48 protein-coding genes and 1 pseudogene are annotated in these 55,289 nt (G+C 69.1%); 27 read left to right on the top strand and 22 right to left on the bottom strand.

Going from position 1 to position 55,289, the window contains the following annotated elements:
• The first annotated feature begins 38 nt into the window (after positions 1-38).
• Together VFZ09_RS39725 and plsY are read left to right on the top strand one after the other, a co-directional pair.
• Complete coding sequence (locus VFZ09_RS39725; RefSeq protein WP_329732991.1) at positions 39-470, top strand: DUF2752 domain-containing protein; 432 nt, start codon at positions 39-41, stop codon at positions 468-470.
• 9 nt (positions 471-479) lie between these two features.
• Positions 480-1,061: a glycerol-3-phosphate 1-O-acyltransferase PlsY gene (gene plsY, locus VFZ09_RS39720; RefSeq protein WP_329732990.1), complete on the top strand. Its 582-nt coding sequence runs from the start codon at positions 480-482 to the stop codon at positions 1,059-1,061.
• Here plsY and VFZ09_RS39715 read toward each other — a convergent pair.
• The 3 genes from VFZ09_RS39715 to VFZ09_RS39705 all read right to left on the bottom strand — a co-directional run bounded on the left by VFZ09_RS39715 (position 978) and on the right by VFZ09_RS39705 (position 5,854).
• Positions 978-2,222, bottom strand: a complete 1,245-nt coding sequence (locus tag VFZ09_RS39715; RefSeq protein ID WP_329732989.1) for a THUMP domain-containing class I SAM-dependent RNA methyltransferase — start codon at positions 2,220-2,222, stop codon at positions 978-980. The two genes, plsY and VFZ09_RS39715, sit on opposite strands and share 84 nt — an antisense overlap.
• Before the next feature lie 24 nt (positions 2,223-2,246).
• Entirely contained in the window at positions 2,247-2,546 is a 300-nt protein-coding gene (locus VFZ09_RS39710) for an antibiotic biosynthesis monooxygenase family protein (protein ID WP_329732988.1), read from the bottom strand.
• A 197-nt stretch (positions 2,547-2,743) separates the two neighbouring features.
• On the bottom strand, positions 2,744-5,854 hold the full coding sequence (locus VFZ09_RS39705) for a DNA translocase FtsK (RefSeq protein WP_329732987.1): 3,111 nt from the start codon (positions 5,852-5,854) through the stop codon (positions 2,744-2,746).
• Between the two features lie 184 nt (positions 5,855-6,038).
• Here VFZ09_RS39705 and VFZ09_RS39700 point away from each other — a divergent pair, with 184 nt between their 5' ends.
• The 4 genes from VFZ09_RS39700 to gatB are packed head-to-tail and all read left to right on the top strand — an operon-like array spanning position 6,039 to position 9,596.
• Positions 6,039-6,368: a zf-TFIIB domain-containing protein gene (locus tag VFZ09_RS39700; RefSeq protein WP_329732986.1), complete on the top strand. Its 330-nt coding sequence runs from the start codon at positions 6,039-6,041 to the stop codon at positions 6,366-6,368.
• Positions 6,369-6,386: 18 nt separating this feature from the next.
• Positions 6,387-6,674 (top strand): Asp-tRNA(Asn)/Glu-tRNA(Gln) amidotransferase subunit GatC, encoded by a 288-nt coding sequence (gene gatC / locus VFZ09_RS39695; RefSeq protein WP_329732985.1) that lies wholly within the window; start codon positions 6,387-6,389, stop codon positions 6,672-6,674.
• 4 nt (positions 6,675-6,678) lie between these two features.
• The gene (gatA, locus tag VFZ09_RS39690) at positions 6,679-8,139 is read left to right on the top strand and encodes an Asp-tRNA(Asn)/Glu-tRNA(Gln) amidotransferase subunit GatA (protein WP_329732984.1); all 1,461 of its coding nucleotides are present in this window, start codon (positions 6,679-6,681) and stop codon (positions 8,137-8,139) included.
• Between the two features lie 17 nt (positions 8,140-8,156).
• On the top strand, positions 8,157-9,596 hold the full coding sequence (gene gatB, locus VFZ09_RS39685; RefSeq protein ID WP_329732983.1) for an Asp-tRNA(Asn)/Glu-tRNA(Gln) amidotransferase subunit GatB: 1,440 nt from the start codon (positions 8,157-8,159) through the stop codon (positions 9,594-9,596).
• A 3-nt stretch (positions 9,597-9,599) separates the two neighbouring features.
• Here the strand turns inward: gatB and VFZ09_RS39680 are convergent, their stop codons facing one another.
• Positions 9,600-12,389 carry a patatin-like phospholipase family protein gene (locus VFZ09_RS39680; protein WP_329732982.1) on the bottom strand — a complete coding sequence of 930 codons (2,790 nt, stop codon included), beginning with the start codon at positions 12,387-12,389 and terminating at the stop codon, positions 9,600-9,602.
• Between the two features lie 75 nt (positions 12,390-12,464).
• On the opposite strand from VFZ09_RS39680, the gene VFZ09_RS39675 reads away from it, so the two are divergent.
• Both VFZ09_RS39675 and VFZ09_RS39670 read left to right on the top strand, forming a co-directional pair.
• On the top strand, positions 12,465-13,199 hold the full coding sequence (locus VFZ09_RS39675; protein ID WP_329732981.1) for a hypothetical protein: 735 nt from the start codon (positions 12,465-12,467) through the stop codon (positions 13,197-13,199).
• Between the two features lie 276 nt (positions 13,200-13,475).
• Positions 13,476-16,949 carry a DEAD/DEAH box helicase gene (locus VFZ09_RS39670; RefSeq protein WP_329732980.1) on the top strand — a complete coding sequence of 1,158 codons (3,474 nt, stop codon included), beginning with the start codon at positions 13,476-13,478 and terminating at the stop codon, positions 16,947-16,949.
• 61 nt (positions 16,950-17,010) lie between these two features.
• Here VFZ09_RS39670 and VFZ09_RS39665 read toward each other — a convergent pair whose 3' ends face one another.
• From VFZ09_RS39665 to VFZ09_RS39655, 3 genes are all read right to left on the bottom strand, one after another.
• Positions 17,011-18,540 carry a hypothetical protein gene (locus VFZ09_RS39665; RefSeq protein ID WP_329732979.1) on the bottom strand — a complete coding sequence of 510 codons (1,530 nt, stop codon included), beginning with the start codon at positions 18,538-18,540 and terminating at the stop codon, positions 17,011-17,013.
• Between the two features lie 145 nt (positions 18,541-18,685).
• Positions 18,686-19,351 carry a hypothetical protein gene (locus VFZ09_RS39660; RefSeq protein WP_329732978.1) on the bottom strand — a complete coding sequence of 222 codons (666 nt, stop codon included), beginning with the start codon at positions 19,349-19,351 and terminating at the stop codon, positions 18,686-18,688.
• Positions 19,352-19,366: 15 nt separating this feature from the next.
• A complete protein-coding gene (locus VFZ09_RS39655; protein WP_329732977.1) occupies positions 19,367-20,329 on the bottom strand; it encodes an isopenicillin N synthase family dioxygenase in 963 nt (320 codons plus the stop codon).
• Between the two features lie 175 nt (positions 20,330-20,504).
• On the opposite strand from VFZ09_RS39655, the gene VFZ09_RS39650 reads away from it, so the two are divergent.
• Positions 20,505-20,780, top strand: a complete 276-nt coding sequence (locus tag VFZ09_RS39650) for a hypothetical protein (RefSeq protein ID WP_329732976.1) — start codon at positions 20,505-20,507, stop codon at positions 20,778-20,780.
• A gap of 50 nt (positions 20,781-20,830) precedes the next feature.
• Here the strand turns inward: VFZ09_RS39650 and VFZ09_RS39645 are convergent, their stop codons facing one another.
• Positions 20,831-21,172, bottom strand: a complete 342-nt coding sequence (locus tag VFZ09_RS39645) for a hypothetical protein (protein WP_329732975.1) — start codon at positions 21,170-21,172, stop codon at positions 20,831-20,833.
• A gap of 277 nt (positions 21,173-21,449) precedes the next feature.
• On the opposite strand from VFZ09_RS39645, the gene rplU reads away from it, so the two are divergent.
• From rplU to VFZ09_RS39610, 7 genes are all read left to right on the top strand, one after another.
• The gene (gene rplU / locus VFZ09_RS39640) at positions 21,450-21,758 is read left to right on the top strand and encodes a 50S ribosomal protein L21 (RefSeq protein WP_329732974.1); all 309 of its coding nucleotides are present in this window, start codon (positions 21,450-21,452) and stop codon (positions 21,756-21,758) included.
• 60 nt (positions 21,759-21,818) lie between these two features.
• Positions 21,819-22,085: a 50S ribosomal protein L27 gene (gene rpmA, locus VFZ09_RS39635; RefSeq protein ID WP_047855918.1), complete on the top strand. Its 267-nt coding sequence runs from the start codon at positions 21,819-21,821 to the stop codon at positions 22,083-22,085.
• 131 nt (positions 22,086-22,216) lie between these two features.
• Positions 22,217-23,620: a GTPase ObgE gene (gene obgE, locus VFZ09_RS39630; RefSeq protein ID WP_329732973.1), complete on the top strand. Its 1,404-nt coding sequence runs from the start codon at positions 22,217-22,219 to the stop codon at positions 23,618-23,620.
• Between the two features lie 4 nt (positions 23,621-23,624).
• Positions 23,625-24,314 (top strand): RNA methyltransferase, encoded by a 690-nt coding sequence (locus VFZ09_RS39625; protein ID WP_329732972.1) that lies wholly within the window; start codon positions 23,625-23,627, stop codon positions 24,312-24,314.
• Between the two features lie 76 nt (positions 24,315-24,390).
• Positions 24,391-25,164 (top strand): outer membrane lipoprotein carrier protein LolA, encoded by a 774-nt coding sequence (locus VFZ09_RS39620; RefSeq protein WP_329732971.1) that lies wholly within the window; start codon positions 24,391-24,393, stop codon positions 25,162-25,164.
• 3 nt (positions 25,165-25,167) lie between these two features.
• Entirely contained in the window at positions 25,168-26,616 is a 1,449-nt protein-coding gene (locus VFZ09_RS39615) for a hypothetical protein (protein ID WP_329732970.1), read from the top strand.
• A 158-nt stretch (positions 26,617-26,774) separates the two neighbouring features.
• A complete protein-coding gene (locus VFZ09_RS39610) occupies positions 26,775-28,226 on the top strand; it encodes a hypothetical protein (RefSeq protein ID WP_329732969.1) in 1,452 nt (483 codons plus the stop codon).
• An 18-nt stretch (positions 28,227-28,244) separates the two neighbouring features.
• Here VFZ09_RS39610 and rimO read toward each other — a convergent pair whose 3' ends face one another.
• From rimO to VFZ09_RS39580, 6 genes are all read right to left on the bottom strand, one after another.
• Positions 28,245-29,618: a 30S ribosomal protein S12 methylthiotransferase RimO gene (gene rimO / locus VFZ09_RS39605; RefSeq protein ID WP_329733019.1), complete on the bottom strand. Its 1,374-nt coding sequence runs from the start codon at positions 29,616-29,618 to the stop codon at positions 28,245-28,247.
• 45 nt (positions 29,619-29,663) lie between these two features.
• Positions 29,664-30,791, bottom strand: a complete 1,128-nt coding sequence (locus VFZ09_RS39600; RefSeq protein ID WP_329732968.1) for a hypothetical protein — start codon at positions 30,789-30,791, stop codon at positions 29,664-29,666.
• A 2-nt stretch (positions 30,792-30,793) separates the two neighbouring features.
• Positions 30,794-31,291 (bottom strand): YajQ family cyclic di-GMP-binding protein, encoded by a 498-nt coding sequence (locus VFZ09_RS39595; protein ID WP_329732967.1) that lies wholly within the window; start codon positions 31,289-31,291, stop codon positions 30,794-30,796.
• 17 nt (positions 31,292-31,308) lie between these two features.
• The gene (locus VFZ09_RS39590; RefSeq protein ID WP_329732966.1) at positions 31,309-32,952 is read right to left on the bottom strand and encodes a ribonuclease J; all 1,644 of its coding nucleotides are present in this window, start codon (positions 32,950-32,952) and stop codon (positions 31,309-31,311) included.
• 103 nt (positions 32,953-33,055) lie between these two features.
• Entirely contained in the window at positions 33,056-33,259 is a 204-nt protein-coding gene (locus VFZ09_RS39585) for a hypothetical protein (protein WP_329732965.1), read from the bottom strand.
• 53 nt (positions 33,260-33,312) lie between these two features.
• Positions 33,313-33,618 carry a hypothetical protein gene (locus tag VFZ09_RS39580; RefSeq protein WP_329732964.1) on the bottom strand — a complete coding sequence of 102 codons (306 nt, stop codon included), beginning with the start codon at positions 33,616-33,618 and terminating at the stop codon, positions 33,313-33,315.
• Positions 33,619-33,760: 142 nt separating this feature from the next.
• Between VFZ09_RS39580 and VFZ09_RS39575 the strand changes: the two genes are divergently transcribed.
• The 4 genes from VFZ09_RS39575 (at position 33,761) to VFZ09_RS39560 (ending at position 38,548) form a co-directional block, all read left to right on the top strand.
• On the top strand, positions 33,761-34,582 hold the full coding sequence (locus tag VFZ09_RS39575) for an NAD(P)-dependent oxidoreductase (RefSeq protein WP_329732963.1): 822 nt from the start codon (positions 33,761-33,763) through the stop codon (positions 34,580-34,582).
• Between the two features lie 333 nt (positions 34,583-34,915).
• Positions 34,916-35,671 carry a sterol desaturase family protein gene (locus tag VFZ09_RS39570; protein ID WP_329732962.1) on the top strand — a complete coding sequence of 252 codons (756 nt, stop codon included), beginning with the start codon at positions 34,916-34,918 and terminating at the stop codon, positions 35,669-35,671.
• Positions 35,668-37,977 carry an efflux RND transporter permease subunit gene (locus VFZ09_RS39565; RefSeq protein ID WP_329732961.1) on the top strand — a complete coding sequence of 770 codons (2,310 nt, stop codon included), beginning with the start codon at positions 35,668-35,670 and terminating at the stop codon, positions 37,975-37,977. The genes VFZ09_RS39570 and VFZ09_RS39565 overlap by 4 nt, the downstream gene beginning before the upstream one ends.
• 130 nt (positions 37,978-38,107) lie before the next feature.
• Entirely contained in the window at positions 38,108-38,548 is a 441-nt protein-coding gene (locus tag VFZ09_RS39560; RefSeq protein ID WP_329732960.1) for a hypothetical protein, read from the top strand.
• A gap of 49 nt (positions 38,549-38,597) precedes the next feature.
• Here the strand turns inward: VFZ09_RS39560 and VFZ09_RS39555 are convergent, their stop codons facing one another.
• Positions 38,598-39,413 carry a hypothetical protein gene (locus tag VFZ09_RS39555; RefSeq protein ID WP_329732959.1) on the bottom strand — a complete coding sequence of 272 codons (816 nt, stop codon included), beginning with the start codon at positions 39,411-39,413 and terminating at the stop codon, positions 38,598-38,600.
• A 178-nt stretch (positions 39,414-39,591) separates the two neighbouring features.
• On the opposite strand from VFZ09_RS39555, the gene VFZ09_RS39550 reads away from it, so the two are divergent.
• Positions 39,592-39,945 carry a hypothetical protein gene (locus VFZ09_RS39550; protein ID WP_329732958.1) on the top strand — a complete coding sequence of 118 codons (354 nt, stop codon included), beginning with the start codon at positions 39,592-39,594 and terminating at the stop codon, positions 39,943-39,945.
• A 51-nt stretch (positions 39,946-39,996) separates the two neighbouring features.
• On the opposite strand, the gene VFZ09_RS39545 is transcribed toward VFZ09_RS39550, so the two are convergent.
• The 4 genes from VFZ09_RS39545 to VFZ09_RS39530 all read right to left on the bottom strand — a co-directional run bounded on the left by VFZ09_RS39545 (position 39,997) and on the right by VFZ09_RS39530 (position 45,424).
• Entirely contained in the window at positions 39,997-40,545 is a 549-nt protein-coding gene (locus tag VFZ09_RS39545) for an imm11 family protein (protein ID WP_329732957.1), read from the bottom strand.
• Between the two features lie 133 nt (positions 40,546-40,678).
• Positions 40,679-41,284, bottom strand: a complete 606-nt coding sequence (locus VFZ09_RS39540) for a Wall-associated protein precursor (protein ID WP_329732956.1) — start codon at positions 41,282-41,284, stop codon at positions 40,679-40,681.
• 93 nt (positions 41,285-41,377) lie between these two features.
• Complete coding sequence (locus VFZ09_RS39535) at positions 41,378-42,931, bottom strand: ELWxxDGT repeat protein (RefSeq protein WP_329732955.1); 1,554 nt, start codon at positions 42,929-42,931, stop codon at positions 41,378-41,380.
• A gap of 162 nt (positions 42,932-43,093) precedes the next feature.
• Entirely contained in the window at positions 43,094-45,424 is a 2,331-nt protein-coding gene (locus VFZ09_RS39530) for a DUF3857 domain-containing protein (protein ID WP_329732954.1), read from the bottom strand.
• 47 nt (positions 45,425-45,471) lie between these two features.
• Between VFZ09_RS39530 and VFZ09_RS39525 the strand changes: the two genes are divergently transcribed.
• Positions 45,472-45,657: a hypothetical protein gene (locus tag VFZ09_RS39525; protein ID WP_329732953.1), complete on the top strand. Its 186-nt coding sequence runs from the start codon at positions 45,472-45,474 to the stop codon at positions 45,655-45,657.
• Between the two features lie 11 nt (positions 45,658-45,668).
• On the opposite strand, the gene VFZ09_RS39520 is transcribed toward VFZ09_RS39525, so the two are convergent.
• The gene (locus VFZ09_RS39520; protein WP_329732952.1) at positions 45,669-46,130 is read right to left on the bottom strand and encodes a hypothetical protein; all 462 of its coding nucleotides are present in this window, start codon (positions 46,128-46,130) and stop codon (positions 45,669-45,671) included.
• Between the two features lie 48 nt (positions 46,131-46,178).
• Here VFZ09_RS39520 and coaA point away from each other — a divergent pair, with 48 nt between their 5' ends.
• Both coaA and VFZ09_RS39510 read left to right on the top strand, forming a co-directional pair.
• Positions 46,179-47,132: a type I pantothenate kinase gene (gene coaA, locus VFZ09_RS39515; RefSeq protein WP_329732951.1), complete on the top strand. Its 954-nt coding sequence runs from the start codon at positions 46,179-46,181 to the stop codon at positions 47,130-47,132.
• Between the two features lie 15 nt (positions 47,133-47,147).
• On the top strand, positions 47,148-48,098 hold the full coding sequence (locus VFZ09_RS39510) for a tetratricopeptide repeat protein (protein ID WP_329732950.1): 951 nt from the start codon (positions 47,148-47,150) through the stop codon (positions 48,096-48,098).
• On the opposite strand, the gene VFZ09_RS39505 is transcribed toward VFZ09_RS39510, so the two are convergent.
• A complete protein-coding gene (locus tag VFZ09_RS39505) occupies positions 48,092-49,834 on the bottom strand; it encodes an N-acyl-D-amino-acid deacylase family protein (RefSeq protein ID WP_329732949.1) in 1,743 nt (580 codons plus the stop codon). The two genes, VFZ09_RS39510 and VFZ09_RS39505, sit on opposite strands and share 7 nt — an antisense overlap.
• Before the next feature lie 109 nt (positions 49,835-49,943).
• On the opposite strand from VFZ09_RS39505, the gene VFZ09_RS39500 reads away from it, so the two are divergent.
• Together VFZ09_RS39500 and VFZ09_RS39495 are read left to right on the top strand one after the other, a co-directional pair.
• Positions 49,944-52,415, top strand: coding sequence for a PAS domain S-box protein (locus VFZ09_RS39500; RefSeq protein ID WP_329732948.1), 2,472 nt, complete (start codon positions 49,944-49,946; stop codon positions 52,413-52,415).
• 24 nt (positions 52,416-52,439) lie between these two features.
• The gene (locus tag VFZ09_RS39495) at positions 52,440-53,309 is read left to right on the top strand and encodes an alpha/beta hydrolase (protein ID WP_329732947.1); all 870 of its coding nucleotides are present in this window, start codon (positions 52,440-52,442) and stop codon (positions 53,307-53,309) included.
• A gap of 125 nt (positions 53,310-53,434) precedes the next feature.
• On the opposite strand, the pseudogene VFZ09_RS51805 reads toward VFZ09_RS39495, so the two are convergent.
• Positions 53,435-53,737, bottom strand: a pseudogene (locus tag VFZ09_RS51805) (DUF2381 family protein); the annotation flags it as partial.
• Between the two features lie 583 nt (positions 53,738-54,320).
• On the opposite strand from VFZ09_RS51805, the gene VFZ09_RS39490 reads away from it, so the two are divergent.
• Complete coding sequence (locus VFZ09_RS39490; protein WP_329732946.1) at positions 54,321-55,109, top strand: DUF2379 family protein; 789 nt, start codon at positions 54,321-54,323, stop codon at positions 55,107-55,109.
• Positions 55,110-55,289: the final 180 nt, after the last annotated feature.

Raw genomic sequence — 55,289 nt, 5'->3', positions numbered from 1 at the left:
CGGGCAAGGCGCCCGCCATCCCGGTTACACTACCGGACGTGAAGGTCACCCTCCCCAAGCCCAACCGCACCTTCGGCCCCGCCGATGTGCTCGGTCTCGTGGGCCTCTTCGGTCTGCTCATCGCCCGCTACATCCCCGTGGCGCGGCTCGTCCCCTTCTGGGGTTGTGCCCTGCGAGAAACGACTGGCTGGCCCTGTCTCGGCTGCGGACTGACGCGGGTGGCCGACCGGGTCGCCCACTTCAACTTCGCTGGCGCCTGGGACGCCAACCCGCTCGGCACGGTGGCCGCCCTCTTCTTCGCCCTCATGGTCGTGGTCATGGTGTTGCACCTCGTCTTCGCCATGCCCATCCCCCAACTCCACCTGTCTCCCACCGAGTGGCACTGGGCCCGCATCACCGTCGCCACCGTCGTCCTGCTCAACTACGCCTGGGTGGTGGTGAAGACGAAGTTCCCCCACCTGCTCACCTAGGACGCTCCCGTGCACCCCGCCGCCCTCCTGCTGCTCGGCTACCTGGCGGGCTCCGTGCCCTTCGGGGTGCTGCTCACCCGCTGGGTCCGCGGCGTGGATGTCCGTCAGAGCGGCAGCGGCAACATCGGCGCCACCAACGTCACCCGCGTGGCCGGCAAGAAGCTCGGCGCCGTGGTGCTCCTGCTGGATGCGCTCAAGGGCGCCCTCGCCGTCGCCCTCGCCCTCTGGCTCGAGCCCGAGGCGCCCCGCCTGCACGCGGCCGTGGCGCTCTCCGCCTTCCTCGGCCACGTCTACCCCGTCTGGCTCAAGCTGCACGGTGGCAAGGGCGTGGCCACCGCGCTCGGGGTGCTCGTCGTGCTCGTGCCGCTGGGGGCGCTCGCCGGGGCGCTCGTCTACGCCGGGTTCGTGGCTGCCTGGCGCGTCAGCTCCGTGGGCTCCCTGGCCGGGGGTGTCACCGCCGTCGCCGTCGCCTCCCTCACCGCCCGCGCTCCCGAGTACGCGTGGCTCTCAGCGCTGCTCTTCGCCCTCATCGTCTGGACGCACCGGAGCAACATCCAGCGGCTCGTGCGGCACACCGAGCGGCGCTTCTGACTTCGGCTCGCCGCGCACCGGCACCGACGAGTAGCCCAGCAGCGTGCAGGCGATGGGGCCGTTCCACAGGTCGCGCCGGCTCCGGGGCCGCGCGTGGAAGGCGCTCTCGAAGGCCGGGTTGCCCGAGAGCACCCAGACGCGCCAGCCCGCCTGCGCCCGCAGGCTGTCGCCCAGCTTGAAGTAGAAGCTCTTCATGCCCTTCTGTCCGCCCGAGCCCAGCCGGTCTCCGTAAGGCGGATTGGTGAGCAGCAGGCCTCCCGAGGCGGGCAGGGGCGGCAGCTTCGTTGCGTCTCCCTCCTCCAGGAGGATCTCCTCCGCCAGCTTCGCCGCCTTCACGTTGCGCCGCGCCGCCTCCAGCGCCTCGGGATCCTTGTCGAAGCCGAGAATCGGGACGGTCACCTTGCGCTCGTTGCGGCGGGCATCCGCGCGCAGGTCCTCGAGCAGCTCCCGCGCCCGCGCGCCCAGGTGCGGCCACTTCTCCACCGCGAAGTCCCGCGCGATGCCGGGCGCTCGCCGCCGGGCGATGAGGCCTCCCTCGATGAGAAGGGTGCCCGAGCCGCACATCGGGTCCACCAGCGCCTCCTCGCCCGTGTAGCCCGCCGCGCGCAGCAGGGCCGCCGCCAGCGTCTCCTTCAGCGGGGCTGGCGTCGGCCGCACCCGGTAGCCCCGGCGGTGGAGGGGCTCGCCACACAGGTCCAACGAGAGCGACAGCCGCTCGCGCACCAGGTGGGCGACCACGCGCACGTCTGGATTCCGGGGGTCCACGTCCGGCCGCGCGCCCTGCTTGTCGCGCATCCGGTCCACCACCGCGTCCTTCACCTTCAGCGCCACGAAGCCCGTGTGGCTGTGCTCGCTGTCCTTGAGCGTGGCCTCCACCGCGAAGGTGGTGTCCGGCGTGAGGTGCTCCTCCCACGGGACGCTCGCCACCGCCTCGTACAGGCCCTCGGCGCCATGGGCCTCGAACTCGCCCAGCGGGTAGAGCACGCGCATGGCGATGCGCGACCAGAGGCACACCTTGAGCGCCTCGTCGAGCGAGGCCATGAAGCGCACCCCGCCCCGGTCCTGCCGGATGCGGCGCGCGCCGAGCTCCTTGAGCTCCTCGGCCAGGAGGTCCTCGGTTCCGCGGGCGGTGGTGGCGAAAAGGGCGAGACGTTCAGCCATAGGGGGCTCGCCTTATCAAGCTGCTCACTCCGCCACCACCTCGTACATGCTGAAGGTGGCGTCCTGCCGGGCACTGGCCGCCTTGGTCTCCTTGAAGTCCTCGGATTGGAAGTAGGCCTTCAGGCTCTCCCGGTCCCTCCAGCGCGTCACCAGCAGGAACTCGGGCTCCGGCTCGAAGGAGCGCAGCACCTCCAGCCCGAGGAACCCCTCGTACTGGTCCACCCGGCGCGAGCGCTCCCGGAAGGAGACCTCCAGGCGCTCGGCTTCCTCCGCGGAGGTCCGGAAGCGATTGATGGTGACGATCATCGTGCGGGCAACGGTCATGGGTGCGGCTTGCTTCCCGCTTCCGTGACGGGGTGGGGCCCACGGGTTCTCGCTGGGAACTGCATACCCTCACCCCAGCCCTCTCCCAGGGGAAGAGGGGGCATACACAGGGGCAACCTGGGACCCGGATACCCTCACCCCGTCCCTCTCCCGGGGGGAGAGGGGATATTGGCGGCAGGGGAGAAGGGCGGCTGGGGTCAGGCGGCTCCGGCTCCGGGCATCTCGCCCACGCCCCGGATGAGCACCTCGCGCGGCTTCGCTCCGTCCGCGGGACCCACCACTCCGTCCCGCTCCATCCGCTCGATCATTCGCGCCGCACGGTTGTAGCCGATGCGCATCTTGCGCTGCAGCATCGAGATGGACACCGCCCTCATCTCGCTCACCGTCGCCAGCGCCTGATCGTACAGCTCGTCGGACAGCTCGTCCTCCTCGCCTCCACCACCCTCGCCCTCCTCGTCGCGCGGCTTGAGGATGGACTCGTCGTAGACCGGCTTGCCCTGCGCCTTCAGGTGGTCCACCGCGTGCTTGATCTCGTTCTCCGAGACGTACGCGCCGTGCACACGCTGCAGGTGCGCGCTCGTGGGCGGCATGATGAGCATGTCGCCCATGCCCAGCAGCGCCTCGGCGCCCACCGTGCCGAGAATCGTCATCGAGTCCGGCTTCGAGCGCAGCATGAAGCTGATGCGCGTGGGGAAGTTGGCCTTGATGATGCCCGTGACGACGTCCGTGGACGGACGCTGCGTGGCCACCATCAGGTGGATGCCGGCCGCTCGAGCCATCTGCGCCAGGCGCGCCACGTACGTCTCCACCTCGCGGCTCGCCACCATCATCAGGTCCGCCAGCTCATCGATGATGACCACGATGTACGGCAGCTTCTTCCACTCCCGCTTCTCCTCCCGCGACGACTCGGACTCCCCGGCCGCCTCAAGCGCGGCCTCCACCGCGTCCGACATCCCGTCGTCATCGTCCTCGTCCGCCGCCCGCAGGCTCTCCGGCGCCTCCTCGGGCTCGGGCAGGGCCTCGCGCAGCTCCTCCACGTCGTCCTTCGGGGCGGCGACCCCGGGACCCGTGTTGGTGCTGGCGGAGTGGGACTCCTCGATGATGGCGTCCTCGGGCGTGGCCACGTCCACCACGACCACCTTCTTGGGCTTCTTCGGCGCGGCCTTCTTCGCGGACTCCTCGGCGGGCTTCGCGTTGGACTTCTCCGCGTCCTGCGTCTCCACGAACTTGTTGAAGCCGGCGATGTTGCGCACGCCCGCCTCGGACAGCATCTGGTAGCGCCGCTCCATCTCCTCCACGGCCCAGCGCAGCGCGAGCGCCGCCTTCTTCGGATCCGTCACCACCGGCAACAGCAGGTGCGGAATGCCCTCGTACACCGAGAGCTCGAGCATCTTCGGGTCCACCATGATGAAGCGGACCTCCTCCGGCGTGGACTTCAGGAGGATGCTCATGATCATCGAGTTCACCGCTACGGACTTACCCGAGCCGGTGGTGCCCGCGATGAGCAGGTGGGGCGCCTTGGCCAGGTCGAAGACGTACGGCATGCCCTCGATGTCCTTGCCCACGCACATGGTCAGCCGGCTGCCGGCCTTCTGGAACACGTCCTGCTCGGCGATCTCCTTGAGGTACACCGTCTCGCGGTCGCGGTTGGGCACCTCGATGCCCACCACGCCCTTGCCGGGGATGGGCGCCACGATGCGCACCCGCATGGCCTCCATGGCCATGGCCAGGTCGTCCTGGAGCGCGGCGATCTTGCTCACCTTGATGCCGGGCCCCGGGAGGAACTCGTACATGGTGACCACGGGGCCGGGACGGATCTCCACCACCTCGCCGGAGATGCCGAAGTCCGCCAGCTTGGCGCGCAGCTTCTCCGCCGTGCTGAGGAAGGCGTCCTTGTCGAGCGCCGAGCGCTCCTTCTTCTCGATCTCCAGCACGTCCAGCGGGGGCAGCGAGAAGCTGGTGCGGCCACCGACGAACTGGAACTGCTCCTGGTCCTTCTTCTTGACGGCGACGGCGGTGGGCTTGGGCGGGGCCTTGGGCTCCACGATGAGCGGCGTGCGCGCCAGCGCCGAGGGCGGAGCCGGCACGAGGGCCGCGGGCGAGGCCGGAGCCTGGGCCGCCGGAGCCGCCAGCGCGGCCCCGGGCGCAGCGGCCAGCACGGGCTCGGAGGCCTGCGCGTCGGCGGGCGTCTCGGGACCCGTGACGATGTTCGGCGCCTTGCCCCGCTTGCCCTTCGCGGCCTCGGCCGGAGGCGCGGCGGGCGAGGGCGACAGGAAGGCCGCCCACGCCGGATCCGCTCCCGGTGCCGGGCGCGCGGGCGCCCCCGGAGGCGTCACGATGACGGGCTGCTGGCCAGCGGGAAGCTCGGGCCGCTTCTCCCGGGCCTCGCGGGCGGTCTGCTTCGAGAGCTCTCGCGCCTCCTTGGCGGCCAGCTTCGCCGCGGCGGCGCGCTCCTTCTCCTCCTGGCGGGCCAGACGCACGGCCTCCTCGGCCATGGCCTCCTGCTCGGCCTCCTCCGCCTCGAGGGCCAGACGCTCGGCCTCCTCCAGCTCGGCCTCCTCCTCCTCGAGCTCCGCGAGGAAGGCGTCCTCCTCCTCCTTCTCCTTGGCGGCGCGCTCCTGACGCTCCTTGTAGGCCTCCTTCTGCTGCTCCCAGAAGACCAGGGCGTTCTCCTGCAGCCGCCGGCCCACGACACAGGCCCCGGCCCACGCCAGCGAGCACAGCTTGAGGAACGTGTACTGCGTGCCGACGATCAGCGCGGCGGCGCACACCGTGGTCACCAGGATGATGGTGCCCACCGTGGAGAACAGCCCCACCAGCATGCCGCCGAGCGTGGCGCCCACGAAGCCTCCAGGCGGGTGGGCCTGGCCGGGCTGGGTGCCGATGAAGAGCTGGGCCAGCACCGCGCCACTCAGGGTGAGCAGCACGAAGGCCACCAGCTGCGGCCAGCGCCGCCGCTCCCGGTTGCCCACGAAGACGACCATGGCCGCGTAGACGCCGCACAGGGGGAGCAGATAGGCCCACACCCCGAGCATGCCCCGCAGGCCCTCGGCGATGAGGTGGCCCATGGGCCCCACCGCGTTCTCGAAGCCAGGCCCCCTGCGGTCCTTCGCGCTGAAGGTCGCCACCGACACCAACGACAGGATGGAGATGGCCATCAGGAAGAGGCCGATCAGCGCCCGTTGCCCGGGCCCTGACTCTTCCCCAACCCCCTTCTGCGCCTTCTTCTCCGCCAGGGCCTTGCGGCGCGTGGCGATCTCCTGCCGCGAAAGGACCGTCTTCTCCGCTCTGGCCTTCCGTTCCGCCATGACTTCCTCACACTCCCCGTAGCGGGCTGTAGCAGCCGTCCGCGGAGTGTAGGGAGGGAGGGGGTCCGGTCAATTTTCCGGCGGGCCGTCCAGAGGTACACGGCGCTACCACTTTGAGGCACCACCCGGGAATGGAGCATGTATGTTGCTCCGGCCGCGTAGCGGAACCAAGGAGACCTACATCATGGCCACCCAGGACAAGCCGTCGTCGACCGAAGAGGAATACTTCGCGCGCGAGGAAATCGAAAAGAAGCGCAAGCTGGCCCTCCAGCAGTCCCAGTCGATGGCCGCCCAGCAGCGTGAGGATCTCAAGAAGCTGCACTTCATGAAGTGCCCCAGGTGCGGCATGGACCTGCAGCCCGTGCAGCGGGGCGACGTCGAGATCGACACCTGCTTCAACTGCCACGGCGTCTTCCTGGACTCGGGCGAGCTGGAGCGGCTGCAGCACCAGATGGCGCACGAGAAGGACGGGCGGTGGATGGGCGCCGTCCTCAACCTCTTCAAGAACAAGTAGTCGCGGGAGGTCGGGTCCATGAAGCTCACCGTCGAGCAGGTCCGGCATGTGGCCACCCTGGCCCGGTTGTCTCTCTCGTCCGAGGAGGAGGAGCGCTACGCCACGCAGCTCTCCGCCATCCTGGACGCGGTGGCGCAGCTGCAGGAGCTCGACGTGAGCGGAGTGGAGCCCACCTCGCATGCCTCGCTCGCGTCCTCGCTGCTGCGCGAGGACGTGACGCGGCCCTCGCTGCCGCCCGAGAAGGCGCTGGCCAACGCGCCGGCCAGGGTGGGCACGAGCTTCGCCGTCCCGAAGATCCTGGAGTGACGCCATGCAGCTGACCGACCTCACCCTGCTGGAGCTGGCGGCGAAGCTGGCCTCGGGAGAAACCACCTCCGTGGAGGCCACGCGGGCCTGTCTGGCGCGCATTGCCCAGGTGGATGGGAAGGTGAAGGCCTTCCTGCGGCTGGACGAGCACGGCGCCCTGGCGGCCGCCGAGGCCAGCGACGCCCGCCGCAAGCAGGGCAACCCGCTCGGGCCGCTGGACGGCGTGCCCGTGGCCGTGAAGGACATCTTCCTCACCGAGGGCGTGGAGACGACGTGTGCCTCGCGCGTCCTCGAGGGCTTCGTCCCCCCGTACGACGCCACCGCGGTGCGGCTGTTGAAGGAGGCGGGGACGCCCATCCTGGGCAAGCTCAACCAGGACGAGTTCGCGATGGGCTCGTCCAACGAGTCGAGCGCCTACGGCCCCTGCCACAACCCGTGGGACGTGACGCGCACGCCGGGAGGCTCCTCGGGAGGCTCGGCGGCGGCGCTGGCGGCGCGCGAGGTGTTCGGCACGCTGGGCACGGACACGGGCGGCTCCATCCGCCAGCCCGCGGCGCTCACCAACACCGTGGGCCTCAAGCCCACCTATGGGCGCGTGTCGCGCTACGGCGTCATCGCCTACGCCTCCTCGCTGGATGCGCCGGGCCCCATGGCTCGCACCGTGGGGGACGTGGCGGCGCTGCTGCAGGTGCTGGCGCGGCATGATCCGCGGGACTCGACCTCGGCAACGGCGGACGTGCCGGACTACCTGGCGGACCTGGAGCACGGCGTGGCGGGCCTGAAGCTGGGCGTGCCCCGCGAGTACTTCGTCGAGGGCATGGACCCCGAGGTGGAGGCCTCGGTCCGCGAGGCCCTGAAGGCCTACGAGCGGCTGGGCGCCACGCTGGTGGACGTGTCCCTGCCGCATACGAAGTACGCGCTGGCCACCTACTACCTGCTGGCCCCGGCGGAGGCGTCGAGCAACCTGGCCCGCTACGACGGCGTGCGCTACGGCCGGCGGGCGCGGGATGTGAAGGGCCTCCGGGACATGTACGGCCTGACGCGCGACCAGGGCTTCGGCCCCGAGGTGAAGCGCCGCATCATGCTGGGCACCTACGCGCTGAGCGCGGGCTACTACGACGCCTACTACCTGCGGGCCCAGAAGGTGCGGACGCTCATCCGCGAGGACTTCACGAAGGCCTTCACGCAGGTGGACGCGCTGGTGACGCCCACCTCGCCGGTGCCGGCCTTCAAGCTGGGCGAGAAGGTGAACGACCCACTGTCCATGTACCTCATGGACGTGTGCACGCTGCCGTGCAACCTGGCGGGACTGCCCGGCCTGTCGCTGCCGTGCGGCTTCACGAAGGCGGGCCTGCCGATTGGATTGCAGCTCATGGGCCGCCCGTTCGACGAGGCGAAGTTGCTGAGAATCGCCCGGGCCTTCGAGCGCGAGCACGACTACGTGCGCCGCCAGGCCCCCATCTAGAGAGTTCCGGAGACGCCATGCCCCTGAGCGATTTCCAGCCGGTCATCGGGCTCGAGGTCCACGCCCAACAGCTGACGCACACGAAGATCTTCTGCAACTGCTCCACCAGCTTCGGCGCGGCGCCCAACCACAACACCTGCCCGGTGTGCCTGGGCCTGCCCGGCGTGCTGCCGGTGCTCAACGCGAAGGTGGTGGAGTTCGCCATCCGCACGGGCCTGGCGCTCGGCTGCACCCTCAACAAGACGAGCGTGTGGAGCCGGAAGAACTACTTCTATCCGGACCTGCCCAAGGGCTACCAGATCACGCAGTTCGACCAGCCCATCTGCGAGTGGGGCAAGCTGACCATCGACACGCCCGAGGGCGAGAAGGTCGTCCGCGTCCGCCGCATCCACATGGAGGAGGACGCGGGCAAGAGCGTGCACGACGCCTCGGCGGCCGAGAGCCTGGTGGACCTGAACCGCGCGGGCGTGCCGCTGCTGGAGATCGTCAGCGAGCCGGACCTGCGCGGCGCGGACGAGGCGGTGGAGTACCTCAAGGCCCTGCGGGACGTGCTGGTGTACCTCGGGGTGAACGACGGGAACATGGAGGAGGGCTCGCTGCGCTGCGACGTCAACGTGTCCGTGATGCGCAAGGGCAGCACGGCGTACGGCCAGCGGGTGGAGCTGAAGAACATCAACTCGTTCCGGTTCATCAAGCAGGCCACCGAGTATGAGATCTCCCGGCAGGTGGACCTGCTGGAGTCGGGCGGGAAGGTGGAGCAGGAGACGCGGCTGTACGACCCGAACAAGGGCGTGACGCGCTCGATGCGCTCGAAGGAGGAGGCGCACGACTACCGCTACTTCCCGGAGCCGGACCTGCCGCCGCTGCACCTGACGGACGCGCAGATCGACGACGTGGCGAAGTCCCTGCCGGAGCTGCCCCGGGCGAAGGTGTCGCGGTTCACGAGCCAGTACGGGCTGCCGGCGTATGACGCGAAGATCCTGTGCGCCGAGCGCCCGCTGGCGGACTACTTCGAGGCGGTGGCGCAGCACTTCAAGGACTACAAGCGACTGTCGAACTGGTTCCTCGGAGAGCTGCTGCGGCTGTTGAAGGAGGAGGGCGGGAGCGTCACCACGCTGCGCTTCACGACGGTGCAGTTCGCGAGCCTGCTGACGGCGGTGGAGAAGGGGAGCATCTCGGCGAACGCGGGCAAGGACGTGTTCGGGGAGATGTTCCGCACGGGGAAGGACCCGGAGGCCATCATCGCGGAGAAGGGCCTGGCGCAGGTGAGCGACACGGGCGCCATCGAGGCGGTGGTGGACGAGGTGCTGGCGAAGAACGCGGGCGAGGTGGAGAAGTACAAGGCCGGGAAGAAGCACATCTTCGGCTTCTTCGTGGGCCAGGTGATGCGGGCCATGAAGGGCAAGGGCAACCCGGCCCTCGTCAACGAGCTGCTCAAGAAGAAGATCGGGGAGTAGCCCTCAGTACTGCCAGCCAGCGGCGAAGATCAGGTCGGGTGACCCGACTGGCTTCGCCGTGCCGGTGCCCACGCCCACGGGCAGACCCGTCACGACGCGGAAATCGAGAGAGATCCAGCGGGCCAGCCCCAGGCGCAGGAACCCGCCGGCTTCCACGCCCAGGGTGCGCCCTCCGCCTCCGAAGGGCTTGCTACGTGCCGTCACGAGAGGGCCCATGTGGAAGGACAGGACCGGGTGGGGCCTCAGCACGAGCACCTCAGCGCTCAAGCTTCCGTGTACCAGGAAGGAGTGGAACGAGTCTGTGGCTCTGAAGCTGCCATCCGCCAGGCGCTCCGGCTGCGGCGTACATGTGAACCAGGTGAACGCCCCGTGGTTCGAGCACCCGATCCCCGCTCCGAGCGACAGCGCGGGCACGAATCCCCAGCCCATCTCCACGCCGCCCGGGGCGAATGCTGCGGCAACCCACGGGTTGAAACGCCGCGACGCCTCAAGCGCCCAGAAGGATCGATCGACCACGAGGCGCAGGTCAGTGAGCAGGCCCCATGCCACCGTATTCTTCCGCCCGCGCATCACCCGCCGGTCCTTCTCATCGCTGAAGGTGTTGGGCTGGAACTGCAGGCCGTCGATGAACAGTGACTCCAGTGCCATGTCGAGCGCGCGGCTCGGCAATGCGAGGCGGGAGGGCTGATTGCGGACCATCTCGTCGATTCGATCGCCCAGCAGCGACAACTGATGATCGATGTCCTTGCCAATGCCTTCCTCGAATTGCCAGGTCTTCTGGGTGGCCTGGAGCTCCTTGGCCGCCTTGCCCAGCGCGGAGAACTCCGAGGCCTTTTCACATTTATCGCTCGTGGAACTGTCGCCACAGATGCTCTTGAGCTCCTGGACGGACAAGCGAGCGGCCCCGGCCAGAAGGCAGCGCCGCCCCCAAGCCGCCTGTCCAAGCGCCAGGACCGATGGCTGCGTGCGGCACGTATCGACGAGCGCAGCCAGTGCCGTGGCATCCAAGGTGGGGCCCAGGGGCGAGTCGTAGAATCTGCGCAGAAGCTGGACGTCCGCGTGCCGCGATACCCAGGTCTCATGGGGGGACGACGAGTGCCCGTCGAGGATGCCCGCGAGATAGTCGATCTCGCGCAACTCCCGCAGCAGGAAGGCGGAGGTGGCGAAGCCTGCCTCGCTGAGTGCTGGGCTCTTGCGGCCGATGGAGACGACCTGCGGCCTCGCCGGAGCGGCCCCTCCCGTTTGCGGCTTGAACCGGCGCAGCGCGGATGACACCTGCTGGTTGCGAGCGACGTCCACGAGCGCCGCGCTGATGAGCTGTTGAAAATGCACGTACAGCGTGTTGCCCGTGTATTTCGCACGGGCCGTTGGACGCGGGATCTCCGTGAAGTCCTGATCGAAGAACAGGAACGTCTGGATGCTGCCGGGTGACTTCTGATCCAGCGGCGTCCGATCCAGCACCAGATCGAGCGGGTTGTTGTTGAACAGGCCGCCGTCGATGAGGCTCAACTCTCCGCGGACACCGCCTCGCTTTGGCTTTTTCCATGGCCGTAACCAGTTGCCCTCCTTGGCTTGCACGGCTTTTTCCCAATCTTCAAGGTCGCACGCTCCGACCGTGTACCTCGTCCCTCCAAACTGGATGGGGCCCGCGAGCGAATCCTCACAAAGCGTGAGCATCGGGAGCGCCGGCGGAAGAGCGCCGGTCGCCCGCACGAGCTTGAGAAACGCCTCGGCGTTGCCGTCCACCGTCATGATGGACTCGTTGCCGTCGTCGTACGCCTTCACCTCGAAATGCGGCGGCGTGGTGGAGGTCGTCCTCAACTCCACCATCACAGGAAGAGTGACGGATAGGAACGAACCGTCCTCCTCTCCCTTCAGGTTCACCTCAACCGGTTTCAAGCTGGTGAGGGTGATGGAGGCACCCATGTGGCAGCCGGCCCGGAGTGGCACCGGGGCAGCGCGCTTGGGATCGGACTCGAAGAATTGCGTGACCTTTGAAATGACCTGGTCGAGCGGCTCCGCGGAGAAGACGGCGTTCTTGTCCGCACGGGCGGCATCCTCGGGGAGTTTGCCCGGGCGCAGCAGCGCGGCGCCGCCAACCCACGAGTCCGGGTCGCTCTCCTCGAACCCTACGTCCATCCACATGCGGCGCAGCACCGAGTCGGTCTTGTCCAGGAACGAAGGCGTCGTGCTCTTGGGGGCGAAGGTGGGCAGGAGCGTGTCCCGGCAGACCTCGATGGCGAAGCCCAAGGCGTTCATGCCACCAGCGGACGCGCCCGCCACCTGGGTGAATCCCAGGTTGGCCCAGTCCGTGCCGGCGAGCACCGCGTTCAGCCGCTCATCCACCTTCGCGAGCTCACTGGGGTCGGTAGCGAGCACGGCGGCGTCGAAGAGCTTGTCGAGCACCTCGACGCGCGCTTCGTTGATGAGCCCCTGCAGCCGCCCGGCCTGGTAGGAACCCATGCTGACGCCGCCGCCGTTGATGAGCGCCTTCGTCTTGAGCGCCACCTTGGGGACGCGGTCTTTCAGGTACGCATCCAGGTTGATGGGCGCGGTGTTCGCGGCACCAACACAGAGCTCCGAGCGGAACGAAGGCACTTTGCCCGGATATGCACGCAGGTCAGCGCAGCTCTTGGCCGGCTGGCCGAGGAAGGCGTCATAGAAGGTGGCGGCTTCAGATGCGGTCATCTGCGCCTCCGCAGTTCTCGGGACGGCGAGGATGCCCAGGGCCACAAACAAAACAACGCCAGAACCAAAGTGGCTCGATGCGATGTGGAGATTTGGCGAACTCATGAGGGTCCTTGTTGTATACTCGAAGCAGTGGGACGAGGTACTTGCGAAGAGCACGCGGATGGCCGGTATGCTGGCATGGACACGCCGTTCATCGTGGGAAAAGGAGAATCGGACATGTCCTCATTGCGACCTGCTTGCCTCATCATTAGCGCCGTCATCGGTTGCGTAGGCGTTGGCTGCGCAACCACGGAGCAGGTGACGAGGAGCACGGAAGGGGCGGCATCTGAAGAAGTGACGGCATCCGTCACCGACGTCCCGATTGAAGGATGTGTTCGCCTCACATTCGAGGACGGGACCCGGGAGAGTGACCGGGCCATCGTCACGGAAGGCTTTCAACGGGTTTGCGTTGCGCTGCTGAACCCGACATGCCCTGCTCTCCAGACGAGACTCTCCGGGGTGAACGGCCGGACAGGGTATGACCTCGGGTGGTTCAAGCCAGAGCGGATGAGCTGGACGGAGATTGCCACACGCCTCACGCGCTACGTCGCGGGCAGTCCTACCGTGAGAGTCCGTGTGGTCGATGGAGGGGGAACGGCTTCGACCCGATTCGAGAGCACCTCGGCCTCCGCCCTGCGCTTCGATCCTTCCTACTTCAAGTCTCCCAGCGTGAGGAGCGACATTCTTCACACCGCCATCCACGAAATGCTTCATATGCTCGCGTGCGAACCAGGTGACCCCTGCTCTGGAGGACCACGCTTCCTCGATACCGGAGCAGTGACGTGGTTCACGCCGAACAGGGAGTTCGCGTCCTATCAGGTCGGAAACGCGTTCGAGGTCGCGTTGGCTGACGTGAACTGCCTGGCGCAGTGAGGAATGGGTATGGCGGGTTCCAGCCCGCTCCTGCTCCTCGTGAGTACTGCGGGGGCGTTTTTAGCGCCTGCTTCCTCGCTTCCCAGGCATCAGAACGGAGGCTGATCCGGCCCACCCTCGCGATTACACTCCGCCGCCTCCGTGTCCCTCCTCACGCCTCGCACCCCCGCCGCTTCCGGACCTGTCGCCCTCCCTTCGCCTTTCGGGACCCGGAAGGAACTGGAGCAATGGGCGGAGGCCCACTCGCTCCAGGACGCCCTGGCGACCTCGGCGGAGGTGCTGCTGCCCGCACTCGCGGTGGATGAGGCGCAGAAAAACAGCCTGCGCTATGCGCTCAGCGGTCTCCCCATTCGGGACATCGGGTCTCGCGAAGGGGCCTCGCGCTATCTGGCGGCCCGGGCTCGCGGGGTCCTCGAGGAGGCGGTGCCCCTCGCGGTCGCCGCGTTCCTGGCCGATGAAGCGGAGTCCCTCCGGCTCGGCGTGCTCGAGGAGGCCTCTCGCCCGGAGTCGCTCGAGGACCCCGCCCTCGCGGTGCTCTGGTCACGATTGCTCCAGCTCCGGCGTGGCATCCGCTCGCGTGCCGTTCCCCGCTCCCGCGCCGCACGCGCCTCCGGCTCCTGGGCATTTCTCGCCGAGCCCTGTGCCGTCTCGTGGAAGGAGCGCTGGCGGCGCGTTCGCGGTGGACCGTCCTATGGCTCCTTCGCGGCCGAATCGAGGCTGTCGTTCCCCAACGACGGCGAGCCCCGGCTCGAGTGCACCTGCGAGGCCCGGGGCGGTGGTTGCACGCATGCCCTCGCGCTGCTGGACGCCACGATGGATCTGCTCGAGGACCCGGCGCGGCGCGACGAGGCGCGGGTCCTGGCCTATGAGCTCCTGAGGCCCTCGTGGGCCCGGGCCCTCAAGGCGCTCGAGGTGTTCGAGGCGAAGCTCACCGAGCCGCGCACCTTCATCGAGGTGTGGTGGCGCATCGAGCATGAGCTCGGGATGCTCACCGCGGTGCCCTCGGTGAAGAAGCGGAGCCGCCGGGGCACGTTGTCCTCGGGGGCGCGCACCACCCCCGCACGCCTGCTCGACGAGCACCGCGACTCCCTCTCCGAGCAGGACCTGCGCGTCGCCGAGCTCTTCTCCTCCTGGTCGGCACGTCCGGGAGCCCGGGGCAGTACATACGCGGCCCGGGCTTTCGTCGCGCTGGTGGGCCATCCACGCGTGGCGCTCGATGTCTCGCCCGATGAGCCGCTCGAGCTGAAGCGGGTCCGGCTGGGGTTCATCGCGGTGCCGTCCGGCGATCACATCCGGCTCGAGCCCTCCGTCGACGGCGAGGTCTTCGACGCGCGCCTGCTCACCGCCCTGATGAAGTCCTTCGCGCCGGGCGAGCCGCTCTTCACCGCCGAGGAGCAGCGGGGCCGCTGCCTGTTGATCGACGTGAGCGACGAGGCCCGCCAGCTGTTCGAGCTGCTCCAGAAGCACGGTGCGCGGTTCCCACCCGAGGCGCAGCAGCCGTTGCTCGAAAGGCTCTCGCGTCTGGAGGCCCGGCTCCCGCTCGTGGTCCCGGAGTCGCTCAAGGGCCGGGAGATCTCCTCCGAGCCGGAGACGGTGGTCCGGCTGAGGCTCCTGCCGGACGTGTCGCTCGAGCTCGAGCTGCTCGTGCGTCCGGGTCCGGGTGCACCGCTCTTCCATCCGGGAGTGGGCCCTCGGGATGTCCTGCTGCTGCGAGGCGCCGAGCGCGCGTACGTGCGGCGCTCCCTGCTCACCGAGGACGAGCGGGCGCGGGCGATGCTCTCGACGCTTCCGCTCGCCAACGCGGAAGAAGGCCCGCCCTACTGCTTCCGGATGAAGGACACCGACTCCGCGCTGGAGCTCGTGGCCGCCCTGCAGAATCCCCCGCGTGGACTCGCCGTCGAGTGGCTCGATGAGAAGCCGAGGGTCATGTCGTCGGTCGGCCCCGAGGCGCTCAAGGTCCAGATCGAACGGAAGCGGGATTGGTTCGGCATCAACGGCCAGCTGAAGGTCGAGGTGGGCCGGCTCGAGCTCGCGGTGTTGCTCGATGCGGCGCGGCGGCAGCAGCGGTTCGTGCGGGTCGACGAGCGGCGCTGGGTCGAGCTCAGCGACACGTTGCGCCACCGGCTCCGGGCCATCGCCGATCACACCTTCGCTCGAGGTGGACGGGTGGAGCTGTCACCCGGAGCCGTTCCCGCGATCGAGGCGCTCGGCGGTGCGGGGGCGGAGGTGGAGTCGGCACCGGCCTGGCAGTTGCTCACCGAGCGCCTCGCGGCCTCGCTGTCGCTCCGGCCCAAGCCGCCCGCGTCGCTCAAGGCGACCCTCCGCGACTATCAGGTGGAGGGGCATGCATGGCTCAGCCGGGTCGCGGCGTGGGGGGCTGGCGCCTGCCTCGCGGACGACATGGGCCTGGGGAAGACGGTGCAGGCGATCTCGGTGCTGGTGGACCGGACGCGCCTCGGGCCCGCGCTCGTGCTTTGCCCCACGTCCGTGGGCTTCAACTGGGTGCAGGAGCTCCGCCGGTTCGCGCCGGACCTCCGTCCCCTCCTCTACGCCGAGCAGCCGGATCGCGCGGGGTGTCTCGCGAAGCTCACGAAGAAGGACGTGCTGATCGTCAGCTATGGCCTGCTCACGCGGGACATCGCGAGCCTGAGCGCCGTCACCTTCGCCACCCTCGTCATCGACGAGGCGCAGGCGCTGAAGAACCCGGCCACGCACCGGGCCCGTGCGGCGCGCAAGCTGAATGCCGGCTTCCGGCTCGCGATGTCGGGCACGCCCCTGGAGAACCATCTCGGGGAGCTGTGGAGCCTCTTCTCCATCGTCTTCCCCGGCCTGCTCGGGAGCTGGGAGCAGTTCCGCGAGCGCTTCGCCGCGCCCATCGAGCGCGGCAAGGATCCCGAGGCGCGTGATGCGCTCCACCGGGTGCTCAAGCCCTTCCTGCTCCGGCGCACGAAGCGCGAGGTGGCTCGCGAGCTGCCGTCCCGCACGGAGATCCAGGTCCCCGTCGCGCTCTCCGAGGAGGAGTGGGCGCTCTACGAGGACGCGCGCCTCGCCGCCGTGGCCGAGGTCTCCCGGGAAGGCAAGGGCGTGCGCAACGAGCAGCAGCAGTTCCAGGTGCTCGCGGCCCTGACGCGCCTGCGGCTGCTCGCCTCCCATCCGAAGCTCTACGACTCGAAATCGAACGTCAGCTCCTCCAAGATGCGCCGCCTGCTCGAGCTGCTCGAGGAACTGCGTGACGCGGGCCACCGGGCGCTGGTGTTCAGCCAGTTCACCTCGCACCTCGCCCTGGTGTGCGAGGAGCTCGACCGGGCGGGGTTCCGCTACCAGTACCTGGATGGCTCGACCCCGGCGGGGGCGCGGGCGAAGCGGGTGGAGGCCTTCCAGCGCGGCGAGGGCGACCTGTTCCTCATCTCGCTCAAGGCGGGAGGCACGGGCCTCAATCTGACCGCGGCCGACTACGTCATCCACCTGGATCCGTGGTGGAACCCGGCCGTGGAGGATCAGGCCACCGACCGCGCCCATCGCATCGGCCAGGACAAGCCCGTCACGGTGTACCGGCTCGTCACCCGGGGAACCATCGAGGAGCAGATCCTCTCGCTCCACGCGGACAAGCGCTCGCTCGTGGCGGGTGTGCTCGAGGGCACGGACGCCGCGGCGCGGCTGACGACGAAGGATCTCCTCCAGCTGCTCGAAGCCGGGGGTGCTCCGGTGGGCGAGGAGACGTCCTCCGGGTCCGGAAGAGTCGTGCACTGAGGCCGCGGGGCGAGCCGCTGAAGACGATGCGTGTCTCCAGCGGCCCGGGCCGTGCGCGCGGCTACTTCACCTGGCGCATCTGGCTGAAGAGGGCGTACTTGATGCCGTTGGCGTCCAGCGGATTGTCCTTGTCGTCGCGCAGCTTCCGGGCCCTGGCCATCCAGGTCTCGACGTTGGGGCCGTTGGCGCCGTTGCCGAAGACGAGGTTGTGGGCCTCGTCCAGCAGCTTGCGCAGCTGATCGTCGGTGATCTTGGCCTTGGAGTCGCTGTTGTAGGTGCCGCGCAGCTTGGAGAAGAGGGCGTACTTGATGCCGTCGGCATCCAACGGCCTGGTGGGGTCTTCCGGCTTGTCACGCAGCTGCGTGGCGAGGTCGAGCAGCTCCTTGGCCTTGGCGGGGTCGGGCTGGGTGCCGGGACCGGCGAAGAGCTGGTAGGCATCGTTCACCAGCCGCTTCAGCGTGGGATCGTCCAGCGTCTTCAGCTGCTCCTTGGTCTTGCCGGTGCGCAGCTCGCTGAAGAGGGTGAACTTGATGTCGTCGAGGCTCAGCGGCTTGGAGGGGTCCTCCGGGTTGTCCCGCAGCTTCCGGGCCCTGTTCATCCAGCCGTCGAGCTGGGCCGGGTCCACATCGCGGCCGAAGATCATCTGGTGGGCCTCGTTCAGCGCCTTCTTCAGCTGGTCGTCGGTGAGCCTGGCTTGGGGGTCGCTGTTGTAGGTGCCGCGCAGCTTGGAGAAGAGGGCGTACTTGATGCCGTCGGCATCCAGCGGCTTGGAGGGGTCCTCCGGCTTGTCACGCAGCTGCGTGGCGAAGTCGAGCAGCTCCTTGGCCTTGGCGGCGTCGGGCTGGGCACCGGGACCGGCGAAGAGCTGGTAGGCGTCGTTCACCGCCTTCTTCAGCTGAGCGTCGGTCACCTTGCCGTTGGGGTCGCTGTTGTAGGTGCCGCGCAGCTTGGAGAAGAGGGCGTACTTGATGCCGTCGGCATCCAGGGGCTTGGAGGGGTCTTCCGGGTGGTCGCGCAGCTGCGTGGCCAGGTCGAGCAGTTCCTTGGCCTTGGCGGCGTCGGGCTGGGTGCCGGGACCGGCGAAGAGCTGGTAGGCATCGTTCACCAGCCGCTTCAGCGTGGGATCGTCCAGCGTCTTCAGCTGCTCCTTGGTCTTGCCGGTGCGGAGCTCGCTGAAGAGGGTGTACTTGATGTCGTCGAGGCTCAGCGGCTTGGAGGGGTCCTCCGGGTTGTCCCGCAGCTTGCGGGCCCTGTTCATCCAGCCGTCGAGCTGGGCCGGGTCGACATCGCGGCCGAAGATCATCTGGTGGGCCTCGTTCAGCGCCTTCTTCAGCTGATCGTCGGTGAGCTTGCTGCCCGCGGTCCCCGGTGCGGCGGTCTCGGGCGGAGGGGCCGGCGTCATGACGACGGGCGTGGCCGCGGCCTCCATGGTGAACGTGTTCTTCCTCACCGCCGTGTCGAAGCCCGTCTGGAACGTGTTCGCGTTACGCGCCGTGGGGGCCCTTGCCGGAGCCGCCGGGGTTCCCTTCCGGGCCTCGGTGGAGGTGGTGCTCTGCGTGGGCACGGACGGCCGGTTCTGTCCGACTTTCATGGTGTTCTCCCCCCTGGGGAACGGGGTCGCGGTAGGTCAGGAAGATGCCTCTGGCCCCTAGATTATCGGGATAACCCGTGCGGAGTTTCGTGGCCAGCGCGGGACGGCTCGAGAGTCCGAAAATCAATGGGTTACAGGCCGGGCATCAGAAAAGACGGATCCCCACGAAGAAGGCGGTGCTGAGGCCGAGCCGGAGCCAGCGGCGATCCTCGTCGGTGAAGTCGTAGGAGCCCCGGGTGAGGGTGAGCGCGTAGGTGCCGGTGGAGAAGCGGAGCCGGGCCTCGAAGCCCAGGAAGAAGCGGGAGGCGGAGGGGAAGTAGTTGCCGCCCATGCCGAGCCCGAGGACGGCGCCCCGGCCGCGGCCCTCGAAGCGGTAGCCGGGGGCGGTGACGGTGGTGCGCGGTTCGATCACGCCCCCGAGCAGGACGCCGAAGAGGTCCATCCGGCCGTAGTTCCGATTGGCCAGGGTGAAGTGGTAGCCCAGGCGGCCCACGGCGGAGAGGTCCCAGCGCGAGGTGTCGCGCTCGGAGAAGAGGTTGGGGACCCAGCACGCGAGCGCGCACAGGTTGGCGGCGAGCTCCGCGCCGAGGGAGAGCGTGCCGGTGGCGAGGGGCAGCACGCCGGCCTCCACGGTGGCACCGCCCTCGAGGGACAGCGGGAGGAGCGAGGCGGCCGCTTCGATGCGCAGGTCGACGTGGCCCGGGCGCATCAGGGGGCGGGGCAACTCCCCGGCTCCGGCTACACCGGGGAGCACCGCCAGCGCTCCGAGCAGGAGCAGGTGGCGGTGGTGGGAGAGGGAGGGGTGGGTCACTCCACGCGGCCGAGGCTACTTGATGAGGCCGATCTCCCGCAGACGCTGTTTGAGGAAGGCGTCGGCGGTGATGGGGGGCTGGCCCGGCTTCTCCGGCGTCACGGTGCTGGGCAGGGGCTGCAGCACGCACTCCGGATAGGGGTGCACGAAGAAGGGCATGGAGTAGCGCGTGTTGTCCTCGGCGGCCGAGGGCGGGTTGACCACGCGGTGGGTGGTGGCGGGGATGACGCCGTTGGTGATGCGGCTCATCATGTCGCCCGAGTCCACGACGATCTGCCCGCGCAGGGTGTCCACGGGAATCCACTCGCCGTCGCGGGTGAGGAGCTCCAGGCCCGAGGCGGTGCCCTCGCACAGCAGGGTGATGAGGTTGATGTCCTCGTGCTCGGCGGCGCGCACCGCGCCGGGGATGAACTTCTCCTTCAGGGGCGGGTAGTGGATGACGCGGAGCACGGAGGTGCCGTCCTGCGCCATGTCGCTGAAGGTGTTGCGCTCGATGCCGAAGTACTCGGCCACGGCCTGCAGCATCAGCGCCGCGGCCTCGTCCAGCGCGTTGAAGAGGGAGAGCGTGTTGGGGCGGAAGGACGGCACCTCCTCCGGCCAGACGTTGTAGGCGGCGGTGTCCGGGCGGCGCGGGTGGCCCTCGGGGAGGTCGCGGCCCACGTGCCAGAACTCCTTGAGGTCGCCCACGGTGCGGTTCTTCGCGTGCTCCCGGCCGAAGGGCGTGTAGCCGCGCTGACCGCCGAACTCGGGCACGTGGTAGCGGTGCTTCACCTGCTCCGGCAGGCGGAAGAAGGACTCCACGTCCGAGTAGGTGCGGCGGATGAGCCCATCGTCGATGCCGTGACCCTCGACGGAGACGAAACCGAACTCCTTGAGGGCCTCTCCGAACACCCGGACGAAGCGGGCGCGCTCCTCGGGGCTGCCGGAGCGGTAGTGGGACAGGTTGACGACGGGGATGCGGCGAGCGGTACGAGACATGGCGGGCGCACTCTAGCCGTCCTCCGGGGGGCACGTGAACTGCCTCTCCCGGCCCCCGGGGCGGCCCGTCTGGTTGACATGCGCACCTTTCTCCGGCAGTCACGCCCCCCCACACCAAGTGAATTCCCGTCTCCTGTCGCCCTGGGGCGGGATTCTGATGAGGGAGGGAAGACCCATGATGTTCCGGATTCGGATGGCCGTGGCCGTCGCCTGCTGCAGTCTCGCCGTTGGTTGCGCTTCCACCGAGCAGCGGTTCTGCGAGCGCGCGGATGAGTGCAATTTCCTCCCGGCGGGCCTGAGCGCGGACGAGTGCACGGAGCAGTACACCAAGTGCACGGACAACCTCACCTCGTCGGACCGCGCGGACTGGGACAAGCAGACGGCTGACTGCCTCGAGCTGCAGTCCTGCACCAACTTCGTGAACTGCTTCCAGAACGTGCCGAACTGCTGAGAAGCCCTTCGGTCTGGTGGGCTCCTGGCGCTCGTCCAGGGGCCGCCGGGCTAGAAGATGGCCGCCTCGCAGGTATTGCTGAGCGCGTAGCCGTCACAGGTGCTGAGGGCCTGGAAGAAGGCCTTCGGCAGCTCGGGGTTGCAGGTGCCGAGCCCCTGGTAGCACTCCACCTGGGCTTCCAACTGCGCCAGGTCGTCCCCGTCGCACTCCTGGAGGTTCTGCTCGCACCGGGCGGCCTCGAAGGCGGGCAGGGGCGCCTGCTCCACGCAGGGCTGGGACTTCCGGGCCACCTCGGCGTAGGCCTCCGCCAGATCCTCGCAGGCCGTGCTCCGGCACCCTCCCAGGAGCGCCACGGCGGCCAGGGGGGCGAGCATCCATCCGGACTTCCGCATCGGGGCCACTCCTTGTAGAAGGGGAGGGCCCAGCCTGGCGGCGGGGCAGGCGGCCGGGCGGGCTGGGGAGTACCGCCTGTCCACGGGTGGGCAGGGCGAGGGGTGGGGGCTCCGGGAGTGCACTCCGTGCGCCACCGCGTGCTATCTGCCTTGACTCCCCTGGCCTTCTCCCGTAGATCGGGCGACCTTTGCATCGTAGGACGGTTTTCGACGTCCGAAATGCACGCCGGCCTTTCACGGGTTGAATCAACCCGGAACAAAACTCAGGGGTTCAACGATGTACGCAGTCATTCGCACGGGCGGGAAGCAGTACCGCGTGGCCGAGGGCGACGTGCTCCGGATCGAGAAGGTCACGGGAGACATCGGCGCCGAGGTGACCTTCAACGATGTCCTGATGCTCGGTGGGACGGACAGCCCGAAGGTGGGCCGGCCGACCGTGTCGGGCGCCAGGGTCGTGGGCAAGATCCTTGCCCAGGACAAGCACCGCAAGGTGCTGCACTTCCGCAAGGAGAAGGAGGGCTGGACGCGCCGCCGTGGCCACCGTCAGCCCTACACCGAGGTCAAGGTGACCTCCATCTCCGGCTAGTCCGGGTCACAACTTCCCGGAGCGCTGTGAGGCGCGCCGGCCTCATCAGGAATCGGTGTCATGGCTCATAAAAAGGGACAGGGTTCTTCGCGCAACGGTCGCGATTCCAATCCGAAGTACCGTGGCGTGAAGGTGTTCGCCGGCGAGACGGTCAGCGCGGGGAGCATCCTCGTGCGGCAGCTCGGCACGGTGATCCACCCGGGCGCCAACGTGAAGCTCGGTCGTGACTTCACGCTCTTCGCCACGGTGGACGGAGTGGTGAAGTACGAGCGCCAGGGCCGGGACCGCAAGAAGGTCTCCGTGCACCCGGCGCAGACGAGCGCCTAGTCCGCGCGTCGTCTGAAAGGGGAGCCGGCCTGGCCGGTTCCCCGTTTGCCTCGTGAGCGGGTCGCTCCCGGTCCATACGCCTCCTGGCGTGGGACGTGGAGGCGGCCCGTTCCGCATTTCTGGGGTCTGGGATGAAATTCGTCGATGAAGTCCGCATCTTCGTGAAGGCCGGAGACGGGGGCAACGGGGCCGTTGCCTTCCGCCGGGAGAAGTACGTCGATCGCGGCGGCCCCAACGGGGGTGACGGGGGAGACGGCGGCTCGGTCATCTTCGAGGCCGATCCGCAGCTCACCACGCTGCTGGACTACCGCTACCAGCAGCACCACCGGGCCAGGAATGGCGAGAACGGGATGGGCAGCGACTGCAATGGCCGCTCGTCCGAGGATCTGCTCCTCAAGGTGCCGGTGGGGACGATCATCCGCGACGTGGACACCGAGGAGGTGTTGGCGGACCTGAACACGGCCGGCGAGCGCACGGTGGTGTGCAAGGGCGGCCGGGGCGGGTTGGGCAACATGAACTTCGCCACCTCCACGCGGCAGACGCCGCGCTTCGCCCAGGACGGCACCAAGGGCGAGGAGCGCACCCTGCGGCTGGAGCTGAAGCTGCTGGCCGACGTGGGACTGCTGGGCTACCCCAACGCGGGCAAGAGCACGCTGATCTCCATCGTGAGCCGGGCGCGGCCGAAGATCGCCGACTACCCGTTCACCACGCTGGTGCCCAACCTGGGCCTGGTCCAGTACAAGGACGGCCTGTCCTTCGTGATGGCGGACATCCCCGGAATCATCGAGGGCGCCAGCGAGGGCGTGGGGCTGGGGCACCAGTTCCTGCGGCACGTGGAGCGCTGCAAGGTGCTGATCCACCTGCTGGACATGGGCACCGAGGTCGAGGACCGCGAGCCGCTCAAGGACTTCGACGTCCTCAACGAGGAGCTGCGCAAGTACAGCGAGGAGCTGTCGCGCAAGCCCCAGGTGGTGGCCGCCAACAAGCTGGATCTGCCGCACGCGCAGGAGCGGCTCGGGAAGCTGACGGAGGAGATGCGCAAGCGCGGCATCGCCGTGTTCCCCGTCTCGTGCGCCACGGGCCTGGGCATGCAGCCGCTGTTGGACGCGGTGGCCGAGGTGCTCTTCACCGGCCGTACGGACAAGCTGCACGTGGAGCCGCCGCCCAAGCCCCGGGCGGAGAAGAAGACCGCTCCGGCCCCCGCGAAGAAGGCTCCGGCGGTGGTGAAGACGGCCCCCGCGAAGAAGGCCGCGGCGGAGAAGAAGGCGCCCGCGAAGAAGGCTCCTGCCAGGAAGGCGGCGGCGGTGAAGAAGGCGCCCGCGAAGAAGGCCGCGGTGGTGGCGAAGAAGGCTCCGGCGAAGAAGGCCGCGGTGGCCAAGAAGTCGCCCGCGAAGAAGGCCGCCGTGGCCAAGAAGGCGCCCGCGAAGAAGGCGGCGGCGAAGCGGGTGGTGACGAAGAAGGCCGCGGCGAAGAAGGCACCGGCGCGCAGGGCGGCGGCGAAGAAGGCCGCGCCGAAGCGGGCCCGGAGGTCCTGACGCGATGGCTGGTGGCGGCCCCCGTTACGAGAAGCTCGAGAAGGCTCCGATCGACGCGGAGTCGCTGCTGCTCGACGTGCGCAAGGAGAAGATCGACAAGGTCATCTCCCAGCGCACGCGCACCTTCACCATCGTGCTGGATCGGCTGGAGGACAGCTTCAACATCGCCGCGGTGCTGCGCACCTGCGAGGCCAATGGCCTCCAGGAGGTGCATGTCATCGTCAACCCCGCGGCGCCCTTCATGCCCAACTCGCGGGTGGGGCAGGGGTGCGACAAGTGGCTCGACGTGAAGCTCTACAAGGACTTCGCCTCGTGCCGCGAGCACCTCAAGTCGCGGGGCTTCTCCATCTACGCCTCGGCCATCCGCGAGGACGCCACCAGCCTGTACTCGATGCGCTTCGACTCGAAGATCGCCCTCGTCTTCGGCAACGAGCGGGAAGGGGTGAGCCAGGAGGTGCTGGACGGCTCGGATGGCACCTTCTGGATTCCGATGCGCGGCTTCAGCCAGAGCCTGAACATCTCCGCCGCCGTGTCGGCCTGTGTCACCCGGGTCATCTCCTGGCGCGAGGAGCACCTCGGGCGCGTGGGAGACCTCACCGAGGCCGAGGCCCAGGTGCTGCGTGACCGTTTCTATGTGCTCGCCGTGAAACAACGGAAGCGCATCTTCAAGAAGGCGCCCCCCTCCAAGCCTTGAATGCCGGGCCGGGCGCCCCGTCTGTAGGTACAGTTGGATTCGCGGGCGGCTCGCCCGCCTGGAGAGAGCTCAAGCCATGTACCTCGAGAAGCTGCTCGTGACCCTGCTCGCCGCGCCGGTGATTGCCCCGGTGCCCACCACCGTCGCCCACCAGGTGGTCGCCCAGGCGCCCGCTCAGCCGGCCCCTGCTCCTGCCGCTCCCAAGGCCGAAGCGCCGAAGGCCGCCGAGGCCCCGAAGGCCGCGGACAAGAAGGTCGCTCCGGAGGTGAAGGAGCTGGTGGAGCGGATGCAGTCCTTCTACGAGAAGACGCAGGACTTCTCGGCCGAGTTCAAGCAGGACTACAAGTACAAGGCCCTGCGGCGCACGCAGTCCTCGACGGGCACGGTCATCTACAAGAAGCCGGGCCTGATGCGCTGGGAGTACCTGAAGCCCTCGGCGCGCACCTTCGTGCTGGCCGGCGAGAAGGTGTACGCGTACGACCCCGAGGCGCAGACGCTGAGCGTGGGCCGCATCGACACCAGCCAGCTATCCGCGTCGGTGACGTTCCTCTTCGGCCAGGGCAAGCTGGCGGACGAGTTCTCCATCAGCAAGGGCGCCTGCAAGGACTGCAAGGGCACGCTGCTGGTGCTGGACCCGCTCAAGCCGGACCCGCGCTTCCAGCAGGTGCGCCTGGAGGTGGATCCGAAGACGGCGCAGGTGCTGAAGAGCACGGTGGTGGATCCGGACGGCAGCGAGAACGCCATCGCCTTCCTCAACCTGAAGACGAACGTGGGCGTCGGGGCGGATGCCTTCAAGATCAACCCGCCCGAGGGCACGCGCATCGACGACTTCACCAAGCCGCGGAAGTAGCCGGTGAGGAGCGCGCGTCTCGGGGCCCTGCTGTTGTTGCTCGCCGGGTGTCACCGGGGGGCGGGCCCCGCCGCGCCCGAGGCCCCGGGCAGTCTCGTGGGCCAGACGTTGCCCCTGCTGCCCTCGCCCAACCTGCGGCTCGTGGTGGAGGGGCAGTTGAATGGGCGGGCGGTGCCGGTGGTGCTGGACGTGGCCCGGGCGCTCTCGGCGGTGTCCTCGGCCTGCTGGGATGCGAAGAAGCCGCCTCCGCCCGTGATGGGCTCCGCGCGTGTGCCGGATGTCTACGGCGTGCCCGGGGCCCTGCGTGACTGGCCGCTGGTGCGCCTGCCGGGCCTGCGCGTGGGCGGCATCAACCTGGGGCCTCGTGGCATGGGGCTCACCGATGAGCGGGCCTGCGCGGTGACGCTCGGGGCCGATGTGCTCGCCGCCTATGCGTTCACGGTGGACCCGCTGCGCCGGGAGATCTCCTTCGAGAAGTCTCGCCCGCGCGCGGAGTACCTCGCCGACGCGGCCGCCGCTGGCGGGGACCCGGCCGAGGAGGTGCACCGGCTCGAGCTCGCGAGGGATCCGGTGGGTGACTGGCCGCTGCTGGCGGCGCGGGTGACGCAGGGCGAGGCGGCGCTCACGGGCCCCTTCGTGCTGGGCTCGCGCGAGCCCTTCTCGCGGCTCGCGATGGGGGCCGCGGAGGCGCAGGGACTCCAGGCGCTGGAGACGGCGGCCAACCTGCCGCCGAGGGCCTTCCTGGTGGACGCGGTGGAGGTGACCTCGGGCGTGGGGGTGACTCCGCTGGTGCTGGAGGCTGGAGTGGGGTGGAGGAACCCGACCACGCTGGGCCGGCTGGGGCCGGACGTCTGGGGACGCTTCCGCACCATGGTGGACGTGCAGGGCGACACGCTGGTGCTGCGCCGGCCGCGCGTGCAGAGCGTCGAGGGCCGCCAGCGCTGCGCGCGTCCGGGCTCCCAGAATCCGGAAGAGGCGCGCGAGGAGTCCTGCTTCGGGCTGCACGTGCGGCGGGGGGCGGACGGGCGGGGGGCGCTCACGAGCGCGGTGTTTCGCGACCTGCCCGAGGGAGGGCGGGTGCACCTGGAACCACTGGGCGAGGACGGCAAGCCGCTGACGCTGGACTGCCAGGTGGGGTTCTCGTTCTCGCCCACGAGCCGGGGCGTGACGACCCAACACCTGGTGCCGTGGCCGAGGCTGACGCAGGCGATGCCCGAGTGCGCCGAGGCCCTGAAGTCGGTGCGCGGATACGCGCTGGCACTGTTCGAAGAAGGGCAGCTCCAGGAGTGTCCGAACGCCTGCATCTTCGTGCACCAGGGGAGCACGCGGCGCACGGTGTGCGAGTGCCAGCCGACGCCCTTGGGAGACGCGGTGGCGGTGCCCCAGCGGAGCAAGACGTCGAAGCCGCCGACGAAGAAGGAGCGCGAGCAGGAGCCCGAGGATCCGAGGTAGCTGAACCCCGACGCCACAAGTCCTCACTGTCTCCCAGATATCCCCTCGCCCTCCGGGAGAGGGACGGGGTGAGGGTGCCACGGACCCCGGGTTCCCCTCTGGAGTGTGTTCCCCGAGGAGTTCGCCAGGAGGACAGGAGCGGTATAAGGCGAGCGGAAATGTCCCGAGAGCCGCTGGACGCACCCGTCTCCCCGCGCGAGTCCTGGAAGATCGTCCTCCTGCTGGGAGCCTGGGGCATCTTCGCCGCGTGGTGCGTGAGTGGCATCCCGCCCGCCGTCGATCTGCCCGCCCACGCGGCCCAGATGCAGACGCTCGCGGAGCTCGTCCGGGGCAATCCCCAGGTGTCCGCCTACTACGAGGCGCATTTCCCGCTCGGCTACGGGTTGCCCATCTGGCTATTCCTGCCGGTGACGCTGCTGACGAATGGGGCCTTCGCCGCGCGGCTGGCGGCCTGGACGGCCCTGATGCTCTTCCCCCTGGCCCACCTGGCGTTCACGCGCGTCCTGCACCGGCCCGCGTGGACGGTGGTGTTCGGGCTCCCGTTCGCCTTCAACATCTCCTACTGGTACGGCTTCCTGCCGAGCCTCTTCTCCCTGCCGCTCGCCCTGCTCTCGCTCGCGCTCTACCTGCACGCGCTGCGCGGTTCCGGGCGCATGGTGGGCGCGGTGGTGGGGCTCGCGCTCCTGTCCACGGCGACGATGCTCTCGCACCTCGTCGCCTTCGGAGCCCTCTGTGTCGGCGTGGCCGCGCTCGCGCTCACCTCTGAAGATCGGAGACGGGCGATAGGGCTCGCCGCCGCGGGCCTCGCGCTTCCCCTGGCCCTGTGTGCGACCCGTGTGCTGACGCTCGCGTCGAGGGCCGTCACCCCCGGCAACCACATGGCCTCAGACTACGGCTGGGGCTCCCACTTCAACTGGCTCCTGCGCAACTACCGCCCCGAGGGCCGTCTCGCCGTCATCGGCCCGGTGCTGGTGACGCTGGTGTTCGTATTGGCCTACCTGCGCCACCGGCGCGAGGAGCCTCGTGCTCCCTGGGTGCTCTTCCTCGCGCTGGGCGCGCTCTTCCTGGTGACACCCAAGGCGCTCTCGGGCGCGTGGCTCATCCACGTGCGGCTGCCCGTGCTCGCGGGCATCGTCGCCCTCGTGTTGGTGGACCCGGCGCGCATCGACCGGCGGCTGCGGCTCGTGCTGCTGCTCGTGGTGGTGGCTTCACTCGCCGAGACGGCGCGCTACCACTGGCGCTTCAAGCAGGAGGTGGCGGGACTCGAGACCCTCATCGCCAGCCCTCCGCCGCCGGGGGTGCACGGCTACGTCTCGCTCGTGGGGAACCGGGCCCAGGGGAGCCGCCTCGTGTACCTGGAGCACCTGGGCCAGTGGTGGACGGCGACGCAGGGCGGGGTGGGGCACCACTTCTTCGCCGATGCGGACCACCAGCCGGTGCGCTTCCGTCCGGGCCAATCGCTGCCCCAGTGGATGGACGCGGGCTCCGAGGAGCAGCTGGCGCCCTTCAGCGCCCTGCTGGTGTACGGGGATGCGCCGCTGCCCGGGACCCTCGCGGGTTTCGAGGAGACCGGGCGCGCGGGCTCGTGGCGCCGCCTGGAGCGGCGCTGAGGCTCTACCGCGGGGACGTCAGCGCTGCGACGTCACCACGGGCATGGGGAAGGACTCGCGGGGCTTGTGCACGCGGTCCTTCGGGTTGGGGCGCTCCACCACCTTGGCGATCAGGTCGTAGTCGTGCGCCTCCGTCACCTCCACGGTGACGAACTCGCCCGGGTAGGCCAGGCCGTCGTTGATGTAGACCAGTCCGTCGATCTCCGGCGCCTGGCCCTCGTGGCGGCCCACCAGCAGGTGCTCGGACTCCTCGCTCGGGCCCTCCACCAGGACCTCGATGCGCTGCCCCACGAGCTTCTTGTTCTGCTCGCGGTTGATGCGCTTCTGGATGGCCATCACCTCGCGCCACCGGCGCTCGATGGTCTGCTTCGGCACCTTGTTCTCGTAGTCGTACGCGGCCGTGCCTTCCTCGTCCGAGTACTGGAACACGCCGAGCCGCTCGAAGCGCTGCTCCTTCACGAACTCCTTGAGCAGCTCGAAGTCCTCCTCGGTCTCGCCGGGCAGGCCGACGATCATCGAGGTGCGCATCACCAGCCCCGGCACCCGCGCGCGCAGCTTCGTCAGCAGCTCCTTGAGGAACTTGCTGTCCCGGCCGCGCTTCATCGACAGCAGCAGCTTGTCGCTCGCGTGCTGCAGCGGCATGTCCAGGTACCGGGCGATCTTCTTCTCCGTCGCCATCAGCTCGATGAGCTCGTCGGTGAAGACGCGCGGGTAGGCGTAGTGCAGGCGGATCCACCGCACGTCCACCTTCACCAGCTCGCGCAGCAGGTCATGCAGCTTGGGCTTGCCGGGCAGGTCATGCCCGTAGGCCGTCAGGTCCTGCGCCACGAGGTTCAGCTCCTGCACGCCCTGCTCGGACAGGCGCTGGGCCTCGGCGACGATGTCCGCGATGGGCCGCGAGCGCTGGCCACCGCGCAGCGTGGGGATGATGCAGAAGGCGCACGCGTTGTCGCAGCCCTCGGAGATCTTCAGGTATGCCGTGTACGACGGCATCGAGTTCTCGCGCGGCGTCTGCGCGTCGTGGATGTAGTCCGGATCCGGAATCACCTGACGCGGGCTGGCCTCGGCGGCGAGCAAGTCGCCAATCTGGGCGTAGGCGCCCGTGCCGAGGAAGTGGTCCACCTCGGGCATCTCCTTGGAGAGCTCGGCGCCGTAGCGCTGCGAGAGGCAGCCGGTGACGACGAGGGTGCTGCACTCCCCCGACTTCTTGTACTCGGCCATCTCCAGGATGGAGTCCACGGACTCCTGCTTGGCGGGCCCGATGAAGGCACAGGTGTTGACGACGATGACCTGGGCCGCGGCCGGATCCTGCACCAGCGAGTAGCCCCGCTGCTTGAGGGTGCCGAGCATCACCTCGGAGTCCACCCGGTTCTTCGGGCAGCCGAGGGTCATCATGTAGAGGCTCTTGGTCTCTGGGGGATTCTGCACGGCGTTACCTTACCGCTTTCCGAGTTCGGTCCGCTCGAAGTGGTCGCCACTCCAAGCAAAGTTGATGGTCGGGCCGTTCGAGTAACCGATGCTCAACGCGCCCTCTTCATCGAGCACCACCGAGGTGGCTCGTCCCAGTGCACAGGTAGCGGCCGGCCACTCGAGCACCCGTTGCGCCGTCTTCCCCTTCACGAGGTAGAGGCCGAGGCGCAATTCCTTGTCCCCGTCACACGTGCCGTTGGCCGTATACGGGCTCTCGCCCGACAACACCACCAGCAGGGTCTTTCCATTCGGCAGCAGGAGCGTCTTGGGGACATTCACCCCCACCGACGCCGCGTCCACCGTGTGGGGGGCCACCAGCACCTCCAGCAGCTCGGGCGTCAGGGGCTCGTCCGCCTCCACCCAGTCCGGGTAGTGGAGGATGCCGTAGCCCAGCCAGCCGTCCGGCTGTCCCTCGAGCCCGATGACCCCCTTGGAGGGCTTCAGCTTGAGGCCCTTGCGGAAGTCGTCTGGCAGCCGGAGGACCTCGCCCACCATGCCGCCGCCCTTGCAGTTGGAGACGGCCGGGGGGGTGGAGCCCGCCGCGTCCACGTCCTCGTAGGTGAGGCACAGGTCGAGGGTGAGCGGCTCCTCGGCGGGGAAGCGCGGCAGGGCCCGGGCGGGGATGGCCACCTCGAGCGACAGGGCGTTGTCCTTGTGCTGCACGCCCACGTCCACCAGCTGCTGGGCGTACCGGGAGGTGCCGCTGTCCGGCGGCGAGGCGCGCTTGCCATCGAAGGCGAAGCGGAAGACGTGCCCGGTGGCGGTGAGGCCCGCGTCCGGGAAGAAGAGGGTGAGGGTGAGCACGTCCGCGGCCTGGAGCTGATCGTCCGTGGCCTCCACCCCCACGAAGAGGGTGTCCTTGCGCCACCCGGCGCGGGCGGTGAACGAGGCGCTCGCGTCCACGGAGGCCGGCGGCTTCACCGTGAGTGTGGTGGGGAAGTCCTTGAGGTTGCCGTCGAGCTTGGGCGCGCGCGGCAGCGAGGGCACGGACTTCACCGTGCGGGGCTTCGCGGGAGCCGGCTCCTTCTTCTCCTGGGCGGAGGCGGCCCCTGGCACGAGCGCCGCGAGGAGGGCGGAAACGACGAGTGAGCGCACGGCTAGTCCCGGAAGTTGGTGAACTGCATGTCGAGTTGCAGCTTGTCCGCTTCCTTCCGGAAGAGGGCCATGGCGGCCTGCAGATCGTCCTTGTTCTTGCCCGTCACGCGGAGCTGATCCGCCTGGATGGAGCCCTGGACCTTCATCTTCGAGTCCTTGAGCAGCTTCACCAGCTCCTTGGACTTCTCCACCGGGATGCCCTGCTGCAGCTTGATGAGCTGCTTCACGTTGGACAGGCCCGTCTTCTCGATGGGCTCGTACTCCAGCGCCAGCAGCGAGATGCCGCGCTTGGCCAGCTTGTTCAGGAGCACTTCCTTGGCGGCCTGGACCTTCTCCTCGCTGTTGGCCTTCACCGTGATGGACGTCTTGTCCGGGGCGAGGACGATGTCCCCGTTGACGCCCTGGAAGTCGTAACGGGTGGAGATCTCCTTCTTGGCCTGGTTGACCGCGTTGTCGAGCTCGGCGATATCGATTTTGGAGACGACGTCGAAGGAAGGCATGGCAGTTCGCGCCCTTATCACACCTTGATGACCATCGGCACCACGACGGGCCGCTTGGATGTATACAGCTTGAAGGCCCGGCGCACCGCCTTGGCCAGCTCCTCCCGCACCCGGGCGTCATCCCCCCGGAGTTGCTGGGACATCTCCAGGAAGAAGGCCCGTGCGTCCTCGGCCACCCGGGGCAGCAGCACCTGCTCGTCCAGGTTGAGCCCCTGTCCGGACAGCTGGGGGCCCCCCAGGACGGCCAGGCTGGCCCGCTCGATGACCAGGGCCGCCACGATGAAGCCCGTCTCGGCGATGCGGGTGCGCTCCTGGAGGATGTCGGGCGTCACCACCCCCTGGCCGAAGCGGTCCTGGTAGATGCGCCCCGTGGGGACGCTGCCCGAGAAGCGGCCCCGGCCCTCCTCGAAGACGAGCAGGTCCCCATCCTGCGCCAGCAGCAGCTGCTCGGGGGACAGCCCGGACTCCCGGGCGGTGGCCAGGTGTCGGTGGAGGTGGTGCAGCTCGCCGTGGATGGGGACGAAGTTCCTGGGGCGCACCAGGTCCAGCACCCGCCGCTGCTGGGGCTGGCTGGCGTGGCCGGACACGTGCACACCGGGCTCGAGGTCCGGGTAGACGACGCGGGCGCCGCGCCAGAGGAGCTGGTCGATGAGGCCGGACACGGCGCGCTCGTTGCCGGGGATGGCGCGGGCACTGAGGACGACGAGATCTCCGGGGCCCAGGCGCAGGGGGCCGTCTCCGGCGGCGAGCTGGGAGAGGCCGGCGCGGGGCTCGGCCTGGGAGCCGGTGGCGAGCACCAGCACGCGCTCCGGGGGGAGCCTGGCCGCGTCCTCGAGCGGGATGAAGAGCCCGTCGGTGACGGAGGGGAGGAAGCCGAGCTCGCGGGCCATCTCGATGTTGCGCAGCATGCTGCGCCCCATCGTCACCACCTTGCGCTCCAGCGTCCGGGCCAGGTCCAGCACGTGGTGGATGCGGTGCAGGTTGGAGGCGAACATGCTCACCACGATGCGGCCGCGCACGTCGCGGAAGAGCCGCTCGAAGGTCTGCTCCACCTCGCGCTCGCTGCCCGTCTCGTGGGTGCGCTCGGAGTTGGTGGAGTCGGCCAGGAGGCAGAGCACGCCCTGGTCGCCGAGCTCGCCCCAGCGCTCGAGGTCGGTGCGCAGGCCGTCGATGGGGTCCGGGTCCAGCTTGAAGTCCCCGGTGTGGATGACGGGGCCCTCGGGGGTGTGGACGACGTAGCCCACGGCATCGGGCACGGTGTGGGTGACGCGGGTGGCCTCGACCTTGAAGTGGGCGCCCACGGGGAAGGGGTTGCGGGGCTCTATCTCCCGCAGGTCCGCCTCCACGCCCAGCTCGTGGAGCCGGTGGCGCACCATGCCCAGCGTGAAGCGGGTGCCGTAGACGGGGACGGGCACCTCGTTGAGCAGGAAGGGCAGGGCGCCGACATGGTCCTCGTGACCATGGGTGAGGAGGATGCCCTTGAGCAGGGAGGCGTTCTGCCGGAGGTAGGTGAAGTCCGGGAGGATGATGTCCACCCCCAGGGTACCGATGGGGGGGAACATCAGCCCGCAGTCGATGAGGAGCATCTCCCCACGGCAGGCGATGACCATCGCGTTGAGGCCGATCTCGCCCAATCCTCCGAGGGGAATCACGTGGAGCATGCGTCTACATATATGGCCACGAAGGGGCAGGCGGCCTCAGGAATCGCCCGCCCGCTCCCTCTCCCCCTGGGAGAGGGCTGGGGTGAGGGTCTTCCGTGAGGGTCTACGGGGGCGGCGGTTCTTCCTCCTTCCGGAGCACCTCGGCCGGCAGGTTGCGGCGCAGGGGCTCCAGGATGACGACGACCCAGGCCGTCAGGGGCGAGGGCAGCATGATCAGGCCCAGGATGAAGAGGAAGCGGAGCGCACGAAAGGCAAGGCGAAGGCTGGCGCGCACGAAGGTGCGCACGGCCTTGGGAAGCAAGGTCATGACGGACTCCTCCAGCTGAAAGACACACTCCAGGAACGGGACCCCGGAGTGGCTCAGTGGAGGAGCGCGCGATGCGTGAGGAAGAGGCGGCGCGGTGGCCCGGGTGCACGGGTCTCGCGGATGCCACCGGTGGACAGCGGACGCGAGTCGAGCCGCACCTCTCGCTGGGACTCGGGCTCGCGATGGACGGGGGCCCGGACCTCCGTGCGGGGCCTCTCGGGCGCGTACTGCTCGACGAGCACGGACACCACGGCCGTGGCGGTCGGGAGCGTGTGCGCCGACGCACTGGCCCCGACGAGCGCGAGGCACGCCAGCGCCAGCCTCATCCAGCGAGCCATGTGGTGCAGAGGACCGGACATCGGGACTCAACGTAGCCACGAGGGCGCTTCCGTCAAACCCGCCCGGGCGTCGCACCCGTCCGAGCCGCTGGCGCTCCCCTCTGGGACGAAGTACGCAGGGAGCTGAACGTCCCGCTCCACCGGGCGGGAGAAAGGACCCACTGTGAACACGCTGAAGGGGAAGACCCTGTTCATCACCGGCGCGAGCCGTGGCATCGGCCTGGCCATCGCGAAGCGCGCGGCCCAGGACGGCGCCAACGTCGTCATCGCCGCCAAGACGGCCGAGCCCCACCCGAAGCTGCCCGGCACCATCCACTCGGCCGCCGAGGAGATCGAGAAGGCCGGCGGCAAGGCGCTGCCCCTGATGGTGGACATCCGTTTCGAGGAGCAGATCCACGCCGCGGTGAAGCAGACGGTGGAGCGCTTCGGCGGCATCGACATCCTCGTGAACAACGCCAGCGCCATCAGCCTGACGGGCACGCTGGAGACGCCGATGAAGAAGTTCGACCTGATGTTCGGCGTCAACGTGCGCGGCACCTACGCCACCACCCAGGCCTGTCTGCCCGAGCTGCTGAAGGCGAAGAACCCGCACGTCCTCACCCTGTCTCCGCCGCTCAACATGAAGCCCAAGTGGTTCGAGAACCACGTGGCCTACACCATGGCCAAGTACGGCATGAGCATGTGCGTGCTCGGCATGGCGGAGGAGTTCCGGGACCGGGGCGTGGCCTTCAACGCGCTCTGGCCGCGCACCGTCATCGCCACCGCGGCCATCAACATGATCGGCGGCCAGGACATGATGGAGGCCAGCCGCACCCCGGAGATCATGGCCGACGCGGCCCACGTCATCCTCACCCGCGACAGCCGCTCGAGCACCGGCAACTTCTTCATCGACGAGGACCTGCTGCGCGAGACCGGCGTGAAGGACTTCTCCAAGTACCTGGTGAAGCCCGGCACCGAGCCGATGCAGGACTTCTTCCTCGACTGAGGCGGATGACGCGTCTCGAACATCTTCGCGGGGCCCATGCGGCGGCGCTGCTCCGGGAGTTGCTGGCCCGCGAGCACGGGCCGGAGCGGAGCTGGGCCGCCGGTGGTTCTATCTGTCGGGCCGCCTCCGGGCTGGCTCGTCACACATCCTGTGAGGAGCGCCAAGCACCACGATGTTTCTGACCAGCATCATGGGAAATCCTTTCGAGCCCATCTCTGCACGGCCCCGTACAGCGTCCTGCACAGGGGGTGCTCCCCACCACCGGGAGGCTGGGGGAGGGGGGCCCTGGGCGGCCCGGCCCGGCTCGTGCAATTCTGTTGGTGGATGAACACGTTGGGACTGATTCACACCGGGACGGCGCTGGCGATGTTGGCACTGGTGCTCCTGGAGCTGCGCGATCCGCAGTTCCGGGCGGACAGCTTCGCGGCGGGGCCGAGGCGGCGCCGCAACTGGGCCTTCTTCTTCACCAGCTTCATCCCGACGATGCTGGTGCAGTCCGCCGGCACGTGGTTCCACGCCCACCTGCCCACGCTCATGCGGCCCGGGACGCTGCCTCCCGTGCTGGACTTCGTGGCCTGCATGCTGGTGGCCGAGCTCGTCAGCTGGACGAGCCACTGGGTCAAGCACCAGCACCCCTTCCTCTGGCGCTTCCACTTCCAGCACCACCGCGAGGAGCACTTCAGCGTCTGGATGGTGACGCATACGCACGCGCTGGAGGTCGTGTTGTCGGGCACGGCGTTGGTCGCGCTGCTGGCCGGACTCGGCTTCTCCCCGCTGTCCGTGCAGCTCTACTTCGCCCTGTATTCGGTGGTGCTGACGTACCACCACTCGGCGCGTGGGTACTCGCTGGGGTGGTTGGACTGGCTCATCATCAGCCCCGCCTACCACCGCCACCACCACCGCCGCGTCGGCAAGGGCAACTACGGCGGCACGCTGACGGTGTGGGACGTCGTCTTCGGCACCGTGCACTGGCCCGAGCCCGAGACCGCCACCGCCCCCGTGGGGCTGCCACCGCAGGCCCACGAGCCCTTCGGCTACCGCAAGGAGATGCTGTACTTCCTCTCGGCCTGGCGTAGGCAGCGCTCGTGACCTGGTTCTCCTTCTTCGAGCGCCTGCTGGCGCACCGGGGGCTCCTCGGCCTGGGGCTGCTCGCGCTGTGTGTGCTGGCCGGCCTGGGCGCCGCCCGCGTGCCGATGGACCCCTCCATCGAGCGCATGCACCCCATCGGCGACTCGGCCAAGGCGGACTTCGATCGCTACCGCCGCGCCTTCCCCGGCGAGGACTCGCAGGTGTTCGTCATCGCCGAGGGCCCCGCTGTCTTCACTCCCGCGGGGCTCGGCTCCCTGGCGAAGCTGGAGGAGGAGCTGCGCGGCCTGCCCCGGGTGCGGCACGTGGTGGGGCCGGCCTCGGCTCGCACGGCGGAGGGGCTCCTCTTCCCCGAGGACTCCCGCACGGGCGTGGAGGCGCTCCGGGAGGCGCTCGCGCGGGCCCGGAAGGAGCCCCTGGCCCGAGTGCTGGTGCACCCCACGCGGGAGCTGTCCGTGGTGCAGGTGTCGCTCGCGTCGGGAGCGGGGGCCGAGCGGATTCTCGCCGAGCGCGCCTTCTCCCTCCAGGCCGGTGCGCTGCTGGCCCGCCACGCGGGGCCGGAGCTGAAGCTGACGCTCTCGGGGGCTCCGGCGGTGCGCGCCATGCTGGCCCTCATGGTGGAGGAGGACATGGGGCGGCTGCTGCCCCTGGCGCTGCTCGTCATCCTCGGGCTGGTGGCCTTCGCCTACCGGGACGTGTGGTCCGTGCTGGCCACCGCCGCGACGCTGGTGGTGGCGTGGATGTGGATGGTGGGCGCCATGGGCTGGGTGGGCGTCCCCTTCGGCGTGCTCACCTCGTTCGCGCCCATCGTCATCCTCATCGTGTCGCTGACGGACACGGTGCACGTGCTGTCGGACCTGGAGGAGCGCCGCCGCTCGGGGACGCCATACGCCCGGGCGCTCACCGAGGCCATGGCCTCCGCCGCCGGGCCCTGTCTGGCCACCGAGCTCGTCATCGCCGCGGGCTTCCTCTCCATGGGCTTCATCGGCCTCACCGCCGTGTGGGAGTTCGGCCTGGCCACCGCCCTGGGCGTGGTGCTCGCGTGGGCGGCCAACATGCTGGTGCTGCCGTGGGTGCTGACGTTGCGCTCGCGCGCCTCGGCGAACCGGGCCCGGCGGGAGCTGCGGGCCTCGCGCACGCGGCCCCTGGACTCGGTGCTGGCGTGGGTGGAGCGGCAGGTGGTGCACCACCCCCGGCGGGTGGTGGGCGTGGCGGCGGTGGTGGCGCTGCTGAGTCTGCTGTCCCTGACGCGGCTGCGGCACGAGTTCCGCGTCTTCGATGACCTGCGCCAGGACTCGCCGCTCGCGGCCGAGCTGACGTACGCGGAGGGCGCGCTCGGTGGACTGGTGCCGCTGGCCATCTTCCTGGAGCCGGAGGGCACTCGCGCGGGCGCGGCGCTGTCGCCGGAGGCCATGGCCTTCCAGGAGCGGGTGGACGCGTACCTCGCGGCCCTGCCCGAGCACCCACCGGTGGTGAGCCTGCCCCGCCTGGTGGAGCCGGTGTACGAGGCGGTCTTCGGGCCGGCGCTGCTCGAGCGGACGGAGGAGACGACGGAGAAGGCGGTGACGCGGCTGGCACGCTACCAGCCGCTGGACACGGTGCTGTCGGAGGACCGGAGCGCGGCGGGGGTGGTGGCGCTGCTGCCCAACGTGGGGGCGGGACGGATGCACGAGCTGGTGGAGTCGGCACGGGCCTTCGTGTCGCGCGAGGTGCCGGCGGGGTACCGGGCGACGGTGACGGGCAACCTGGCCATGACCGAGCACGTGACGGGCATGCTGACGCGCGGGCTGCTCCAGAGCTTCCTGTCCGCGCTGGCGGTGAGCTTCGTGGCCTTCTTCCTGGTGCTGCGCAGCGCGAAGCTGGCGCTCATCGGCCTGATTCCCAACGTGCTGCCGGTGGGGGTGCTGTTCGGCGTGATGGCGCTGCTGGGCATCAGCCTCAAGCCGTCCACGGTCATCATCGCGAGCATGGCGCTGGTCATCGCCGACGACGACACGCTGCAGTACCTGGTGCGCTTCAAGCGGCGCTACCTGCGGCTGAAGGCGGAGGGCGCGGCCGAGCCCCACGAGCAGGCGGCGCTGGAGTCGCTGGGCGAGTGCGGGCGGGCGATGTTCGTCACCTCGGCGGCGGTGGCGGGGGGCTTCCTGTTGTTGCAGCTCTCGCGCTTCGAGGGCATCGCCCACCTGGGCCTGCTGACCGGGCTGACGCTGTGGGTGGCGGGCCTGGCGGATGCGTTCCTGAGCCCGGTGCTGTTGATGGCCTTGAAGCCGGAGCTGGGCCCGCCTCGCGAGCGCTCCCCGCTGTGCTGAAGGCCCCTCCGTTCCGTGGGCGCGATGCCCATCCCGCTTGCTGGACGGCCGGTGGAGCGGCTCGCCGTGCGTGTCACTCGGAACAGGCCTCGCGGGAGGCGTGGCAGGGCTTCTGCACAGGGCGCGGCGCATGCGCCAGTCGATTCTCTTCCTCCTGTTCGCCCTGCTGGGGTGTGGCTCCTCCGGTCAGCGGCTTCACGGTGTCTACGCGGTGACGGGCACCGCCTACTTCAGCATCCATGACATCGGTCATTCCTCCACCCAGGTCTCGGACACCTTCCGTGTCTCGGAGGGCACGGACTCGGAGCTCCTCCTCACGGATGCCACGGGACGGTGCTCGCTGCTCGCGGACATGGAGGGGGAGCGGGCCGTCCTCCGGCCGGGCGGCTCCTGCACGTACCCCGGCGACAACGGCCTCTCCGTCACGGTGACCCTGACGCGCGGAACGTTCTCGTTCTCGGGCGGGAGCGGCCGGTTCGACATGGCGGGCACCGTGACGGCCACGGCGTGGGGACGGCGCTACCCGGGCTCCTTCTTCCAGAACGCCACGCTCACCCGGGTGGGGGACTGACCCCAGCCACGGCTTCCCCGAGGGGCCCTCGGGTGACGGGCTCCGCGGGTCACATCAGGGTGATGGGGCCCGCGCGGCGCTGGGCCTCGTAGGCTTCTCCCATCGTGGAGAAGACGCGGGTGACGGTGGAGCAGTAGACGTACCGGGACTGCAGTGTCAGCGTCACCTCTCCCGTGCCCGCCAGCGAGCCCATGTAGAACTCGTAGCCGTGGTGGTTGGCCAGGTCGAGGTTCATGCGCAGCGTGTCCTCGGCGAACTCGGCGGCCGCCTGGGGCGCGTGGTTCTCCCACGCCTTCTTCATGGCCGCCCACTTCGCCATGCCCGTCAGGGAGTCCGCCTTCATGTAGGCCGTGGAGAGCTTGTCGTTGTTCATCATGTGCTCGTTCAGCCGGACCACCTCGGGAGTGGTCACGGTGAAGTCCGGCTCGGCGGGGGGCGTTCCGCGGAACACGATGAGGTAGAGCTGGTCCGAGCTGGCGACGAAGTGGAGGCTGATGGGCTGATGGAGGGGCGGCTTGTCGAAGTACTCGACCAGGTCTCCATTCGAGAAGGGCAGCTTGGCGCCCCCGCCCATCTTCTTCTCGTAGGGATGGGTGTGGAAGTCGCCGATGTACCCGGGCTTCTGACGGGCGTTGGTCGTGTCCAGGCTGATGGTGGTGCCGGACGCCGAGCCCTGGAGGAACTGCCCCGCCCACAGCTTCGAGGACAGCCAGAACAGGTTGAAGCCCAGCTCCTGTACGTTCGCCTCGGAGAGCTGGATGCGGCCGCGAATCTTGTCGGCGAGCACGCTCCCCACCTTCAGCTCGCTCTGCGTGTAGTACTGCGCGTTGCCGAGGCAGCTGGCGATGTAGTGGTCGAGCAACATGGGGGCACTCCTCCGGGGGGCGCGAGCGGGAGTAGATGGGGAATCGAAGAGAAGCCCCATTATAAGGGAATCTCAACGGACCGTACACCCTCCTGGACCGGTGAGTGCCCCGGGCAGCGGGTCCGGGCCGTGTGCACATTCCGCGGGCCGGGACGATCCGGAATCGAGGAGGTGCGGCATGGAGAACTGGACGCTGGGGTATGGCTCGCTGCTGACGACGCTCGGCGTGGGGGGATTCCTCGCGACGGGCAGGCAACACAAGACGGCGCTCATCCCCGCGGGCTTCGGCTCGGCGGCGCTCGGGTTGGGCCTGTTGTCGCGCCGCGTGTCCGCCCAGCGGTGGGTGCTGGGGGGCTCGGCGCTCGTCGGGTTGCTCGGTTTCCTGGGGGCCGCGCGAGGCCTCCGCCTGCTGCCGGCCCTGCTCCGAGGGGAGAAGCTGGAGCGGCCCGCCGCCGTCATCTCCCAGTCGGTGATGGCGGGACTGTCCGCGGCGTACACGGTGCTCGGCGTACGCCAGTTGCTGCGGGCGTAGGCCTGGGCCTTGGAGTGGGTCCCGGGCCTGCTTCACGCGAGCTGCCTGGGACTACTCCAGAGGGAGTACTGGGGCTCCTGTGGGGGGTCCCAGGCGGGACGTATCCCAGACGTACTCCTCCGTGGGGAGCAACTTCATGTTCGTCAGCGCATGGCGTTGGATGAACGCGGCGAAGCGCTCGGAGACGACGATGCTTCCCTGTTTGCCACGGGGGCGGAACACGTCCTCACCTGCCCATGTGCCCGGCTCCAGGGTGAATCCGTGGATGGTATTCAATCCGATGGAGCGGCACTCCATGCAGGTCACCGGCTCGCGGATGCGTAAGCGGCTGTGTGCCACATCCAGGGCCGCGCGGCCGAAACAGGCAGTCACGGCGAAGTAGCAGGGTACTTGGAGTGGCTGCGACTTCTTGCGCCTGCGGCGCACGCGCAGCACCTCTACCGGGTGGAATCCTTGGAAGCCGGTCAGCCCATCGGCTCGGAAAGCCTCGGCCATGCGCTCGGAGATGAGAACGTCATGGCCCGACGCCTCGATGAAGTCGCCGAATGCCTCGCCGTGTAGCGTCACTTCGCCTCGGTAGGGCGGCAGCCATGGCCGCATGCCAATGATGTCTCCGCACGCAGGGCACCGCGGCGCCTCCGCGGTATTGACAGGTAGCCCGGAACTGAACGTGGTGTCGTGGGGCCCCCACATCTCTTTCTGGAGCACGAAGAACCGGGGCGTTGGTGATGGATTAGAATCCATTCGGAAACCTCTTTCGCATGTCCGGGCGAGCATAGATTTCGCGCAGCATCTGCTCGAACTGACTCGGCGTTGCCTTCGCCTGCTCTTTGAGCCATTGGATGACCTCGTTGTCCACATCACGGTGCCATTTCTGGTAGCCGCAGTGTGACTCCTTGTCTTTCGCCCTGGTCACGAAGCGCTCATCCCGGGCTTTGTACAGTCCGCGAAGAGTCGCATGTCTCTCCAACTCCTCGGCGATGGGCCGGGAGATGATGTGGTGTTTCTGGCCCGTGCAGTGGGGGGGCTCGTCCGATGCTTCCGATTCTTCGCCTGACTCGGCGCTCTCTTGTGCGCTGGCGTCCTCCTTGAGCGTCGCCACCGCGGGTTGAGTGGCCTCGTGGAGCACCTTCGCTCCGTTGAGGGCCTCGGCGATCTCCGATGAACTCGCCCCACAGCGCTGCGCTGCGGTCAGAGGCTCCTTCCGAATGCAGCAATCCATCGTGTTCAGGCACGTGAGTTGTGCCAGGTAGACGGGGCTGCTCGCGGCGGCGGAGCCGAGGCTCGCGAGCACGAGCGACATCCAGAGCACGAGGGCCTTGCTGTTGATGCGCACCATGACCTCCCAGGTGCTGCCGAGCTTAATCGGAAGCGCGCAGGCCCGGGAGCCCCACTGCGGGACCCGGGCCTGCTTCACGGCGAGTGCCCGGGACTACTGCGAGGCCAGGGAGCTGCGCGGCGGGAGCACCCACAGCTCGCTCCCGTGCGCGGCGTCATCCGCGACGAAGAAGACGGAGGAGCCCACGCGGGTGAAGCCACTCGGGTACGAGGAGCCGGGCCCCGCGTCGAGGTCCTGCAACATCCGCGTGCCCTGCTCCGTCCCGTCGCTCACCCAGAGCTCCAGCCCCGTGCCCTCGCCGATGCCGCTGAAGAGGATGCGGTCATCCAGCGTGTAGAGCTGGGACTCGAACTCGTCGGACATGCTCAGCGGCCGGTGCAGCAGCTTCGTCCCGGCGCCCGTTCCATCCGTCACCCACAGCTGCACGTCCCGTGGGCTCGGGCCCGAGGTGGAGATGGCCATCGCGAAGAAGAGCCTGCTGCCCGCGACGGTGAAGGTGGTGATGTACGGGTCCGCGTCGGGCTGTCCGGCGAAGGGATTGGGCAGTGCCGCCACGCGCCGCTTGGACACGGTGCCCGCCTCGTCCACCCTCAGCCTGTACAGGTACAGCCGATGATCGGCCAGGTGGGTGAGCGTGAGGTACAGGCAGCGTCCTCCCACCACCCCGAGCAGCCTCGGATTGTACGTGTCCGGGCCCGGCGGGAACGCCTCCACGCGCACCGTGCCACCGCCCGTGCCATCCGTCCTCCACAGCTCGCTCAGGCCATCGGCGGTCTGGGTGAGGAAGAAGACGTACCGGCCCACGGCACGCAGGTAGAACGGATTCGAGCTGTCCGGGCCCGGCCGCAGGTCACTGACGAGCGCCGTACCGGTCTCGGTCCCATCCGTCTTCCACAGCTCGGTGCCGTGCACCGGATCCGTGAAGACGAAGTAGAGCGTGCTCCCCACGAGCACCTGCGAATAGATCAGCGCCGAGTCGGGCCCCATGTCCCGCACGCGCACCGTGCCGGCCTCCGTGCCATCACTCCGCCACAGCTCCGTGCTTCCGGGCGCGTCCAGCGCCCCGGGGACGAAGCGGAAGAACAGCAGCGTCTTCCCCAGGGCCGTGAGGTTGTAGGGGTGCGTGTCACCCGCTCCCGGCGTGATGTCCTTCACGAGCTTCGTGCCCCCGCTGGTGCCATCGCTGACCCACAGCTCGCCGCCGTGGTCCGCGTCAGCCGCGACGAAGAAGAGCCGCGTGTCCACGCGCGTCAGGTCCGACACGGGCACGCGGGAGGAGGGGATCGGCGGCGCGGGGAACTCCTTCACCGGCACGGTGCTCGAGCCGCTCCCATCACTCCTCCACAAGCCGCCGCGGCCATCCTCGAAGTTGGCGGCGAAGTAGAGCCTCCCGCGGAACTCCGCCAGGCTCGACGGGCCGGGGGCGAGCCACGGCGGCACGTCACCGGGCGGCGGGAAGATGTCCCGGACGACGCTCGCCGTTCCCAGCTCCACGCGGCCCCACTGCGCCTCGGGTGCTTCGCCCCCCTCCTCCCCCGGTGAGCGGACTTCTGGCCGCTCGTCCTCCTGGATGGCTTCCTCCGGGAGCGCTCCGCCACACCCGACCGCCAGTGAGCAGAGCAATACCGCGCTACGCCACACTCTCATCCCCAACCTCCCATGTCTTCGCTGGTACGGGAGGGTGGGGAGAGTCAGGCGATTCGTCCAGTGGTGCCCCGGGATGAGCGGATGCTCGCCGCTGCTCCGCGTACGGAGGGCTTCACTCCTTGTCGGCCACGACGGGGAGCTCGAACAGGGACGCCCTCCCGCTCAGTTGGGACGCACGTCGAAGGAGAGGAACTGGGGCGCGTGGCAGGACGTGCAGCGCACGCGGAGGACGGTGATGGCCCGGCCGTCGCTCCCCGTGTGCCGCAGTTGCAGGGCGTCCGGCACGCGCTCGAAGGTGCCACCGCAGGAGCAGCGCTCACTCCGGATGCGCTGGTCGGCGTGGTCCAGGCTCTCCACGATCATCACGGCACCGCCCTGCTCCTTTTCACGCAGGTGACGCACGGGACGCGGGGGCGCGGCCCGCCGGGCCTTGCGCTCGCGCAGGAACTGGCGGAACCGCCGGGGGATGCCCAGCACCAGGGCCCCCACCACCACCAGGAACACGCCGCTGATGGCGAGGCTGGTGGTGCGCGACAGCTGCGTGTCCTTCGCCATGGCCGACGGGGAGACGACCCCCACCGGCGCGCTGAAGGCGATGCCGAGCTGCGTGCTCATCTCCTTCACCGCCTCGGCGTGGCGGGCCAGCGCGTCCGGCGCCACCCGGTCCGCCAGGCTCCGGTACTCCACCTGGTAGGTGAAGCCGCCGAACCTTGGGACCACGGACATCTCCAGGCGCGAGGCCGGACCCTCCACCGTCTTCTCCGAGGGGGCGACGTTCAGCAGCGAGTCCGCGTGGACCTCCCACCGCACGCGCAGGTGGACCGGATGGTCGACCTCCACGGGGTGGACCCGGCCCTCGGTGCGGCGGGGAAGGGCCAGCTCCCGGCTCACCCGCGTGGCCGCGACGCTCAGCCCGCCGCCGGCCCAGGCGTCCTCGAGCTTGTAGTGCTCCTCCAGGGTGAGGGTGTTGGCGTCCGTGTCGTCCTGGACGCGCGGAGTGCCCTCGGACGTGAGCTTGGAGAAGAGGGCGCGGCGCAGCTCGAGGGTTCGGGTGGTGAGCTGCTCCGAGGACAGGCCGGCCAGCCACGAGCGGGCGCTGTCCGCCTCCGTGCGCGTGTAGCGGGTGGTGATGGCGAGCGTCCCGGTGCCATCGTCCTTCACGGAGAGCTCATAGTGGGCGTCCTGCTCCGGCCCCGGGGGCGGCGGGAGGGGAATGGACTCCAGGGCGGTGGTGCCGGGCGCGAGCACGAGCGCCCGGGCGTAGGGCAGCGGGCTGCGCGCGCCGAGCCGGCCCCGCTGATGGGTCATGGTGGCATCCACCCACTCCGTCCTCCCGGCCACCTGGGCGCGCACGATGGCGTGGTTGAAGGCGTAGGGCGAGGGCAGCTGGGCGCTGATGCCGCCCTGGCTGCGCGAGTTCACCAGGGCCACGTGGGCGGGGATGCCCAGGGGGCGCAGCAGGGTGGCGAGCAGCAGCGCCTTGTCCTTGCAGTCGCCGAAGCGCTGGGCGAGCACCTGGCCCGGGGCATGCGGCTGGTGGGTGTTGGGGCCGAGCTCGATGCCCAGGTAGCGCACCTCGTCCTGGACGAAGCGCACCGCGGCGAGGAATCGCGCCTCCTCGGAGGGAAGGGCGCGCCAGGACTCGGCCAGCGCCGTCAGCTCGGGCGAGCCTTCCAGCCCGTCCTGCAGCGCGAGCCCCCAGGAGGCCACCTCGGCCCAGCTCTGGAAGCTGCTCACCTGGACGTGGGGCCAGACGGCCAGGTCCGCGGGCACGCCGTCCTCTCCGGTGAAGGTGGGCATGTCCTTGCGCTCCCACCGGTACTCGCGCAGGCCACCCACCTCGCGCACCGTGGGCTCCGCCGTGGGTGCGCCGTGCGTCTTGAAGTAGAGCTTCAGGTCCGCGGGGGCGAGCAGCCGGTGGACGAAGTGCGCCACGGGCGTCTGCTGCGCCAGGGAGATGTGGTCCAGGTGATGGCCCCGGAAGAGCGGGTGGCCTTCCTCCACCGTCCAGGACTCCTCGAGCAGGTCTCCGGCGCGCACGTCCTGGAGGAAGGCGAGGGCGGTGCGCTCGTCGCTGTAGATGTTCATGTCCAGCCGCTCTTCCTGCTGGATGACCTTCACGTCCTCGGCGCGCAGCAGTTGGGTGCGCACGCCGTCGCGGGTGCGCCAGACGCCGTGCAGGCGCAGACGATCATGGGTGTTGGAGAACTTCACCTCCAGCTTGGAGCCCGTCTCCACACCGCGGCTGCTGGCCACGCGCCGCACCTGGCGGACGAAGCGCTCGGTCACCTCGGGCGAGACGCGGACCTGCTCCTCGGACAGCAGCACGTGGAGGCCCGAGACGGCGTCCTGCTCGCGCAGCGGGCGCCCGGTGTCCACGCGGGTGGGCTCCACCCAGGAGGGAGGCTCGGTCAGCGTGACACCGGCCTCCCCGGCGCGGGCGGGCAGCGTGGCGAGGGCGGACAGCAGCAGGAGGAATCGCGGGAAGGACATGACGGGCGCATACTCCCAGGAGGGAGGACGGGGAGGGAAGCCCGTGCATGGTGCTCGAGGGCCATCCATTTCCACGGGGAGCGCGGCCCGCGCGCGTTCCCGCCGAGGCGCTGGGCGAGGTGTGTGTCGGATGGTTTCCACCGGCAGTGCGCACGCGTGAGGGCGAGTACCTCTTCGTCCCAGCGGAGCAGGCGGGGGAGCTGGTGGACTTCGCGAGCTTCTCCCGGTTCTGATGTCCCACGCATCAACGCGTGGGCTTCAGCGTGGAGAGCGAGCGCTCCACCCGGGACGAGCCGGGCCCGTAGTCGCGCTCCGGCGCGGTGTAGAGGACGAGCACGGCGCGGTCCGCGAGCGGCAGGAAGTACACGAGGGTCCTCGACGTGCCCTGCTGGAACTCGTAGCGCGCCACCGGGCCCGCGGGGAGCGTCCCGCTCGTGGCGTTCAGCCGCCTTTCCGGCACCGGAACACCCGCGGCACCCAGCACCTCCTCCGGGGGTGCATCCACCTTGGGCGGCGTGCCCTGCACCGAGCGCAGCTCCAGGCCACCCTCGAAGCGAGCCACGGCCGGCGGGCCCGGCTCCTCGGCGCGCAGGGCCATGCCCGAGGGCGGCTCGTACTGGAGTCCGAGTGCAGGGAGCTCCGTCTTGCGCGAGCAGGCCACGGTACAGGACAGGAGCAGCCACAGGAGGAGGGTCGAGCGGTTCACGTTCGCGACTGTGCCACAGGCGCGAGGGAGCCGGTTAGGATGGGAACCATGTCCGCACCCAAGCACCAGTCCGCGTCCATGTTCGTCGACTTCGAGCGCGAGGCGTGGCGGGCCCTGCGCGCCGCGACGCCGCTGCCCCTCAGCGCGGAGGAGGTCGAGGGCCTGCGCGGGCTCGGAGAGCACCTGGATCTCCAGGAGGTGGCGGACGTCTACCTGCCGCTCTCCCGGTTGCTCAACCTGCACGTGGCCGCGACGCAGAGCCTCTGGGCGGCGCAGCATGCGTTCCTCGGCGGCTTCACCCAGAAGGTGCCCTTCATCATCGGCATCGCGGGCAGCGTCGCGGTGGGCAAGAGCACCACGGCGCGCATCCTCCAGGCGCTGCTGTCGCGGTGGCCGGACCATCCCCACGTGGAGCTCGTCACCACGGATGGCTTCCTGTTGCCCAACCGCATCCTCACCGAGCGCAACCTCATGCACCGCAAGGGCTTCCCGGAGAGCTACGACCGGCGCGCCCTGGTGCGCTTCGTCGCCGAGCTCAAGTCCGGCCGGAGCGAGGTGTTCGCGCCCGTCTACTCGCACCTCGTCTACGACATCGTCCCGGGCGAGGCGGTGAGGCTGCGCCGGCCGGACATCGTCATCCTCGAGGGGCTCAACGTGCTGCAGACGGGGCCGGTGGAGGGCGGGAAGATGCCGCACACCTTCCTGTCGGACTTCTTCGACTTCTCCATCTACGTGGACGCGCACGAGCAGGACATCCGCCGCTGGTACGTGGACCGGTTCCTCAACCTGAGGCAGACGGCGTTCCGCGACGAGCGCTCCTTCTTCCGGCGCTTCGCCGAGCTCACCGAGGAGCAGGCGATTGCCCGCGCCGAGTCTGTGTGGGGGGAGATCAACGGCCCCAACCTGGCGCAGAACATCGCGCCCACCCGCTCGCGCGCGCGGCTCATCCTCGTGAAGGGCGCGGACCACCGGGTGCGCCGCGTCCGCATGCGGAAGATCTAACGCCAGGGAATCCTCATGCAGCTTCTCCGTTCGCTCCGTGTCGTCCTCGTCGGCCTCCTGCTGTTCGTGCCTCCGGCCCTCGCATGCCTGTGGGACAGCGACACCCTGAAGGAGGAGTCCATCGGCCTCGACGAGGTGGCCGCCGTGCTCCGCGGGAGGATCCTCAAGCACTCGGCCACCTTCTATGAGCGCAAGGTGGCCTACACGCTCCCGCTGCTGGAGCGCGAGGACGTGAAGCCCGAGCGCTACGATGACCTCGCGGTGGCCTACGAGAAGCTCGGCCGCACCCAGGAGGCCATCGCGACCCTGGAGGCCAAGGAGAAGCGTTTCCCCGGCCTCTACACGACGGCGGCCAACCTGGGGACCTTCCATGCCCACGCGGGCGACTACCCGCGAGCGCTCGAGGAGCTGCGCCGCGCCCTGGCCCTCAACCCGGATGCCCACTTCGGCCGCGAGAAGTACCAGGTGAAGGCCATCGAATACCTGCAGCGGCTGGCCGGGACTCCCGAGCTCGTCCAGAAGGAGGAGTTTCTCGGCCTCCCGCTCGAGCCGGAGCGCTACCTCTTCGTCATGAATCCGGAGAAGGCCGCTCTGCGCAAGGAGCGCCCCGAGCTCCCCAAGGACGTGCTGCAAGGGCTGGTGGGGATCATCCGCTTCGGTAGCGGCGAGAAGAGCCCGCACCTGTGGTTCAGTCTGGGCATCTCGCTGGCGTGGAGTGGCCACAAGAACCTCGCCCTTCGCGCGATGCGCCGCGCCGAGCTGCTTGGCCATCCCCTGGCGCGTGAGCATGCCGTGGCGCTGTCTCGCACCATCAAGGCCTATTCCAACAGGCTCCCGGAATGGGAGGCGCTCGCCGCCGGGCTCGACGCGGAGTGGGCCCAGGGGCAGGCCTGGGTCCAGCAGAAGCAGCGCCAGGAGGATGCGCTGCTCGCCAGGGGCAAGGCGAAGCAGGTCTTCGGCTACTGAACGCGCAGCACGCGCCCGAAGCCCCGCTCCTTGCCCAGCGCGGGCGTGGCCGCTCCTCCGTCCACCGCGAGCCGGCCGTTGATGAGCACCGTCTCCACGGCGCCCCCGTTCTGGTTCACCAGCCGCACGAAGCCGTCGAAGCCCTCCATCGAGGACTCCTGGGGCACGTCCAGCCCCTCCCCGAGCCGCTCCGGGTCCAGCACCACCACGTCGGCCCGCTTGCCCGGTGCGAGCCTCCCGGCGTCCAGCCCCAGCCAGCCGGCGAGCTCCCCCGTGAGCCGGTGCACCGCGCGCTCCATCGGCATCACCGGCTCGCCGCGCCGCTCCGCCTCGCGCACCAGCCTCAGCATCCGCAGCGGGAAGTTGTAGTGCGCCATGTTGCGCAGGTGCGCCCCCGCGTCCGAGAAGCCGATGAGCACGTCCGGGTGGCTCACGATGGATTCCAGCTCGCGCGGCCGGTCATTGGCCATCACCGTGTACCAGCGCAGCTCCGGGCCATGGCGCGCCACCAGGTCCAGGAAGGTGTCCACCACGTCCTGTCCGCGCTCCCGCGCGATGTCCGCGAACGAGCGGCCCACCAGCGACGCGTCCGGCGCCTTCAGCACCCGCGACTGGTTGAAGTCCCGGTGGAACACCTTGGGCAGCAGCTTGCTCTTCCACTGCCGCTTGAACCACGCCCGGTACTTCGCGTCCTCCAGCAGCCGCTTGCGCTCCACCGCGTCCTGCAGGTGCAGCGCCGCCGCTCCCGCGCCGAACTCCTCGAAGACCACCAGGTCGATTCCGTCCGACCACAGGTCGAAGATCTCCGGCAACGCCTGCCAGCGGAAGTCCGCCTTCAGCAGCCGGTTGAAGAAGCGCGACAGCAGGCCGATCTGCCGGTGCAGGCCCCGGGTGGCGCGCGTGTCCATCATGGAGATGACCGTCGTCTTCAGCGGCTGGCGCAGCAGCCCCACGCTCTCCCAGAGGAAGAGCAGGACGTTCACCTTGGTGGTGATGTTGGGCACGCCCTGGAAGACGCGGCGGCGCTCGCGGAGGATGCGCGTGAAGCGGCGGTACTCGGACCAGCTCGCGAAGGTGGAGGGCAGGGGACGGCTGCGGATGCTCCGGTTGCCGCCCATCTTGTCCCACGGCAGCGTCATGATGGAGAGCCCCGCGTAGCCCTCGTCGAGCCCCTCGCGCAGCAGGGCCTCCATCCGCGCCAGCTCCCCGGCCGAGGGCTTCACCGCGCTGTCCAGGCTGCGCTCCAGCCCCATCACGTGCGCTCGGATGGCCGAGTGGCCCACGAAGGAGCCCACGTTGGGGCCCAGCGGCAACCGGTCCAGGTGCGTGAAGTACTCGCCGAGCGTCTCCCAGTCCTTCTTGCGCTCGAGCAGCGTGCGCACCGTGTCATAGGGAATGGCCTCCACCCGGCAGAACTGGTCGGCCAGGTCCTCCGGTGTGCCCACGGCGAGGCTCAGCGAGCAGCTGCCCACCATCACCGAGGTGATGCCATGGCGCACGGACTCGGAGAGCGAGGGGGCCAGCTCCACCTCGGCGTCGTAGTGGGTGTGCAGGTCGATGAACCCGGGCATCACCCAGCGGCCCGTGGCGTCGATGACGCGCGTGTCCGGCCCCGTGGGCAGGGGCGGCTCGCTGATGGCCGTCACCCGTCCGTCGCGGATGCCCAGGTGCCGCACGCGGGGCGGAGTGCCGAGTCCATCGAAGAAGAGGCCGTTGGCGATGACGAGCTCGTCCATGGGGCCCCACCCTAGCTTCCCTGGCTCCTGCTTTCAGCCCGGAGCCGTCCCCACCTTCCATGCAGCAGGTGGGGGACGTGTGCATCTTCTCCCTCTCAGGAGGGTGCACATGGGCTCGCCAGCGCATCCTGGAGCCGAGCAGGGGCATACCCCCGCGGGAGTGGCCCACTTGCAGCAGGCGGCTCAGCAGGCCCAGCTGCGGCGGTACGGAGTCCTGGCGAGCCTGGGTCAGCTGGCCCTTCGAGGACCTTCCTTCTCGTCCTTCGCCCGGGAGGCGCTCGCCCAGCTCCTCGAGGCCCTGGAGTTGTCCCAGGGCGCGTTGCTGGAGCTGCTTCCCGAGGGCCCGCCGCGGTGCGTGGCCAGCTTCGGGGTGCCCCTGGCGCCCGGGCGGCTCGTGGCGTCCGCCGAAGCCGGCGAGTGGCAGACATTCCTCGCGACGCACTCCCTCACCGTGAAGGTGTTCGGCGAGGGCGCACCCGTTGCCCTCACGCCCCTGGTGCCGGGCTGCCGGGGGCTCCTGGTGCGGCTGCCCGGTCCCTCGGGCGAGGCCGTGGCCGTGCTCGCGCTGGGGCTGCCCCCGCAGCGGCGATGCGACGCGGATTCCCTGGCCTTCCTCCAGGCCGTCGCGCTCCTCCTGGGCTCGGCCCTCCTCCACGAGCGCCAGACGCTGACACTCCGCACCCGCGGGGACCGGCTCGAAGCCCTCCTCCAGGGCTCGCCCGTGCTCATCGGCCTGAAGGACGCGGACGGACGCTACGGCTACGTGAATCGCCGCTTCGCCTCCTACCTGCGCAAGCCCGTGGAGGAGGTGCTCGGACATACCGACGAGGAGCTCTTCCCCGCGGACACCGCGCGGATGCTGCATGCCCATGACGACACCGTGCGCGCCACGGGGACGCCGCGGGAGTTCGAGGAGGTGCTCCCGCTGCCCGAGGGGCCCCTGTCCTTCCTCGCTGAACGCTTTCCCCTCCGGAGCCCGGATGGGACGGCCGGCGCCATCGGGGTCATGGCGCTCGACATCTCCTCCCTGAAGAAGATCGAGCAGGGGCTGCGCCGCCGCGAGGAGGATCTGCGTCAGATGGTGGATGGGCTCGAGGATCAGGGCCTCATCGGCCTGGACGCGGAGGGGCGGGTGAGGAGTTGGAGCCGCGGCGCGGAGCGGCTCAAGGGCTACAAGGCCGAGGAGATCATCGGCCGCCAGGCGGCGTTCATCCATGAGGGGGAGCTCTCGCACCCCGGCTTGCTGCGCGAGGCGCTCGCGGAGGCCGCGCGCAAGGGCCGCGTCGAGGTGGAGAGCTGGTGCATCCGCAAGGATGGCTCGCGCTTCCTCTCCAATGACACGGCCTTCCCGCTGTGGACGGAGGAGGGCGGGCTCCGGGGCTTCTCGGTGGTGAGCCGGGACGTCACCGAGCGCTACGAGGCGCAGATGGGATTGCAGCGCAGCGAGACGCGCTACCGCCTGGTGAGCCGGGCCACGGGGGAGTCCATCTGGGATTGGGACCTCGTGCGGAACCGGCTGGACTGGGGGGAACAGGCGATGGCGCGCCTGGGCTACCCGGAGGACGAGGACGCCAGCTCCCTGGGCTGGTGGGAAGCGCGCATCCATCCGGAGGACCGGGAAGAGGTGCTGTCCTCCCTGATGCGTGTCCTCGAGAGCGAGGAGGAGCGGTGGTGCGCCGAGTACCGCTTCCTGCGCGGGGATGGGAGCCAGGCCTGGGTGAGGGATCAGGGCTACGTGGTGCGCGAGAACGGCCGTCCCGTGCGGATGATCGGCGCCGTGGCGGACATCACCCCCCGGCGGCGCGCCGAGGACGAGCGGAGCCGCCTCTACCGCGAGGCCCAGGGTGCCATCCGCTTGCGCGACGAGTTCCTGTCCGTGGCCTCGCACGAGCTGAAGACGCCCCTCACCACGCTCCAGCTCCATCTGCAGATGTTGCGCGCACTGGCCACCCAGGAGGGCAGTGCCTTCACCCCGGAGCGCGCCCGGAAGAAGCTCTCGCTCGCCGAGCACCAGGTGCGGCGCCTGGTCACGCTGGTGAATGATCTGCTCGACATCTCGCGGCTCAACTCGGGGCGGATGGAGTTCCGCTTCGAGACCGTGGATGTGACCCGGCTGGTGCGCGAGATGCTGGAGCGGCAGCGGGGCCTCCTCCGGCACTGCGGCTCCGAGGTGCGGCTGCACCTGCGCGGCCCGTACTCGGCCCGCGTGGATCCGATGCGGTTGGAGCAGATCCTCCTCAACCTGCTCTCCAACGCGGCGAAGTACGGCCAGGGCAAGCCCATCGACGTCTCCCTGGACGGGGACGAGGACGGGTACCTCGTGCGGGTGCGGGACCGGGGCATTGGCATCGCACCGGAGGATCAGGAGCGCATCTTCGAGCGGTTCGAGCGCGCGGTGTCCGAGCGCAATTACGGAGGGCTGGGGCTGGGGCTGTGGATCTCCCGGCGGATCGCCATGCGCTTGGGCGGGACGCTCGCGGTGCGGAGCCAGCCGGGGGAGGGAGCCACCTTCGAGTTGCGCCTGCCCCGCTTCCCCTCCGAGACTCGCCCCTCGGAGCCGGTGGATGAAACCCACTGGTGAAGCCACGTGGGCAGAGGGGGAGCGATGAATCCTCGAACCGAAGCGGCCTTCCGGCGGGCGTACGATGACCTGCTCGCCTTGTGGACCACGAAGCCCGAGTCGCGGGACGTGGAGACGCCGAGCGCGCGGACGCGGGTGCAGGTGTGGGGACGGGAGGACGCACCGCCGTTGGTGCTCCTGCATGGCTTCAAGGTCACGTCCGGCATGTGGGCCGCGAATGCCCTGGAGCTCGGGAAGTCCTTCCGGGTCTACGCCCCCGACACGCCGGGAGACCACGGCTTCAGCGTGCCGCACCGTCCGCCGCGGCGCGTGGAGGATCTGCTCGGCTGGCTGGACGAGCTCCTCACGGCGCTGGGGTTGTCGCGGACGAACCTGGGGGGAATGTCGTTCGGCGGGTGGCTCGCCGCGCAGTACGCCGCGCGGGCGCCGGAGCGGGTGTCCAAGCTGGTGCTGATCGCGCCCGGGGCCACGTTCCTGCGCTTCAACACCGACTTCGTGCTGCGGGGCATTCCCTTCCTGATCTGGCCGCGCCGCGACTGGGTCCACGCCTATCTGCGCTGGGCGGCCGTTCCAGCGAAGGAGGCGGGTGGCCTGTACGACAAGGCGATGAGCGGGATCGCCGACGTGATGTGGACGGGGCTCCGCCACTTCGGCTGGTACGCCGGCCAGTGGCCCGGAGTGGTGAAGGAGGAGGTGTTGCGGCGCATCCGGGCGCCGACGCTGCTGCTCGTGGGCCAGCAGGAGCGCATCTACGACGCGGAGCCGATGATGGCCCGTGCGCGCGAGCTCATCCCGAACCTCACCTGCGAGGCGATTCCCGACGCGAGCCATGATCTGCCCATGCGGCAGCCGGAGATAGTCGCCGAGCGCCTACGGGCCTTCCTCGGAGCATGATCGGGTTCCGCATGCTCCCTCTCGCCCTGGGAGAGGGCGGGGGGGGGAGGGTCGTCGCCAGCGTGTAGACCCTCACCCTGACCCTCTCTTAGTGGGTGAAAAAACGGTTCCCCGAGCGTCACCACCAACAGAAAACCATCCTCGGGCTTGATGTCTTTTAGCGGTTCTACGAGCACCTTCTTCCCGACGCATTCCACGGGCTCGAAGCGGCCTTCCCAGCCCAGCAGCTTCGTCCGTTCCCGGTCACAAGGTTTCTCGAAACGGAGGACGGTTACCATCTCACCCGCGACGTAAACCGAGGGCACTTCCGCCTTTGGTTCGTCCGAAAGATAGACGGTCCGAGAGATGGGCTCGCGTCCACGAGCCATGGCCGCAGACGCCAAGATGACGAGCAGAAGGGCAGACCGGGGAGGTAAGAAGTTCCGCATATCGCGGGTTGACCTACCAGATAAGTAAGGGGCGCGAGCGGCCAGCCCCCTGTGAGCGGGCCCGTCGTAGCGTCTCGAAAAGAGACTGTTCTAGCCTGGGCCGAATGAAACACTTGACGTCCTGTGTGTTCTTGGGTTTGGCCCTCCTTTGGGGGCTGTTCGCATCCGGTTGCTCGGCCAGTAGGGCGCACACCACCTGTTCCGGTGGGACGCACTGTTCGTCGAACCGCCCCACACTCCTGGCGCAAGCGGCCACGATGGACTGCCGCCCCGGTGACTCAACAATGACCTGTTGCATCAAGAAGCACCCTCAAGACCCGGTAGGCGCTTGTGGAGCCACGCAATCCGAGGTTGATCAGGCGCTCCGAGCCGTGCGAACCGGCTCCGATGTTGACGAGGATGAGGACGACTTCTCCAACAACGCTTCCCTACCCAAGTGGAAACAGAAGTGCATCGAGAGGTACAACGAGTGCGTAGAGGACGATTGGACGGGCAATTGCCACGACTGCCTACGTATGTGTGAGGGGCAGCACAAATGGCCTTCTGGCAAGTGCCACGGAAAAGAGTAGGTGGAGGCGCGCACATGGCCGAAGAGGCGGATTTGGATGATGTGTGGGTGTTGTGTCGTGACGTTCTCGAAAATGGCGCCCCGTTGGACCTCACCGACGAGATGTGTGTCCTCCTTTCGCGGGCTGCTCAGCAGGTGGCCATCGGTCAGCAGGACGCGGAGGATGCGTTGCGTGGCCACTCAACCGCAATGACGCTGCTTCGAGAGATTCACCGCCGTATTGGGGAAGGGTCAAATCGACTTGACGAAGCCCGAGACCGGGTGAGCGATCTTCAGCAGCAAGGGGACTTCGACGGGGCACAACAGGTCATGCGTGACGTGCTCGCCGTAGAGGTTGTCCCCTTCTACCGGGAGCAGGCCGAAAGAACCCTTAAGAAGTCGGCTGGGCTGGCGGAAGTGCTCGCAACCGGGCGGCTCAATCCGAACCTTCCCGACCGGCCGCAGCTCGCCGTTCTCGCTCAACGCATCGAGCAGGGGCACGCACTAGAACTCACCGACGACCTGTGCGCTCTTCTACGCCGGACCGCCCCCACGGCAGCCATCAGCGAGGCCGAGACGGAAGAGGCCCTAAAGAGCCCGGATGGCGCCGAGGCTTTGATGGGGATGATTCTCTCTCGCTTCCAAGAGGCCCAAAGCCGGTTCTTGCGCTCGATGTACCGGATGACAAGCCTCCGGGATGCTGGGGATCTCGAAGGTGCGCGCCAGCAAATGCGCGACGTGCTCGCCGTGGAGGTAGTGCCGCGATTCCGAGAGGCGGCCGAGGAGCAGCTACGGGGCCTAGACAATCCGCCCCCGGAGGCATGACCGGCTCGGGCTGGGCGCTCCGGAGTAGGACACAAATCGGGGTCTTCGGTACGTCGAGTGGGCAGGGCCGAGGACCAGAGGCCGTGCGTATGGGGAGGATTTGGGGTTCACGGGTGTGCGGAGCCGAGCGATGGTCATGGGACGCAAGTCCCCGCGAGAGCTCGAGGCATGAATGAGACA

This window comes from Archangium sp. (assembly GCF_036277355.1).
Lineage (GTDB): Bacteria > Myxococcota > Myxococcia > Myxococcales > Myxococcaceae > Archangium.
The sequence above is the reverse complement of the archived record's forward strand: the minus strand, read 5'-3'. Positions and strand labels throughout refer to the sequence as shown.

What these genes read in the sequence shown, in the direction of transcription:
- VFZ09_RS39715 (WP_329732989.1), bottom strand. Translation starts at nt 2,222, where the DNA reads ATGGCTGAACGTCTCGCCCTTTTCGCCACCACCGCCCGCGGAACCGAG.
- VFZ09_RS39710 (WP_329732988.1), bottom strand. Translation starts at nt 2,546, where the DNA reads ATGACCGTTGCCCGCACGATGATCGTCACCATCAATCGCTTCCGGACC.
- VFZ09_RS39705 (WP_329732987.1), bottom strand. Translation starts at nt 5,854, where the DNA reads ATGGCGGAACGGAAGGCCAGAGCGGAGAAGACGGTCCTTTCGCGGCAG.
- VFZ09_RS39700 (WP_329732986.1), top strand. Translation starts at nt 6,039, where the DNA reads ATGGCCACCCAGGACAAGCCGTCGTCGACCGAAGAGGAATACTTCGCG.
- gatC (WP_329732985.1), top strand. Translation starts at nt 6,387, where the DNA reads ATGAAGCTCACCGTCGAGCAGGTCCGGCATGTGGCCACCCTGGCCCGG.
- gatA (WP_329732984.1), top strand. Translation starts at nt 6,679, where the DNA reads ATGCAGCTGACCGACCTCACCCTGCTGGAGCTGGCGGCGAAGCTGGCC.
- gatB (WP_329732983.1), top strand. Translation starts at nt 8,157, where the DNA reads ATGCCCCTGAGCGATTTCCAGCCGGTCATCGGGCTCGAGGTCCACGCC.
- VFZ09_RS39680 (WP_329732982.1), bottom strand. Translation starts at nt 12,389, where the DNA reads ATGAGTTCGCCAAATCTCCACATCGCATCGAGCCACTTTGGTTCTGGC.
- VFZ09_RS39675 (WP_329732981.1), top strand. Translation starts at nt 12,465, where the DNA reads ATGGACACGCCGTTCATCGTGGGAAAAGGAGAATCGGACATGTCCTCA.
- VFZ09_RS39665 (WP_329732979.1), bottom strand. Translation starts at nt 18,540, where the DNA reads ATGAAAGTCGGACAGAACCGGCCGTCCGTGCCCACGCAGAGCACCACC.
- VFZ09_RS39655 (WP_329732977.1), bottom strand. Translation starts at nt 20,329, where the DNA reads ATGTCTCGTACCGCTCGCCGCATCCCCGTCGTCAACCTGTCCCACTAC.
- VFZ09_RS39650 (WP_329732976.1), top strand. Translation starts at nt 20,505, where the DNA reads ATGATGTTCCGGATTCGGATGGCCGTGGCCGTCGCCTGCTGCAGTCTC.
- VFZ09_RS39645 (WP_329732975.1), bottom strand. Translation starts at nt 21,172, where the DNA reads ATGCGGAAGTCCGGATGGATGCTCGCCCCCCTGGCCGCCGTGGCGCTC.
- rplU (WP_329732974.1), top strand. Translation starts at nt 21,450, where the DNA reads ATGTACGCAGTCATTCGCACGGGCGGGAAGCAGTACCGCGTGGCCGAG.
- rpmA (WP_047855918.1), top strand. Translation starts at nt 21,819, where the DNA reads ATGGCTCATAAAAAGGGACAGGGTTCTTCGCGCAACGGTCGCGATTCC.
- obgE (WP_329732973.1), top strand. Translation starts at nt 22,217, where the DNA reads ATGAAATTCGTCGATGAAGTCCGCATCTTCGTGAAGGCCGGAGACGGG.
- VFZ09_RS39625 (WP_329732972.1), top strand. Translation starts at nt 23,625, where the DNA reads ATGGCTGGTGGCGGCCCCCGTTACGAGAAGCTCGAGAAGGCTCCGATC.
- VFZ09_RS39620 (WP_329732971.1), top strand. Translation starts at nt 24,391, where the DNA reads ATGTACCTCGAGAAGCTGCTCGTGACCCTGCTCGCCGCGCCGGTGATT.
- VFZ09_RS39610 (WP_329732969.1), top strand. Translation starts at nt 26,775, where the DNA reads ATGTCCCGAGAGCCGCTGGACGCACCCGTCTCCCCGCGCGAGTCCTGG.
- rimO (WP_329733019.1), bottom strand. Translation starts at nt 29,618, where the DNA reads ATGACCCTCGGCTGCCCGAAGAACCGGGTGGACTCCGAGGTGATGCTC.
- VFZ09_RS39595 (WP_329732967.1), bottom strand. Translation starts at nt 31,291, where the DNA reads ATGCCTTCCTTCGACGTCGTCTCCAAAATCGATATCGCCGAGCTCGAC.
- VFZ09_RS39590 (WP_329732966.1), bottom strand. Translation starts at nt 32,952, where the DNA reads ATGCTCCACGTGATTCCCCTCGGAGGATTGGGCGAGATCGGCCTCAAC.
- VFZ09_RS39585 (WP_329732965.1), bottom strand. Translation starts at nt 33,259, where the DNA reads ATGACCTTGCTTCCCAAGGCCGTGCGCACCTTCGTGCGCGCCAGCCTT.
- VFZ09_RS39580 (WP_329732964.1), bottom strand. Translation starts at nt 33,618, where the DNA reads ATGTCCGGTCCTCTGCACCACATGGCTCGCTGGATGAGGCTGGCGCTG.
- VFZ09_RS39560 (WP_329732960.1), top strand. Translation starts at nt 38,108, where the DNA reads ATGCGCCAGTCGATTCTCTTCCTCCTGTTCGCCCTGCTGGGGTGTGGC.
- VFZ09_RS39555 (WP_329732959.1), bottom strand. Translation starts at nt 39,413, where the DNA reads ATGTTGCTCGACCACTACATCGCCAGCTGCCTCGGCAACGCGCAGTAC.
- VFZ09_RS39550 (WP_329732958.1), top strand. Translation starts at nt 39,592, where the DNA reads ATGGAGAACTGGACGCTGGGGTATGGCTCGCTGCTGACGACGCTCGGC.
- VFZ09_RS39545 (WP_329732957.1), bottom strand. Translation starts at nt 40,545, where the DNA reads ATGCGGCCATGGCTGCCGCCCTACCGAGGCGAAGTGACGCTACACGGC.
- VFZ09_RS39540 (WP_329732956.1), bottom strand. Translation starts at nt 41,284, where the DNA reads ATGGTGCGCATCAACAGCAAGGCCCTCGTGCTCTGGATGTCGCTCGTG.
- VFZ09_RS39535 (WP_329732955.1), bottom strand. Translation starts at nt 42,931, where the DNA reads ATGAGAGTGTGGCGTAGCGCGGTATTGCTCTGCTCACTGGCGGTCGGG.
- VFZ09_RS39530 (WP_329732954.1), bottom strand. Translation starts at nt 45,424, where the DNA reads ATGTCCTTCCCGCGATTCCTCCTGCTGCTGTCCGCCCTCGCCACGCTG.
- VFZ09_RS39525 (WP_329732953.1), top strand. Translation starts at nt 45,472, where the DNA reads ATGGTGCTCGAGGGCCATCCATTTCCACGGGGAGCGCGGCCCGCGCGC.
- coaA (WP_329732951.1), top strand. Translation starts at nt 46,179, where the DNA reads ATGTCCGCACCCAAGCACCAGTCCGCGTCCATGTTCGTCGACTTCGAG.
- VFZ09_RS39510 (WP_329732950.1), top strand. Translation starts at nt 47,148, where the DNA reads ATGCAGCTTCTCCGTTCGCTCCGTGTCGTCCTCGTCGGCCTCCTGCTG.
- VFZ09_RS39505 (WP_329732949.1), bottom strand. Translation starts at nt 49,834, where the DNA reads ATGGACGAGCTCGTCATCGCCAACGGCCTCTTCTTCGATGGACTCGGC.
- VFZ09_RS39500 (WP_329732948.1), top strand. Translation starts at nt 49,944, where the DNA reads ATGGGCTCGCCAGCGCATCCTGGAGCCGAGCAGGGGCATACCCCCGCG.
- VFZ09_RS39495 (WP_329732947.1), top strand. Translation starts at nt 52,440, where the DNA reads ATGAATCCTCGAACCGAAGCGGCCTTCCGGCGGGCGTACGATGACCTG.
- VFZ09_RS39490 (WP_329732946.1), top strand. Translation starts at nt 54,321, where the DNA reads ATGGCCGAAGAGGCGGATTTGGATGATGTGTGGGTGTTGTGTCGTGAC.